We start from the raw sequence: 57,671 nt of genomic DNA, 5'->3' as shown, positions 1-57,671 counted from the left end.
ACATAATGGCAAAGGGGTGAATTTCGTTGGTAATAGCCGTCCATCCGAGTAGTGGAGGCGCAGCACCCGCTAAGCCACCAATGACAATATTTTGTGGCGTCGCTCGCTTTAAATACATGGTGTAAATAAAGGCATAGCCCACTAAACTTGCGAGGGTTAACCATGCTGTCAGCATATTGACCCAAACGGCGAGTATGATAAACCCGAGCACCCCAATGGTGGCAGCAAAGGTCAATACCTGCTTTGGAGAGAGGGCTCCTGATGGCAGTGGGCGACGCAGGGTGCGAGCCATGCGTGCATCAATATGGCGGTCCACTAAGTGGTTGACGGCCGCGGCTGAACCGGACATCAGCCCGATGCCGATCAAACCCGGCACCATCAGTTGCCACGGAACCCATGTTGGAGTGGCCAGACACATCCCGACCAGTGCGGTTAACAACAACAATAACACCACGTTCGGTTTTGTCAGGGTGAGATAATCCCGCCAACTGGCCTGCTTAGGTGTGGTAGCGAGCGTCTCGCTGGTGGTGAATTGAACGGGTTCAGTCATCATGGTCACCTCGTTGTTAAGCGTGCCGTTGAATACGGTAATTTAAACCGACCAACGCCACTAATAATAAAGCGCCCACGGCATTGTGAGCTACGGCTACGCCCAGTGGTAACATCAGTAATACGTTACTCACGCCAAGCACTAACTGGGTGATCAGCAAGAGCGTTAGCCAATGCAGATAGCGCCGCATTCGTGGGCTTTGCGCCCGTCGATAACTACACCATAGCAGGCCGCCAACCACGAGAGCGGTGAAGTAAGCTCCGAAGCGGTGGGCGACATGCATGGTCATTCGTTCTTCGTAATTATGTGCACCATATTGATAGGTGTCGGCGAGCGGAACCGAAAATGCGCCTGCAATATCGAGTCTTGCGGTCCAATTACCCTCACAGAAGGGCAGTTGCGTACAGGCTAAGGCCGCATAATTGGCTGCCACCCAACCTCCTAAGGCTATCTGGCCAATGACCACAACTAACGCGAGTAAGGCAAACCCACGCAAGGTGCGCATCTCGGTATCGGCTGGCACGAGTTGGACGGGGCGTAAGCGTAATGACAGCAGGTAGAGGAGTGAAATGGTGGTGAAGCCGCCTAAAAGATGGCCCATGACAATGAGTGGTTGCAAATTCATCGTCACTGTCCACATGCCTAATGCCGCTTGGAAAATAACTAAGGCGAGTAGGGCCAGTGGGAGTTTGAGCGGCAGGGAAGGAGTTGAACGTTGACGCACGATGGCCGTAATTGCTATGGCTAAGATAAACAGCCCTAAAATACCGGCTGCATAGCGATGAATCATTTCATTCCAGGCTTTATGGGTTTCTAACGGGGTATCTGGGAATAACTGATTCGCTTTAGCGGCATCTTTGGGCACGGTAATCTCGCCGTAGCAACCCGGCCAATCAGGACACCCAAGCCCGGCATCCGTCAGCCGCGTATAGGCGCCTAAAACAATCACGATAAACACTAAGCCAAGGCTGATTCGAACAAGTGTACGCATGCTGCTAGCCCACCTTTGACAGTTTTAATAAGGTACGAAGGTCAGCAAGAACATTCTTTGCCTCCATTCGCATGCGTTGTGCATCAGCATGAGTTGGGTAATACAATACCACCAGCCCCAAAGGATCGATGATCAGCAATGAGTGGGGTGGAATTTCCCCCAAGCGTTGGGCTAGTTCAGAACTCGCCACCGTTGTTATCGTTGGGTGTTGTGCGAGTGTTGGCGGTAGGGTTGAAGTATGGATGACCGTGGGAGTCACGCGTTCCGTTTCTTTGCCCAATGCCACATCAATTTGATTCATAATATGCAGCGCTTGCTGACATTGGGCGGGACATTCTTGATCAACCAGCAAACCGAGCCGCCACCCGGCGGGTAACCCCGTGCTGACATCCGCGATATCAAGAGGAGGGACGATCATGGTGCCATGGTTTGTTGCCGCACCTTGATACCAGTGGCGATCTAACACCAGCTTCGCAGCGATAATCGGCAGCAAAAATACCAGCACGAGCGTGATTAAAGTTAACCGAGAGCGCTTTACCTGAGTCATCGTCATTCCTCTATTGTTGTTGTTCTGGAACGGCTCGCAAACCCCACTAAAATGGCACACACCAAGGCTAAGGAGAACCATTGCAAGGCATAAGCTCGGTGTTGTTCTGGGCTCATGACTTGAGGCTTCCATTGCCGCGGCCAGCCATAGCTGGTGGATTCTGAGAGCAGTACTACAAAAGGTTGAATGGAAAGTCCGGTGGCATGTGAAATTGCCTGTGCATCTAATGCCGAAATGCGAATTGGCCAGCGTTCTGCCTCAACATGGGTGCCACCCACGCCCCAAACTTGATGCAATTCCGGTTCATAAAAATAACCGATAAACGATGTTTCCTGAGTGGGTAACGTCAGTTGATCTGGCAGGTGTTTGCGGTCATAGCCCCAAGGCACCCAGCCCATGTTGAGCATGACATAGTGAGATTCGCCACTGGGGAAAGCTGCTGCTACTAGCCCAATGACGTGGTATCCCGGTTGTCCGTCAAGAACTTGATTGTCTAATAGTAAATATTGGGACTGTAACAAGCCTGAAAGGGTGACAGGTTGGAACCGTTGTAATGATTCGAGTGGCTGCTCCAGCTGATTTAAATCCACGGGGTGGGCATCGCGTTGATGATAATCAGTGAATAATTTTTCTTTCTCGTTGGCTCGGTCCAGCTGCCAAAATCCCAGCTTGACCAAACCCAAAATTACCAGCACAGTGGCTATCAACACGAATAATTTACCTTTACCCACGGCACTCTCCATGCCCTACAACAGAGGACTTAGTCATGGTTATCGCAGCTAAAGTCATTTTGGTACTACTCATGGTATTTATGTTCGTCAACCTTTATCGAGCACTGTTTGCGATGTTGCGTAACGACCCCAACAAGCCCCCGATGACCAAATATCTTGGTCAACGGGTGTTGTTTTCGATGATTGCCATTATCATCGTTGTACTCTTACTCAGCAGCGGAGTTATCCAACCTAATCCGCGGCCGTATTAATGGTCTGGGTGCTACATGACATACACGAAAATAAACAAACACACCCAGACAACGTCCACAAAGTGCCAGTACCAACTTGTTGCCTGAAAGGCAAAGTGGTTATCGGGCGTGAAATGCCCTTTCAGCACTCGTAGGAACATCACCAGTAACATAATGGTTCCGAGCGTCACGTGAACACCGTGAAACCCGGTCAGCATAAAGAAGGTATTCCCGTACACCCCGGAATCTAATCGCAAGCCAAGATCTTGGTAGGCATGAATGTATTCCGCCACTTGGAAGTATAAGAAGGTGCAACCGAGTAAAACGGTGATGCCTAACCAAGTGGTCAGCATTTTTCGATTGTTTTTCTCTAAGTTCACATGGGCTAAATGACAGGTGACGCTCGACACAATCAAAATGATGGTGTTGTAAAGCGGTAGTCCCATCCACCCCATGGAGCCACTTTCAATCCCGCCAGGGGTGAGTGTGAGAGGCCAGTGAGCTTCAAACGCAGGCCACAGCACTTCATTGGTCATGGCATTGTTGCTGGCGCCTCCCAGCCATTCGACAGAAATAAAGCGGGCATAGAATAGCGCGCCAAAAAATGCGGAGAAGAACATGACCTCAGAAAAAATGAACCAAGTCATGCCTTGGCGATAGGAGTTACCGAGTTGCTTGCTGTGCATGCCAGCTAAGGACTCATTAATTTGGTCGCGAAACCAACCAAACAGCATCAAGATAATAACGGCAATACCGGTCCATAAAACGTTGGAACCCCACCCGTCAATTTCTTTACTCATGTCGATGACGGTATGAGCTGCACCGAACGCAATTAAAAAGAGTCCGATGGCGCCCATAATCGGCCAAGGGCTATAAGCCGGAACGTAATATTTTTCATGTTGTTGTGCCATAAAACGAATCCTCACTCTGCCGTCGGTCGTGCTTCAAGGGAAGCAACAACGTCGGGTTGGGTATGGGCCGTCATATCGTACATCGTGTATGACAACGTCAAGGTATGAATGTGTTTAGGAATGTCAGGGTCTAAATAAAATTGCATGGGCATGAGTGTTTCACTGCCCGCAGCAAGCGGTTGCTGATTAAAACAAAAACACTCGGTTTTATTTAAATATAACCCCGCCTGACCAGGAGCTACGGACGGAACCGCTTGTGCCACCATGTCGTGGTCAGTCAGGTTTTTGGCATAAAACTGGACTACTTTGGTTTCACCCGGATGGACCCGCACCGACCGTACCTCGGGTTTAAATTCCCACGGCATGCCTTGATTGATACGGGTAATAAACTGCACATTAATGGTCCGTGATGTATCGATGCTCCGTTGATTCGCTGCCGCCTGTTCATTTTTAGTGCGACCATTAAACCCAGTGATATCGCAAAACACCTCGTATAGCGGAACCAAAGCAAACCCGAACGCGAACATACCAACCACTACCAGCAATAGACGGCGGACGGTGCGCGCATTATCTGCGCGCGTTGTCGTCTTGGTGTTAGGGTTAGGGGCTGTCATTATTTCACCTCAGGTGGTGTCTCAAAGGTATGTAACGGAGCAGGCGAGGGAATGGTCCACTCTAATCCTTCTGCTCCTTCCCACGGCTTCATGGGTGCTCTTTCGCCACCGCGAGCGCATTTAATCACAACCCAAAGGAAGATGAGCTGTGACAGCCCGAAGGCGAACGCACCGTAACTAACAATTTTATTGATGTCAGCGAACTGCAACGCATAGTCGGGAATACGTCGTGGCATTCCGGCTAAACCAACAAAGTGCATGGGGAAGAACAGCACGTTGACGGAAATTAACGAACACCAGAAGTGCCAGCGGCCTAAGGTTTCGTCATACATGTGACCGGTCCATTTCGGCAACCAATAATACGCAGCCGCCATAATGGAGAACACGGCACCACTCACCAGCACGTAATGGAAGTGTGCCACCACAAAATAGGAATCGTGGTATTGGAAGTCGGCCGGAGTCATTGCCAGCATTAAGCCGGAGAACCCACCAATGGTGAATAATACGACGAAGGCAATGGCGAATAACATGGGCGTTTCAAAACTGATGGCGCCGCGCCACATGGTGGCAACCCAGTTAAACACTTTCACGCCGGTGGGAATTGAAATCAGCATGGTGGCATACATAAAGAATATTTCTGCCCCCACGGGCATGCCGGTGGTAAACATATGGTGGGCCCAGACGAGGAAGCTTAACCCGGCAATGGCTCCGGTGGCGTACACCATGGAGGAATAGCCGAATAGTTTCTTCCGCGAAAAGGCCGGGATAATGGCCGACACGATCCCGAATGACGGTAAGATCATAATGTAGACTTCAGGGTGACCGAAGAACCAGAAGATATGCTGGAATAGCACAGGGTCACCGCCCCCTGCCGCATCAAAGAAGCTGGTACCGAAATATTTGTCGGTCAGCACCATGGTTGCGGCACAGGCCAGGACCGGCATAACGGCGATTAATAAAAATGCGGTGATGAGCCAAGTCCACACGAACATGGGCATTTTCATGTAAGTCATGCCAGGTGCGCGCATGTTCATGACGGTGACGATGACGTTAATGGCCCCCATGATGGAGGAGATCCCCATAATATGAATGGAGAACACAAATAACGCGGTCGAGTCAGGACTATAGGAGGTTGATAACGGTGCGTAGAAGGTCCAACCAAATGCTGGACCGCCACCTTCCATAAACAAGGACCCCAGCAGAATCATAAAAGCAAATGGCAGAATCCAGAAACTCCAGTTGTTCATGCGTGGCAACGCCATATCGGGCGCGCCAATCATTAATGGAATCATCCAGTTGGCCAAGCCGACGAAGGCGGGCATGACGGCACCGAATACCATCACTAACCCGTGCACGGTAGTCATTTGGTTGAAAAAGTGGGGTTCCACCAGTTGTAACCCAGGCTGAAATAATTCCGCCCGGATGACCATGGCCATGGAACCGCCCACCAAAAACATGATGAAGCTAAACCATAGATACAGCGAACCGATTTCTTTATGGTTCGTGGTAAAGAACCATCGGGTGAGCCCCGACGGCGCGTGATGGTGATGATCATGATGGGTCATCTCGCCAGCAGCTGTGCTCATAATGGGCCCCCTTAACGATTCACAAATTGATTGACATCAGCGGCTTGCACTAAGTCGCCGGTGTTATTGCCCCACGCATTTCGCTCGTAGGTAATGACGGCTGCCAGTTCACGCAAACTCAGCTGAGCGCCAAAGGCTTGCATGGCGGTGCCTTTTTTACCATTCACGACAATATCGATGTGCGCGTCGCGATCATTGAGTACCATGTCGGTCCCTTTTAAGCTGGGGAACACACCAGGAATACCTTCCCCATTGGGTTGGTGGCAGGCTGCGCAGTTTCCAAGGTAAACACTTTCGCCGAGGCTCATGAGCTCTTCTTTGGACATGGAGAGTGCTAATAGCCGTTGTTCTTCCGCTTTGGCTTCACGGGCAATGACTTCTTGTTCATCAAGCCAGCTTTCGAACTCGTCTGGTTCTTTCGCAATCACCACAATGGGCATGAAACCGTGATCTTTACCACAGAGCTCAGCACACTGGCCGCGATAAACACCGGGGGTTTCTACTTTGGTCCAAATTTCATTAATGAAACCGGGGTTTGCGTCTTTCTTGATGGCAAAGTCGGGTACCCACCACGCGTGAATAACGTCATCGGAGGTAATCAGAAAGCGCACTTTACGATCCGTGGGAATCACCAGCGGCCGATCCACTTCGAGCAGATAGTTTTCACCTTTTTGTAGGCGGTTATTAATTTGCTCTTGTGGGGTGGCGAGCAGGCTGAAGAATTCAACGTCTCGATCAAAGTATTTGTAGTGCCACTTCCATTGGGAACCCGTCACAATGATTGTCACGTCGGACTCAGAAGTGTCCTCCATGGCAATGAGTGTTTTGGTTGCGGGAATGGCCATTCCGATAAGGATGACAAAAGGTATTGCTGTCCAGAGTATTTCAACCTTCACATTTTCATGGAACGTTGCAGGTTGGTGCCCTTTGGATTTTCGATGGAGGATCATCGAGGCAAACATGATCCCAAATACAATCACACCGATGACACAGCAAATATAAAAAATGGTCATGTGTAAGTTGTATACGCGTTGACTGATCTCAGATACACCTTGAGTCATGTTCAACTGCGATTGTGCATTTGCAGCGAATGGTGCCACTGCTATTAACGCAGATATGAGTCTTATACTCACGCGACATCTCCTCTTATTCTTCCAAGGTGGAAATCCACAACTACACCGAAGTGTTAGCCTGAAGAACAACGAGGTGAGCAGAAAAAGGAACGGCATTTCGATTGAAAATCGCTTTCCCCACAACCCCTTTGTTGTTTTACATCAAAGTTATATTTATCGATTGTGTTATTAGGTAATGCACATTCAAAATACCATTTTCTGGTTAAAAAGAAACCGTTAGTTCAAATAATTTTTACAACTGAATAAAAAAAGGGCTGCAAAGCAGCCCCAGGGGATTCCCTTCACTCGCAGGTTTTAGTGGAGAGGAGTGAGTGAAGGTAAAGGGTTGAAAACAAAACTATAGGTTTGACTGACCTTGCTGGCCATTTTTAATCGCTGCTCACTGCGGTGTGATAAATCACCTAACCAACTCAAGACAATGCTACTGGTTCCAGCCAATAGAGCTTGTTCAGTGGCCCATTCGCGTTCATCTTGATCTCGACCATAGACCCAGCGAATGCGTGAGCGGCTGATACCCGCTGCTACGAGCTGCTCAATGATTTCTCGAGGTGCTCCAATGACAGTGACCCATTGATGTGTACGAAGGGCCAACGCCTGTAATTGTGGAAGAACACTTTGTAGGTTTGCATGAGGAACCGTCACATCATGTGCGGCCGACCACAGTGCATGATGTTGTTCGTTAATAGGGTGATAAAATTGTTTTCTCATAACCATGCTCCATTGCGAATGACGCCAACAGCAAGCCCTTCAATGCTAAAGTGCTGGTGAGACAAATCGACTTGAATGGGTGAAAACTCTTCATTTTCAGGATGAAGAAGGATGATATGCCCCCGCCGTTCGAAACGTTTGACGGTCACATCATCTTCAACTCGCGCAACGACGATTTGGCCGTTGCGTGCTTCGTGAGTTTTATGCACCGCAAGCAAATCGCCATCAAGAATACCGATGTCTTTCATACTCATGCCGTTGACCCGTAATAAGAAATCAGCGTGAGGTTTGAATAAGCTTTGATCCACTTGGTAATGGGTTTCGATATGCTCTTGAGCTAAAATCGGTTCGCCCGCGGCCACCCGACCAATGAGTGGTAATCCGGTTTCCGTCTCTTCATTATCTTCCCCAATTAAGCGAATTCCTCGCGACATCCCCGGGAGCATTTCAATCACGCCTTTGCGTGCTAGCGCTTTTAAATGCTCTTCGGCTGCGTTGGCTGAGCGGAACCCAAGCCGCTGTGCTATTTCAGCGCGCGTTGGTGGCATGCCGGTGACCTCGATGCTGTCTTTAATGAGGTCAAAGATTTGCTGTTGTCTTGGAGTTAAAGGACGCATATCAATACCTGTTTATCTATACAGTGATACTGTGAGTATATACAGTTGTTTTGGTTTCGCAACATTTTCTTTGCAGAAATTTTCCATCAGACAAATTTTGTGAACGATGGTATCCTTTTGTCATCTATTTGGTTTGAGGATATTGCATGAGTCTGAAAGGCTTTTGGCGGGCGCTGATGTACTGGCCGGTGCGCTGGTTAACGCGCTTTGAATTTATTTTAGATGAGTCTGCTCAGCAGCTTGCCGGCTGCAATCATGTGGTTTATGTCTTGCGTTCAACGTCGATCACCGATCAGCTGGTGGCCGAACGCGCCATCCGTCAAGCTGGGTTACCCGAGCTCAACAGCGAATTGTGGATTAATGGCCAACAGTATGCGCGCGTCATGTACTTGGACCAAACCGCTCAAAATTCTGCCGCGCAAGCATTGGTCGACTTTGAGCGATTGATTGCGGCGCATCAGGCCGATCCTCAATTGAATGTACAAGTGATACCCATTGGCATGTTTTGGGGGCGTAAACCTGGGCAAGAAGCGCGAGAAGGCCGCACTATGGTTGCCGATATTGACAACCCAGGGCGGTGGCGTAAGTTTTGGCTGGTGATGTTCTCTGGTCGCCATGTGTTTTTACGGGCGAGTACCCCGGTGCAATTGGCGGTTATGGCAGAACAGCGGGGCAGCACGCAACGTCTTGCCCATAAACTAGCGCGGGTGGCGCGCGTGCATTTTGTGCGGTTGCGGCATGCGGTCGCAGGCCCCAAAATGACCGTACGTGCGGTGGTGATTCAAGATTTGCTTGATACGCCAGCGTTGCAACAAGCCATTGCCGATGAAGCTCGTAGTAAAAAGATCAGTCAGGCACAAGCCCGCAAAATTGCCGAAAAGTATCTGCACGAAATTGCGGCCAATTACAGTGATACCCTGGTGCGGTTGCTCGACCGCTTTATGACGTGGTGCTGGAGCCGAATCTATAACGGTATCCATATAGAAGGCAGTGAACGCGTGCGTGAACTGGCCGAAGCAGGCCATGAAATTGTCTACGTGCCGTGCCATCGTTCTCACATGGACTATTTGCTGCTGAGTTATGTGATCTATAAAGAAGGGCTTGTCCCCCCGCATATTGCCGCAGGCGTGAACCTTAACTTTTTCCCAGCGGGGCCCTTGTTCCGCCGCGGTGGTGCATTTTTTATTCGACGAAGCTTCCGGGGCAACAAATTGTATTCCACGGTATTTCGCGAGTATTTGAATCGCTTATTCCAAAAAGGCTACCCGGTTGAGTACTTTACCGAAGGGGGACGGAGCCGAACCGGGCGTTTACTGCCACCTAAAACCGGCATGATTGCGATGACGGTGCAAGGGATGCTGCGTGGTCAAAATCGTCCGATGTCATTGGTGCCTGTGTATCTGGGATACGAGCACGTGATGGAAGTGGGCACCTACCTGAAGGAATTAAAAGGCAAGTCGAAGGACAAAGAGTCCGTTTGGCAGGTACTTAGCAGCTTGCGCCATTTACGTAATTTTGGTCATGGTTATGTATGTTTTGGAAAACCCATCAATTTGGGAGAGACGCTGGAGCAATTACAGCCTGATTGGCGTGACTCCATTACGACTGGTGCCGAAGAGCCCGAGCGACCCAAGTGGCTCACGCCGACGGTGAACCTGCTAGCCAATCAGATCATGTACCATATTAACGACGCTGCGGCCCTGAATAGTGTGAATTTATGTGCGTTGGCAATCTTAAGTTCCGAGCAGCATGCGTTATCGCGTGAGAAGTTAGTGAACCAATTGAATCTCTACACGCAGTTGTTGCGTGAAGTTCCCTATAGCCGCCAAGCTTATGTCCCCGAGATGGACGGCGATGCCTTGTGGGAGTTGGCGAAAAAACATGACAAGTTTATTGTCGAAAATGATGGGATTGGGGAGTTGATCCGGCTCGATGGTACAACTGCCATTGCCATGACCTATTATCGCAATAATATTATTCATATGATGATTGTTCCCGCACTGCTTGCCGCCTTTGCGCTAGGGCATAAGCGTTTTCATGCAGACCAAGCGGAACAACTGTTAACCCAGTTACACCCACTATTGCAGCAGGAGTTGTTTATCAGTCATCGGGCTGAAGACATGGGCTTGTGGGTGCGCGCCTTGTTGGAGCAGTTTGTCCAGCTCGGGTTAATCCAGCATGTCGGCGACGCTCAGTATCGAGTGGCACAGCGCGATTCGCAGGCGTATGCCCAGTTGGTGCTATTGGCCCGCAGTTCAAGTGAAACGGCGCAACGCTACGCCATTGTGTTGGAGCTGCTGCAGCAAGCACAGCCGATTTCACGCAATGATCTTGAGCAGTACGCGGTGCAATTGGCGGAACGGCTCAGTGCGATTCATGGCATCAGTGCCCCTGAATTCTTCGATAAAAAAGTATTGAGCACTTTGGTGGCGACGTTAAAGGCTGAAGGCTATTTCAACCTGACCGATTCGGGCGATATTCTTGCTGATCATCGTGTCGGAGAGCTGAGTGACGAGGTGGACTTATTACTTGAACCTGCAGTGATGCAAACGATTCGACAGTCTGTCCAACAGCTCGTCACCAACGAGTTGATTTAATTGTCAGCTTAGAACCAATAATGCACCGCAACAGCGAGGGCTAATACCCAGCCCACGTTGTTGTTGTGCAGAAATGCTTGGAAACAACGCTGTGGTTCACGATACCAAATCAGGTGATGTTGCCACATAAACAAGCCAATAATGATCACTAAACCCGCCCAGTAAGGCCAGCTGAACTGCAGGTGATACCCCAACACTGCCAATAATGACAAACTCATTCCCTGCAAGAGCGCAATTGCCAACTTATCGTATTGGCCGAATAGCACCGCCGTTGATTTGACCCCAATTTTTAGATCATCCGGACGGTCCGCCATGGCGTATTCCGTATCATAAGCGATGGTCCAAATTACGTTGGCCGCAAATAGCAGCCATGCTGCCAAGGGCACCCCTTGGTCGAGGGCGGTGAAGGCCATCAAAATTCCAAAACTATAGGCAATGCCGAGTACCACTTGAGGTAATTGAGTAAAACGCTTGCAGAAAGGGTACAGGGTGGCGGTAGCGACGGCACCCACACTTAATAAAATGGTTTGCGTATTCAGCTGCAGGACAATCAGCAGGGCAATCACCAGCAGCACGCCAAATAGTAGCAAGGCTTGCCATGGTCTCATTTCACCGGTGGCCAATGGGCGGAGTTGGGTGCGACTCACATGGCCATCAAACTTCCGGTCGGCGAAATCGTTAATCACACAGCCGGCGGAACGCATGACGAACACGCCCAGCATAAATAACACCACCACCCGCAGTGGGGGATTGCCCTGCCCAGCAATCAGTAACGCGACTAAAGTCGGCCAGCCTAACAACAGGCTTCCAATGGGCCGATCAGCACGCATCAAGCGCCAACTGGCGTCGAACCAATGAGCCAATTTAAGCATGACAACGTCTCCTATTCATTCATGAACTGGGCTGGAATTGAGCCACCAATAAAAACTTCCGCGACCAACACTTTTTGTCCAGCGGCAGTAAAACAACTACGTCTGCCCCAAAGCGTTTGAGGTTCGAAGCCTAACTGTTGATGTAAGTGCCCTAATGCAGAATCGGGTGCAAATTGTGCCACTTCCATCTCACTACGGGTTAGGTCAGGTTGGGCAAACAGATGGGCACCGAGGGGCGAATCACCCAGTTGGCCAAGTTGGAGAACAGGCTCATTCAATGCCTGTTGGGGAAATACACTGCGAGCAAATACCCAAGGTTTTCCATCACAACAAAGCAGCACTTCGCGAATGGCTGCAGCCTCGCTGGCCCCAAGCCAACGTGCTTCATCGGGCCGAATCGTCCCCGGTTGCTGCCCAATAACATGCACCTTAAAGTGCTGGCAGTGCTGCTTCAATTTAGCGGTGAGGGAATCGGGGTCAAGTAACCAGCGTTGCAGTTCAGGGTGCGAAGGCAGGCAGTGCGGCGTCGCCAACTGCCAATCAGCTCGCTGACTGGCGTCGATGACCGGAAATTGTAACTCGGGTAAGGTCACAGCGACTATTCCTGTCGTTGCTGGGGAAGATGAGTTAAGCCACGGATAGTCCCACCGACGAGTAGTCCAGACAGTAACCCAACGGTGTGTGCGGTATTAGCAATGTTGACCCACAGTAAGTCGGTATACCCCAACACGAGCCAGACCAGCATAAAGATGATGAGCCCATTCGGCAAAAATAACGGGTGGCGTGGGTTCTTCCAGCCGACGATAGTCGCAATACCAAAGAGGCCATAGACCACGCCAGATAAGCCGCCAAAGTAAGGACCACTTTCAAGAAATTGAGCCGTGTTAGAGGCAATGGCACAAACGCAGAATGCCAGCACCAACCAGCCGGTACCGTAGTAACGCTCGAAGCGCCCCCCCAAGTACCACCACCAGAACACGTTAAAGACAATGTGGAGCACACTAAAGTGCAGCATAGCGGGAGTGATAAAACGCCATGGCTCAGACCAAGGTAAGGCTTCAAAATCGTTGGGATTAAAGAGTAAGGCACTAAGAATGGGTTCGATAAACGAGGTGTACATTCCAATAAACACCAGCACTACCACTGCAGCATAGGCTCGGGTAAACCAGCCTGCCTGAGAACGCATTTGTTGCAAAAAGCTGGGCGGAGTGGGCGGCTCTTCGTTCAGCTGAGATGCGGCCAAACTTGCTTGCGCTAATTGCGGGTTTTCATTGAAGGCCTGAATGAGTGCTTTGGCATGTGCGTGGTAACTGGACATGGTGAGCCAAAGCTCGAGGTTTTGTCCTTGCTCTGCCACCGTTACTGGAACGCCGTGGTGCTGCAAATAGGCATACAACTGCGCCATTTTCTCAGCATCACGGGTGGTCAGCAAACGTTTCATTTAATGATGCTCCACCGCCTCAGGAAATTGCTGCGCCCACGCAGTGATACCGCCGTCGAGGCTGCTCACTGAGTCAATACCTTGATGGGCAAGGTATTGCGCCGCCCCTTGGCTACTATTGCCGTGGTAACAGACGACGACAACCGGGGTGTCGTCGTCCAGCTCAGCTAAAAACTGGGGTAAGTTGGCGTCGGTTAAACGTAATGACCCAGGAATATGAACTGCGGCGAATGAGCGCTCGTCTCGAATATCAACAAAAAGAGCTTGTTGTTGCTGCCATAATTGATATCCCTCTGCGGGACTAATCCGTTTAAAGTCTGCCATGGCTTATCCTAATGAGTTAGCTCCAATCCAAAATGACTTTGCCAGATTGGCCTGAAGTCATGATCTCAAACCCTTTTTGGAACTCATCAACAGGTAAGTTGTGAGTCAAGATAGGGGATAAGTCGAGCCCTGATTGCAATAAGCTCGCCATTTTGTACCAGGTCTCAAACATTTCACGGCCATAAATTCCTTTAATGGTCAGTCCTTTGAAAATGACTTGGTTCCAGTCAATGGCAACGCTTTGCGGAGGAATCCCTAGCATGGCAATTTTGCCACCGTGATTCATTGTTTCCAACATTTGTCCGAAGGCGGACGGCACGCCGGACATTTCAAGGCCCACATCGAAGCCTTCTTTCATGCCCAATTCGTTCATGACGTCCGTGAGCTTCTCTTTGCTCACATCAACGGCTCGGGTAGCTCCCATGCGCGTTGCGAGCTCAAGGCGATACTCGTTCACATCGGTGATGACCACGTGGCGGGCGCCGACATGGCGGGCTACCGCTGCGGCCATAATCCCAATGGGACCTGCGCCGGTAATGAGCACATCTTCACCGACCAGATCAAAGGCCAACGCTGTATGGACGGCATTACCGAATGGGTCGAAAATGGCGGCCAAGTCGTCGCTGATATCATCCGGCAATTTGAACGCGTTATCAGCTGGAATGACCAGGTATTCAGCAAACGCGCCGGGACGGTTCACACCCACACCAATGGTGTTACGGCATAAGTGACGACGTCCTGCACGGCAGTTACGGCAGTGACCACAGGTGATATGACCTTCACCTGAAACACGGTCTCCTTTGTTGAATCCGCGCACGCCTTCGCCCATTGCTTCGACGACACCCACATATTCATGGCCTACGACCATGGGCACAGGAATGGTCTTTTGCGACCACTCGTCCCATTTGTAGATGTGCACATCGGTTCCACAAATCGCTGTTTTCTTAATGCGGATGAGCAAATCGTTGTACCCATACTCTGGGACTTCAACGTCGGTCATCCAAATGCCAGGTTCTGCGTGTAACTTTGCCAGAGCTTTCATTAGTTGTTCCTTCTTCGTGCGCGTGCCGACGATTAAATAATACCGAGATCTTTACCAATTCGTGTGAAGGCGTCAATGGCACGATCTAATTGTTCTTTCGAATGCGCCGCTGACATTTGGGTACGGATACGCGCTTGGCCTCGTGGTACAACAGGGAAAGAAAAACCAACCACATAAATGCCTTCTTTTAACATCCGATCAGCCATTTCTGCTGCCAGGCGGGCATCACCAATCATCACAGGAATGATGGCATGGTCGGCACCACTGAGGGTAAACCCAGCGGCAGTCATTTGCTCACGGAAATAAGCGGAGTTATCCCAAAGCTTTTGACGTAAATCGTGACCATTCTCTAACATTTCGAGCACTCGAATCGATGCTGCGACAATCGAGGGGGCCACGGAGTTTGAGAATAAGTAAGGACGTGAACGCTGACGGAGCCACTCAATGACTTCTTTTTTCCCTGACGTATAACCACCTGAGGCACCGCCTAGGGCTTTGCCAAGGGTTCCCGTGATAATGTCAACCCGACCCATTACGTCACAGTATTCGTGAGTACCACGCCCTTCTTTGCCTAAGAAACCGGTCGCGTGACAGTCATCCATCATCACTAAAGCACCGTATTGGTCCGCCAAGTCGCAAATGGTGCGCAGGTCTGCAATAACGCCGTCCATAGAGAACACCCCATCGGTGGCGATAAGAATATTGCGGGCACCATCGGCTTTCGCTTGTTTCAATTGAGCTTCTAAATCAGCCATGTCGTTATTCTTGTAACGATAGCGTTTGGCTTTGCTTAAGCGAATGCCATCAATAATGGAGGCGTGGTTCAGCTCATCACTGATAATGGCATCTTCGGCGCCCATGATGGTTTCAAACAAGCCACCGTTAGCGTCAAAACATGAGGAGTACAAAATGGTGTCTTCGGTGCCTAAAAATGCACTGAGCTTGGCTTCAAGTGTTTTGTGAATGTCTTGCGTGCCGCAGATGAAACGAACTGACGCGGTGCCGAACCCGTGCTCATCCAATCCTTTCTTCGCTGCTTCGATGAGCTTAGGGCTATTGGCAAGTCCTAAATAGTTGTTCGCACAAAAGTTGAGTACCAACTCACCGTCACCCACCGTGATTTCGGCGTCTTGGTCACTCAGAATAACTCGCTCTTGTTTGTATAAGCCTTCGTTTTTGAGCTCTTCGAGTTGGGTGCTAAGCTGTTGATAAAAATTTTGCTTCATGAAATTCTCCGTGCTTTTGGTCCGACGGGTACCTACAATAAGGAGCATTGCAGGTAATAGGATGCTGATAGTTTACCCGATTACTAGGGGACTGCGCATCCTCATTCTTTCGTTGGAGAATTTTCATGCATAAACGTGCCATTTATCCTGGAACTTTTGACCCAATTACCAATGGGCACGCCGACCTGATTGAGCGCGCTGCGAATTTATTTAGCGAGGTGATTGTAGGGGTTGCGAACAGTCCGAGCAAAAAACCGATGTTTAGTCTGGCAGAACGGGTCGAACTGGTCCGACAAGTGACCGAGGATTTGCCAAATGTGACCGTGGTGGGTTTCAGTGGATTACTCGTTGATTTTGCGAAAGAGAAAGAAGCGACCGTATTAATTCGTGGATTACGAGCCGTGTCCGATTTTGAATACGAGTTCCAATTGGCCAATATGAATCGCAGGTTGTATGCCGAGTTGGAAAGCGTTTTCCTGACCCCCTCTGAGGAGAATTCGTTTATTTCTTCATCGCTGGTGAAAGAGGTTGCCATTCACCATGGGGATGTCCGCCAATTTACCGATTTACGGGTGGCTCTGGCTCTTGAAGAAAAGATTCGCCAACGTAGTTGAATCATTTTTGCAAGGGCATGAACAAAATAGAAGGCCGAATCCGGCCTTAATTTTGTTGTAAAGACTACCATTTTTGAGCATTTCAGGTTAGAATCGCACCCCACATTTACTTTTCCAATTTTTGCTCTAATTTGACCCGCAGGAGTCCGCCCCATGACTGATCTGGATTTACGCCAGTACGGCATTACAGACGTCACCGAAATTGTCCATAATCCTTCTTATGAATTGTTGTTTGAAGAAGAAACGCGTCCAGGCCTTGAAGGCTTTGAGAAAGGGGTTGTTACTGACCTCGGCGCAGTTGCTGTCGATACGGGAATTTTTACCGGTCGTTCGCCGAAGGACAAATACATTGTGCGTGACGATGTAACCCGCGATACATTCTGGTGGGCAGATCAGGGCAAAAACGACAACAAGCCAATTACTCCTGAAGTATGGGCTGATTTGAAAGAGATTGTTGCCCAGCAATTATCAGGCAAGCGTTTATTTGTGGTTGACACCTTCTGTGGTGCCAACGAAGATACCCGCTTAGCGGTGCGCTTTATTACGGAAGTGGCGTGGCAAGCCCACTTCGTGAAGAACATGTTCATTCGTCCAACCGAAGCTGAACTCGCCACGTTCAAACCTGACTTTGTGGTTATGAATGGTGCGAAAACCACGAACCATAAGTGGCAAGAGCATGGCTTGAACTCCGAAAACTTCGTGGCGTTCAACTTAACTGAGCGGATTCAGTTAATTGGCGGTACTTGGTACGGTGGTGAAATGAAGAAAGGCATGTTCTCCATCATGAATTACTACTTACCGTTGAAAGGCATTGCATCCATGCATTGCTCTGCCAACGTAGGTGAAGATGGCGACGTGGCAATTTTCTTCGGCTTATCAGGCACCGGTAAAACCACCTTATCAACCGATCCGAAGCGCCAATTAATTGGTGATGATGAACACGGTTGGGATGATGACGGTGTGTTCAACTTCGAAGGTGGCTGCTATGCGAAGACCATCAACTTGTCAGCCGAAGCTGAGCCAGATATCTATAACGCCATTCGTCGTGATGCATTGTTAGAAAACGTGACGGTACGTGATGATGGCAGTGTTGATTTCGCGGATGGTTCAAAAACTGAAAACACCCGTGTTTCTTACCCAATTTATCACATCGATAATATTGTGAAGCCGGTTTCTAAAGCAGGCCACGCGAAAAAAGTTATTTTCTTAACGGCGGACGCTTTTGGTGTGTTACCTCCGGTTTCTAAGTTGACCAAAGCCCAAACCGAATATTATTTCTTGTCAGGCTTCACCGCGAAGCTAGCTGGTACAGAGCGTGGTATCACTGAACCAACGCCAACTTTCTCAAGCTGTTTTGGTGCGGCCTTCTTAAGCCTGCACCCAACTCAATATGCAGAAGTATTAGCGAAGCGGATGGAAGCATCGGGTGCAGAAGCCTACTTGGTGAACACCGGCTGGAATGGCACTGGCAAGCGTATTTCAATCAAAGCAACGCGCGCTATCATTGATGCAATTTTAGATGGCAGCATTGAGAATGCTGAATTTGTTCAGTTGCCGTACTTTGATCTGGCGATGCCAACGGCCTTACCAGGAGTGGAAGAACAGCATATTCTTGACCCACGCAATACTTACAGCGAAGTGTCTCAGTGGGATGAGAAAGCGCGTCACTTGGCGAAATTGTTTGTTGAGAACTTTGAGAAGTTTACCGACAACGATGAAGGGAAAGCCTTGGTTGCAGCAGGTCCTAAGCTATAATTGATTGAGCAAAAAGCGACCACAGCGTATCACGTTGTGGTCGCTTTTTTGTTTTAGTCACCCACGCGAGTGCAGTTACGACCGCTGTGTTTGGCTTGTGCGACACCATCAGTCGCACGTTGAATTAAACTCACCACAGTGTCATCTTCCGTCGCCATGGCACAGCCAATGCTAACCGTTAAATACAGTTTATCTTCCGTAAACCGTTGTTGAGCCACGGCTAAGCGTAGTTTTTCCGCGAAGGCGACCGTGTGATCATCGTTCGTAGGGGTCGTGAGAATGAGAAACTCATCGCCGCCCCAACGCCCAATGATGTCCTGCCCACGAACTTGCCCTTTCAGCGTGTCGGCGAGTTCCTTTAAGACCACATCCCCCACCAAATGACCAAATTCCATGTTGATGGTATTCAGTTGGTCTGAGTTTAACAGCAATACAGCGAAGGGAGTTTGTTGTACCTGCGCTTGGTAGAGTGAAAACTCCAGTTGCTGGTAGAGATGGGAACGATTAACTAATTGCGTTAGTTCGTCGGTGTTGCGTGCTGTGGCGAGTTCACGTTCCAGCGTTTTACTGTGTTGGTCACGCTGATTGAGCTGGTGCATCACTTCACGGCGTGCCAGCCAAGCAGTCGCAACCAAGAGCAGATAACCAATCAGCCCCGCACCATGCAGCCATTTCACCATAGCCGACTCTGTTGCCGAGAAGATCAACAAGGCGGTGCTGAGGTGATACACCAACAGCACCGTGATGATGGTTTTCAGTAAGCGTCTGTAGCTCACTTTAATGGCCCTTACTTGATTCGCTCTAAATGAGGCAATTCATGGGGAGGCGCTTCGGTATTCCCTTCAATTAAGAAGTGATCCATCCAACGCATCAAGCGCATCGCATAATCAAGTTGTGCAGCCGCACGGCGGTTACCGTGCCCCTCATTCGGGTACAACACCAAGCGCACTGGAACGTTCCCCTGGGTTTTCAGGTACCGATAGAGTTCCATGGACTGACTTGGATGAACCCGCGTGTCTTCCTTGCCGTGCAAGATCAGGATTGGGGTTTTGGCTTTTTCAGCATGATAGATCGGGCTGCGTTCTAAGTACCATTGCCATTTATCCCACGGGTAGCTGCGGGCGTGGACTGCATGCATTTCTTTTGGAATATCGGTGGTACCGAACTTCGAAATATTATTGCTAATTCCAACGAACATCACACTGGCCGCAAAATGCTCAGTCAGCGCCGTTGCAGCCCATGCGGAAGCGAAACCGCCGTAAGAGCCGCCCGTAATACCAACTTTGCTGGCATCCACTAGGCCTAATTCCACCAAATGGTCTTTACCATCGACCAAATCGTCGAACTCTTTTCCAGCATAGTCATTTTGTCCTAGCTTCGAGAACTCAACACCTCGGCCGGTACTGCCACGATAGTTCGGGAAGAATACCATATAGCCTTGCTGGGCAGCGTATTTGGTCGGGTTTCCGTACCGATCTAGCCAGCCGTCGCTGTAATGAGATTCCGGGCCACCGTGTACGACCATGAGCAATGGATAACGCTGATCGGCTTGATAGTTGGTGGGGTACACTAAGATACCTTCAATTTCGACGCCATCGCGAGCTTTATAGCGGATCGTTTCTTGCCGTGGCATGTCGATGTCGGCCAGCCAAGGGTTCGAATCAGTTAACCGCTCAATACGCTGACCTTGTAAACGGAACAATTCCGTTGGGTGCTCAGCGCTATGGGCACGGATCAAAATAGGTTCTTGATACGGAGCAACTGCTAAATCAACCGCAATTAACTTACCAGGTTCCATCAGCGTGCGTGATTCAAGCCACTGCATGGTCAGTGCTTGTACTTCAGTTTTGGTGCCTCGGTGACCTAACCAAATGAGTTCATCGTTTTGGCGCCAGGCGATATCACGGACATGACCTTGATAGTTGGGCAGCACTTCACGGCGGGTATTATTGCTTTGCGTATCGTATACGTACAACCGACCAGCCGATGGGTCGTTATAATCCGCTGAACCAATCACGGCGAGATACCGGCCATCCGGTGAAAACTCGGCTTGCCCTAGGCCCCCTTCAGAGTCAAATTTGCTGACGGTGCTACCGTTAAAGTCAATCAACTCGTAGTGACTGGTCATGTAGTTGTCGTCAATCAACGGTGTGGGCGCAACGCGCACTAACACTTGTTCGTGCCCGGGGCGAAACGCGACGGAATGAATTTCGCGCTCATTGGTTAATTGAGTCGCCTGCGGTGATTCTTGGTGTAAATCTACCAGCCAAGCGTGGGTGAAGACATTTTCTTCTTCATAGACTTCGGCTTTAAACCCTTTTTTGGCGAGTTTGGCTTTACTATCATCGGTTTTACTCCGCGCACGGAATACCAGGTAACGTCCATCTTGGCTCAGCGCGTAACTGCTGATGGCTGAGTCATGGCCGAATACCAATTGTGCTTCACCCCCGGTGGTCGGAATGTGATACAGACTGGTGTGCTTGGCGTCACCACGGCGCGCTAAAAAGTAGACCGCTTGGTGGTGAAGTTGAATGCTGCTCAGGCTTTCTTTGCTGGTAATAAAGGGAACCGTCTCGCCATTGGCGGTGATGGCGTAAAGCTCGACATAAGCGGTGCCATCATCATCAATATAAGGTTGACGTGGAACCACTTTGGTAAAGGCAGCGACCTTGCCATCAGCTGCAATGACTGCGCTGTTGATGGATTGGACCGTGATGGTTTCTTCCAAAGTGATGTGCCGCGCATGGGCCGAAACGGCAACCATGGTGGCAATCAGTGCAAAACTAAGGCGGCGTAACATACGAGTACTCCTGCGAACTGTTGCGTCATTGTTATTCGTTTTATTCATTGCATCTTAGCAGTAAAATTATTGACTTCCCACGAAATATCGCCAATCTGTAGTTATCATTTGACCAGTGAAATGACCATGATTGACCAACTATTGATTGGTGCTGTTATTCTCGGCGCCTTGATTCTATTCGTTTGGGGACGTTGGCGCTATGATCTCGTAGCAATGTTTGCGCTTCTTGTCGCTGCCGTGCTTGGACTGATTCCGGCGAATGAAGTATTTAGCGGGTTTGGCAATGCCGCCGTTATCACCGTGGCAGCGGTTCTTATTATTAGTCATGCACTCTGGCATTCGGGTACGGTCGATGCACTGGCCATGTTGCTCCAACGGGCGGACCGAGGCCTTGCAACACAGATGATCCTGTTAACTGGAATCACCGCGGTTTGCTCGGCGTTTGTCAGCAATACCGGCACCATGGCTATCATGATTCCTATTGCCCTTCATTTAACCCGCAACGGTCGTAGCCATGCTTCCACCGTGCTGATGCCAATGGCATTTGGTTCATTGCTGGGTGGAACCATCAGTCTCATTGGAACACCAACGAACATTCTCATCGCCGAAATTCGACATGATGTTATCGGCGAAGCATATCGTATGTTTGATTTTGCCCCCGTGGGGTTGAGCATCACGGTTATCGGGTTGGTGTTTATGTGGCTCACCAGTCGCTGGCTGGTCCCGATTTCAGGCCAGCAACGTCAGCAGCAGGCAGCGTACGGAATGGGCGAATATTTAACTGAGCTGTGGGTGCCGCAGGGGAGCTCAAGCATTGATACTACGCTGTACGAGTTTGAAAATAAGCTCCCCGATCGGTTTGTGGTGCTAGCGATTAAGCGAGGCAAAGAGTTGATCACGCCCCCGCGTCCTTACCAGCGAATCAAAGCGGAAGATATTTTGATCGTTAAGAGTACCACTGAAACCTTGCAGCGCTTGCTGGATATCACTCAATTGGAATTAAATGCCGAAGAGGCGCTGGCGGAGCGCTTTTTGATTTCTGACGAAATTCATGTCGTGGAAGGAGTAGTCGGGCCCAACTCGCGGCTGATTGGGCGTTCTGCTGCCGACTTGCGGTTACGCCATCGCTTTGGTGTGAATGTGCTGGGGGTGGCGCGTGAAGGCCAAGGGCTTCAGTCCACCTTGGCCAATATTCGTTTTAAGCCTGGCGATGTGCTGTTATTGCATGGAGATGCTGAAATTTTGGCTGATTTATTCCGGCGCTTTGGTTGTTACCCTCTTGCTCGCCGAAGCTTACGCCTTGGCGCGTCGAAACGCATGCTGACCCCGCTACTATTCTTTTTCGTCGCAATAGTTACCAGTGCCTTGGGTTGGGTGAGTGTTCCTGTGGCGTTCACAGCGGCTGCTGGTGCGATGGTGGTGACGAATATTATTCCACTGCGTGAGCTCTACGAAAATATTGATTGGCCGATTGTGGTGTTACTAGCGGCAACCTTACCGTTAGGAAGCGCATTGGAGCGAACCGGTGCCGCGCAGACGTTGGCACAGGGGGTGTTATGGTTGGGGCAGGGGGCGCCTCTGGCCGTTGCCTTAGCGTTATTATTACTCCTAACCATCGCTCTTTCTAACGTAGTCAATAATGCTGCGACAGCCGTGTTAATGGCACCCATCGCGCTAAATATGGCCGCGGGGCTTGGAGTGTCTGCAGACCCCTTTTTGATGACTGTCGCCTTGGGTGCTGCCTTGCCGTTTATTCTGCCTATTGGTCATCAAGCAAATATTCTCGTGATGGGGCCTGGAGGTTATAAATTCTCCGATTATTGGCGGTTAGGGTTTCCTTTAACCTTATTGGTTGTGGTGACCGCGGTTCCTCTTATTTTGTGGTTTTGGCCCCCAACCGGGTAGCTTCGGCACCGCGTGCAACAATGCGTAACTGATAGATGGTTTGCTCGGTCAGTCGATGCCGCTCTTTGGGATCAGCGTCAAGGGCATCGGCTCCGGCACTAAAGACGATACGAACAATGGCATCCGCCTGCATTTCGGCCAGTTCGCGCTCAAACCCTTGCTCTTCAATCAAGTAGTCCACCAACTCAGCAGTAAAATGTTCCACTTCACGGGCAATCGCTAAGCGGAATTCTTTTGAGTTCCCGGATTTTTCTTGCAGCAACAGACGAAAAATAGCCGTATTATTTTGGACGAACTGCATAAAGGTGGTCACGGATGCTCGAATAATGGAACCGCCCTTGGCAATTTGCTGGCGTGACTGTCGCAATAATTGTCGAAGCGTTAGTCCGCCTTCATCCACGAGGGTAAGGCCCAGCTCTTCCATATTCCGAAAATGGCGATAAAACGAGGTAGGTGCAATTCCTGCTTCGCGGGCAACTTCGCGCAGGCTCAGGCTGGCGTAGCCATGTTCAGCGGTGAGCTGGTTCATGGCTGCCTGAATCAGCGCCCGTCGAGTTTTTTCTTTTTGTGCAGCACGAATACCCGCCATTGGGTCGATTTCTCCTTAAGGTCATTTATTCCGTCGATTATGTCAGTGAACGTTGAAACTCGCAATTCACCGTATTTTACATAAATTTTCTTGCGCGGCGGCGATGGGGCAGGTAAATTGAGCGTACATGTGTTCACTGAACGCATTTTTTTCGTTTATATGAGTTAAGTTGGTCTATTTATGTCGTCAAATCCTTCTTCAAATGCCACTGAAAAACCGCCTATTATTTGGGTGAATGTCAGTTTGTTTACAATCACCTTTTTGATTACGGTGATTGGCGTTCCTTGGTACGCATTAACGCACGGTTTTTCGAGTGCTTTAGTGATTGGTCTGATTGGTACCTTAGTATTTGCGGGCTTGTCTATCACCGCAGGGTATCATCGCTTATGGGCGCACCGAGCTTACGATGCCCATTGGTCGTTACGAATTTTATTTGCGTTAGGCGGTGCCTTAGCACTGCAAAATAGTGCCCTGCATTGGGCCTCGGATCATCGTGAGCATCACAAGCACGTTGACGATAATGATAAAGACCCGTACTCCGCCAAACGCGGATTTTGGTATTCGCATATCGGTTGGATGTTACGAGAGTATCAAGCATCGCGGTATCATGACTATGATAACGTGAAAGACCTCCAAAAAGATTCCATCGTGATGTGGCAGCATCGCCATTATTTGGTGCTGACTGTGTTAACCACCATTGGTTGGCCGATTGCGTTAGGTCTGATGGTTGGGGATGTGTGGGGCTCCTTGATTTTAGTGGGTGTTGCCCGTTTGGTGCTTAACCACCACACCACGTTTTTCATTAACTCCTTGGCTCATATTTGGGGCAAGCAAACCTATACCGACCGCAATACGGCGCGAGACAATGGCTTCTTGGCGTTGTTGACTTTCGGTGAGGGGTATCATAATTACCACCATATTTTCTCTGCTGATTATCGGAACGGGATCCGCTGGTGGCATTTTGACCCAACCAAATGGCTTATTCGCCTCGGTTCATGGTTCGGGTTAACGTCCAATTTGAAGCGCACCAATGGTTATCAAATTGAAAAAGCCCGGCTAGAAATGCAATTCAAAAAGGCCAAAGAGAAAGCTCAGATTTCTTGTGAAACGACCTTGGCGACCCTGCATGATGAATTTGATATGGTGGTGGCAAAGTTGCGTGATTACTATCAAGTGCGTAAACAGCTGCTTGATTTAAAACGGCAAGCCATGAAACAAAACATGCACCTGCCAAGCATGGCGGAGCTGAAGCAAAAGGCACTCACGCTACGTACTGCTTTTGAGCAGCAGCAGCGTGAATTTGCCCAGCGGTTGCAGCTTGCGCTACGTGGGCCACAAGCAAACTAAATGACAATAGCGGGGCTTGCCCCGCTATTTTTTTGCCTTAGCGAAGGCTTCAGCAAAGGCCGAACCCATGGCTGATGACGCTGAGCTGTGCGATGCGTGCGCATGGCTACGACGCGGTTGCTTGGCTTTTGCCGCGGTCGGTTTGGTTGACTCAGTTTTAGCGGCTGGCGCTGTGGGAGTTACCTCATCGTGTAAACGCATGGTCAGGCTAATACGTTTCCGTGGCACATCGACTTCAAGCACTTTCACTTTCACGATGTCACCGGCTTTCACGACCTCACGCGGGTCACTGACGAATTTGTCTGACAACGCCGAAACGTGGACCAACCCATCTTGATGCACCCCAATATCGACAAAGGCACCAAACGCAGCAACGTTACTGACCACACCTTCTAACGTCATTCCTGGTTTTAAATCTTTCAGGTCATCGACGCCTTCTTTGAAGGTCGCTGTTTTAAACTCAGGGCGAGGGTCACGGCCTGGCTTGTCAAGTTCGCGCAAAATATCTTGCACCGTTGGTAGACCGAAGGTGTCGTCGGTGTAATCGCGCGCATTGAGTTGTCGCAAGAACGCTGTATCACCAATCAGGTCGCCAACTTGGCGTTGGTTGCTGGCCGCGATACGCTCCACCACTGGATAAGCCTCAGGGTGAACCGCTGAAGCATCCAACGGGTTATCCCCGTTCATGATGCGTAAAAAGCCGGCGGACTGTTCAAATGACTTGGGTCCCATTCGTGGCACTTTCAGCAATTGCTGACGTGTTGCAAAACGGCCGTGTTGATCGCGGTAGGCGACAATGTTTTGCGCCAAGGTACGGGTGAGGCCGGCCACACGGGCCAGTAAAGCCACGGATGCCGTATTAATATCGACGCCAACAGCGTTCACACAGTCTTCGACCACCGCATCCAAACTTTGCGCCAGTTGGGCTTGGCTAACATCATGCTGATATTGGCCCACTCCAATGGACTTTGGCTCAATTTTAACCAGCTCGGCGAGCGGATCTTGTAGGCGCCGAGCGATGGAAACAGCGCCACGCAGTGATACATCCATATCAGGGAACTCTTGCGCGGCCAATTCTGAAGCGGAATAAACGGAGGCACCCGCTTCATTGACAATCACCTTACTGGCAGCGATGTCTGGATTTGCTTTGAGCATTTCACCGACCAGTTTATCGGTTTCTCGTGAATAGGTGCCGTTGCCAATAGAAATCAGCTCTACCTGATATTGTCGACACAGGCTGGCTAAGGTGCGTAGTGACTTTTCCACCTGATTTTGCGGCTGAAAAGGGAATAAGGTATTGGTATCGAGCACCTTGCCAGTGCCATCTACAATCGCGACTTTGATACCGGTGCGAACCCCAGGATCCAGACCCATGGTGACTTTGTCGCCAGCTGGGGCGGCCATCAAGAGGTCTTTTAAGTTATTGGCAAAAATCTTAATGGCATCGGCTTCAGCCCGCTCGCGCACTTGACCAAATAGCTCGGTTTCCATGTGCAACAACACTTTGACTCGCCAGGTCCATTGCACGGTCTGCTGTAACCAGTCATCGGCAGCACGGCCTTGGTGTTGCCATTGAATGTGTGCCGCAATGAGCGCTTCCCCGTAGCTACGAGCTTTGGGGTCGTCTTGTTGAGGGTCGGGATTCAGCTTTAACTGCAAGATGCCTTCGTTGCGCCCTCGGAATAGTGCTAATGCACGATGTGAAGGAATTTTTTTAATGGCTTCACTGAACTCAAAATAGTCCCGATACTTAGCCCCTTCGGTTTCCTTGTCTGGCGCTACTTTACTGCTTATCTCAGCATTTTCTAGCAGATACTCACGGACCTTTTTAAGCAATTGCGCATCTTCAGCAAAGCGTTCCATCAGGATAAACCGAGCGCCCTCGAGCACGGCTTTCACGTCGGCAAATCCTGCGTCAGCGTTCACGTAAGCCACTGCTTCGCTATCGGGGTTTAAACCCGGTTGCTCCAGTAAGGCATTCGCTAAAGGCTCGATGCCTGCTTCAATGGCAATTTGACCTTTGGTACGCCGCTTGGGTTTATAAGGCAGATAGAGATCTTCAAGTTCGGTTTTCGATGAGGTGCCAAGAATGGCTTGTTCCAACTCGTCGGTCAGCTTCCCTTGCTCACGAATACTGGCCAAGATCACGGCACGGCGATCTTCCAAGTCACGCAAATAGGTTAAGCGTTGTGCTAACGAACGTAGCTGAGAATCATCCAAGCCACCGGTTATTTCTTTACGGTAACGAGCAATAAATGGCACCGTGGCGCCGTCATCAAGTAGCGCGATTGCAGCTTGTACTTGCTGCGAACCTACGGCTAACTCGTTCGCGATTTGCTGAGTAATCGAGCTCATAGTTTCTCTCGTAGTAGCGATTAAAATAACGCCCAGTATACCAGTTTAACTGGTACTGGCACGGGTAAGACGGTATTCAATGGCGATGATATACCACGTTTTTGCACCGTTTGGCGTGTGGACGGTAAATTCGTCATCCAGCTGTTTACCAAGTGCTGCACGTGCCATGGGGGCATCAATGGAAATGACGTCATCGCGTTGATAAATTTCGTCGGGGCCAGCAATGGTAAAACTCAGGGTGTTGCCGTCATTGTCTTCTACCGCAACGGTCGCCCCGAAAAACACTTTGCCTTCTTGTTGAGGCGAATAATCCACGATTTTCAGTTGTTCTAAGCGTTTTTGTAAAAAACGAATCCGCCGATCAATTTGCCGAAGCTTTTGCTTATTGTATTTGTAATCAGCGTTCTCGCTGCGATCACCTAAGCTTGCCGCCCAGGCAACTTTTTCAGTGGTTTCTCGTCGTTCAACACGCCACAAATGATTGAGTTCTTGTTGCAGCAGCTCATAACCTGAGCGGCTGATCAAATTAGTTCTCATTTTGTGTACCAGACCTCAATACAATCCCCTAACATGGGCAGTGAGTTTACGTTGCTGGTGAAACAAATCAATGACAACGGTGGGTAATTTTCTTGTAATCTTTGCTTACAAGGCTTTATTTGCAAAAGCGAAGGCATTGCATATAGTTCTCACAGTGCGAAAAAAGGGACCATGATGAATCAAGAAACATTTAAAATTTTAGTGGTTGATGATGATGCTCGACTCCGTGGGCTACTTGAGCGCTATTTGTCAGAGCAAGGATTCCAAGTACGTTCGGTGGGTGACAGTGAGCAAATGGATCGCTTATTAGAGCGCGAGAACTTTCATTTGATCGTGCTTGATTTAATGTTGCCAGGAGAAGACGGGTTAACCATTTGCCGCCGCCTGAGACAGCAGAATAATGAAATTCCTATTGTGATGTTAACCGCAAAAGGAGACGAAGTAGATCGCATTATCGGGTTAGAGCTGGGGGCTGATGATTATCTCGCAAAACCCTTTAACCCGCGCGAGTTATTAGCACGAATTCGAGCCGTGTTACGGCGTCGAGGAACCCATATTCCGGGAGCACCGAGTGCGGCTGATGAAGAAATTTGTTTCGGAGAGTTTCGCCTGAATTTAGGCACCCGGGAAATGTTTCGTAATGGGGAGCCGATTCCATTAACGAGTGGTGAGTTCGCGGTATTGAAGGCACTGGTAACGCATCCGCGGCAACCCATGTCACGGGATAAGCTAATGAATCAGGCGCGAGGCCGCGACTACAGTGCGCTCGAACGCAGTATTGACGTACAAGTATCACGGTTGCGCCGTATGCTAGAAGCCGACCCTGCGAATCCACGATACATTCAGACCGTTTGGGGGCTTGGTTACGTGTTTGTCCCCGACGAAAAGTCTGAGTCCAAATAGCGGCTCTCAGAATGCGGCTCTTTCCTCGCTCAGCGTTTGCCCGCACCATGGCGTTGATCGCCGTGCTGCTGTTAGTGAACCAAGTGGTGTCTTACATCATGATTGGGTTGTATGTGGTGAAACCAAGCATGCAGCAAATTAGCAGTGTGGTGGCACGTCAAGTGGAAGGGATTCTAGCGCTGGACCAATGGCTGGTAGAGGAAGATATTCCATTAGAGCAGCGCCAACGCTTGGTGGAGAGCTATACCGAGGCAACCGGGGTGGAAGGGATCGCAGAGAGTCAAGCGGCGCACTTTGGCTTGCATGAGGCAACCACCTATAACTTCTTATCCGCCCAGCTAAGTGAATTACTGCAAGCACGTACGGAAGTTCGAATTTCCCAAGGGAGTCACTATCGGGTGTGGCTACGCACCGAAAACTTACCCGGGTATTGGTTGGTATTTAACTTGGATAGTTTCGATGAAGCGCGGTTTTCCCCTTTATTGTTCTATCTGATTATTATTGGCAGCTTGAGTGTGATTGGTGGCATGATTTTTACCAATTGGCAAAATCGGCCGTTGAAAGCGTTAGAAGCCGCTGCCCAGCAAATAGGTCAAGGCGATTATCCTGCGCCTTTAAGTGAACGCGGTTCGAGTGAAATTATTGCGGTGACGCAAGCGTTTAACCAGATGGTGCAAGGGGTTAAACAACTTGAACAAGACCGAGCATTACTCATGGCGGGGATTAGTCATGATTTGCGAACCCCTCTGACGCGGATCCGTTTGGCAACAGAAATGATGCCCGAAAGTGAGGATTACTTGGCCGAAGGGATCATTGGTGACATTGATGATATGAATGCCATTATTGATCAGTTTATTGACTATGTGCGAATCGATACGGATGCGGACCACGAGCAGAACAACCTCAACTATATTGTTGAAGATGTGGTCGCTCATGTGCCCGATTCGTGGCATACGAAAATAGAAGTGCAGTACCAGCCCGTGCCAAATATTGGGGTGCGTGAAGTATCCATCAAACGTGTCTTGTTGAACTTGCTGGAGAACGCCGAACGCTATGGGCGAGAGCGGGTGTTGGTCGAAACAGGCCATGATGAGGAGCGGGATGCCGTGTGGCTAAAAGTGAGTGACGATGGCCCCGGCATTCCCGCGAATCAGGTAGAGTACTTACTGCAACCTTTCACGCAAGGTGACAAGGCCCGTTCAACGAAAGGCTCAGGGTTAGGGTTAACCATTGTCAAACGTTTGGTGGAGCGGCATCAAGGCCGTGTGCTATTTGGCATTAGCCCCCGTCTAGGGGGCTTAATGGTGCGGGTTGAATTGCCGGTGCAGCGCCGCACTCACCAATAATGAATGCGATTCAGCCCATTCAGTGCAGCAACACGATAGGCTTCAGCCATGGTCGGATAGTTGAAGGTGGTGGTGACAAAGTACTTAATGGTATTGCCCCCGTTCTTCTGCTCCATGATTGCTTGCCCAATGTGAATAATCTCTGCCGCCCGCTCACCAAAGCAATGGATTCCAAGCACTTCAAGGGTTTCTCGGTGAAAGAGAAGTTTTAAACTACCGACCGTCGTGTTGGAAATTTGCGCCCGTGCCAGGTGTTGGAATTGAGCCCGGCCGACTTCATAAGGAATTTTCTGAGCAGTTAACTCTTCCTCTGTTTTACCCACTGAGCTAATTTCTGGAATGGTGTAAATACCGGTCGGAATATCACTAATCAGCCGTTCTTCACACTCACCATCAATCATCGCGCTGGCGCAGATACGGCCTTGGTCATAGGCTGCGCTGGCTAAGGATGGGTAGCCAATAATGTCACCCACGGCATAGATGGTATCAACCGCGGTTTGATAGTTTTTATTGACCTCCAATTGGCCGCGATGATTAGGTTGTAGCCCAACATTCGCTAACTCCAGCTCTTCGACGTTGCCAGAGCGGCCGTTGGCGTACAATAGGCAATCGGCATCAATCCGTTTCCCCGAATGGGTGAACAGCGTCACGCCGTCGTCATGCCCGATGATGCGCTCATATTCTTCATGGTGACGGATCACGACCCCACTGTTGCGCAGATGGTAACTCAAGGCGTCGGAGATTTCGGCATCCAGAAAACTTAACAGCCGATCTCGGGTGTTAATCAGGTCAACTTTGACTCCTAAGCCGCGGAATATGCTGGCATATTCACAGCCAATGACGCCGGCCCCGTAAATGATGATACTTTTAGGCTCATGCACTAAGTCTAAGACCGTATCAGAGTCATAAATACGGGGATGATTGAAATCGACATCCGCTGGCCGATAGGGGCGAGAACCCGTGGCAATGAGAATTTGTTTGCAATGGATGGATTCGACGGTTTGATCCGGAAGGGTCACCGTCACCCGGTTTTTATCTGCGATGGCAGCGGTGCCATAGACGATGGCCACGCCGTTTCGATCATAAAAGCTGGTCCGTAGACGGACTTGTTTGCGGATCACCCCTTGGGCATGTTTTAAGATTTCCGCAAAGGTTAAGCGTCGCTGAATGCGTTCTGCCGCAAATAGAGGGTTTGCATTGTATTCAATGAGTCGACTCACGGAATGGCGCAGCGCTTTCGAAGGAATGGTCCCCCAGTGTGTGCAGCCGCCTCCAATGGAGTCGTGTTTTTCAACCATGACAACCTTGCGCCCACTTTTGGCTAATTGCATGGCTGCGCCTTCACCCCCTGGGCCACTGCCAATAACGACGACATCACATTGGCGATCGCTGATGCTCATTCAGAACTCCTCATGGTTGTACCTACGACTTCTTTCCCGTTATAGTAACGAAAAGCCAGTGTACTTAGCCAGTAATATGGGATTCTTATGTCTAATAAACCCATTCCTGAGATTTTGGCACGTCATGTTGTTGCGCAAAGTCGTCTGTTACGGATTGAAGCGGTCGATTTGAAGTTTAGCAATGGGGTGGAACGCCAATTTGAACGTTTAGCAGGTAGCGGCCGCGGGGCAGTGATGGTGGTCCCGTTTCTTGACGACGATACCCTGATTTTAATCCGTGAATATGCCGCCGGCCTGCATAATTACCAGTTGGGCTTCCCGAAGGGGTTGATTGATCCCAATGAGACGCCCGAGCAAGCGGCCAATCGTGAGTTAAAAGAAGAAATTGGCTATGGGGCACGGCAGTTGATCCCGTTAAAAAGTGTAACCATGGCGCCTCAATTTTTTGCTGCGACCATGCATATCTTTATGGCCCGTGACTTGTACCAAGAGTCATTGCCTGGGGATGAACCAGAACCGTTAGAAAAAGTTCTTTGGTCCATTCACGAGAGCGAAGAATTAATGAACCAACATGATTTTACCGAGGCACGAAGCATTGCTGCGTTACTCCTTACTTTGCGAGAGCTAAATCAGTGACGGAAGCTGGTTCGACAGACCTTTTACATCACTGGCTGACGGGGGCCGCCGCCGTTGCCAAGCAGGCTGGTCAGCTCATTTTAGAGCTGTACGAAGAACAAGCCTTCGAAACCTACCATAAAGACGATGAATCGCCAGTGACCAGTGTGGACTTTGCGGCCAATCGTTTAATTGTCGATGGATTGGCGGCGTTAACGCCAACCATTCCAATTTTGTCGGAAGAGGGCTCCCATTTAGCGTTTGCAGAACGGCAACAGTGGCCCCGCTATTGGATTGTTGACCCGTTGGATGGCACGCAGGAGTTCATTGCTCGCAGTGGTGATTTTGGAGTGATCATTGCACTGATTGAGAATCATCAGCCCGTGTTGGGAATTATTTATTGGCCACCCGGGGATGTGCTTTACACGGCCCAGCGGGGGCGAGGGGCTTTTCGAACGGATCGCTTTGGCAGTCGTCAAATTCATGTGCGCCAATTAGTGGATCCCCAGCACGATGTGTTGACCTTAGCCGTTAGTCGGCGTCAACCGCGCGAGCGCGTGCTAATGCGAATGAATCAAAAGCGCTCGGTTCAATTGATTCATGCGGGCAGCTGCTCACTGAAAGCGTGCATGATTGCCGAAGGGCGAGCAGATTGTTTTTTACGGGTGGGGCCAACCGGAGAGTGGGATACTGCGGCAGCTGAAGTGATTGTCGCTGAGGCCGGTGGCACCATTGTCAGTGAGCATTTTACGCCGCTTACTTATAATCGAAGCGAGCACCTTGGTAACCCCAATTTCCTAGTGCTTGGTGACCCTGCCGTCCCCTGGAAGCAAGTGTTTACTTACCATCTAGAGGCTGATCAGCGGGCATAATATTGACGGTTTCATATAACTCGGACCAAACCAGAATGGCCGTTCCGGCGACTAATTGCGCCCGCACATCTGCCACTTTTTCAGCGAGTGACTTTTCTTCATCACCGTAGTCGGTGCCTTCGCGCAAGACGAAGGCTTCGATAATGTTAGTGAGTGTGCTCGGGTCGAGTTGTTGCCATGGAATCATCATAAATTAAGAGCCTCCTGCAGCGCCTCTTCCGCTGCCATCCATTCATCTTCGGCAATGGCTAACTGGGCCTGCGCCTTGGCTTGTTGTTGCAATATGTCCGTTAATTCGGCTTTATGTTCAGTTTCGTATAATCGCGTATCGGCAAGCCGTTCGTTCAGTTCGGCGAGCCGCGATTCTGCTGTTTGCAGCTGCTGCTCTGCCTTTTTAACCCGATCTTTTAATGGCTTAAGTGCCTGCCGTCGTTCTGCCGCATCACGTTTCTCATCTTTGCGGCTTGGCTTGGCGCGTGCTGTATCGTTGGTGTTTTCTGCCGCCGGGCTTTGTTGCTTTAACCAATCATGATAAGCATCCAAATCGCCCGCAAAGGGTTCCACCCGCTGATTCGCCACCAAATAAAACTCATCCACCGTGGTCCTTAACAGGTGACGGTCGTGCGACACAATAACCATTGCCCCGGTAAACTCCTGCAGGGCATAGACCAAGGCTTCGCGCATGCTGTTATCCAAGTGGTTGGTTGGCTCATCCAGCAAGAGCAAATTAGGCCGTTGATAAACAATCAGAGCCAACACTAAACGAGCTTTTTCACCACCGGACATTGGGCCGACCAAGCGCGTCGCATCATCACCACGAAATCCAAAGCCGCCTAGGTAATCACGGAGTTGTTGCTCCGTTGCTTGCTGATCGAGACGTTGGAGATGTAACAATGGGGTGGCATCAACTTGCAGAGTTTCGAGCTGATGCTGAGCAAAATATCCCAATTTCACAGCTGGATTAATTGCTGCAACCCCCGCTTGTGGCTGCAGCTCACCTGCTAGCAGTTTGACGAGGGTTGATTTGCCCGCCCCATTGCGCCCTAGGAGTCCAATGCGGCTGCCAGGAACCAGATTGAATTGGATTTTTTCCAACACCACGGTGTCCCCATAGCCGATTTGAACCTGCTCTAGGGTAAGCAGCGGGTTGGGCAGTTGCTCTGGGGGCTTAAATGAAAACTCAAAATGACTGGCGGCCCGCAAAGGCGCGCTGGCTTGCAAGCGTTCAAGGGCTTTAATGCGGCTTTGCGCTTGCTTGGCTTTACTGGCTTTGTAGCGAAAGCGGTCGATAAAGCTTTGTAAATGCTTTCGTTGTGCTTGCTCTTTATCAAATTGTGCTTGCTGCTGAGCGAGTTGTTCTGCTTGTTGTTGCTCAAAACTACTGTAGTTACCGGTATAGCTGGTGGCGCGTTGCTGATCAATATGAATGATTTGTTGAACTGTGGCGTCTAAAAAGTCACGGTCGTGCGAAATAATGATCAAGGTTCCGGGGAAGCGCTGTAGCCATTCTTCAAGCCAGAAGATTGCGTCAATATCTAAGTGGTTCGTTGGTTCGTCCAGTAACAACAAATCGGCGCGGGCAATTAAGGCTTGAGCCAGGTTGAGGCGCATCCGCCAGCCCCCAGAAAAGGCTTTGACTGGCGTGTGAATTTGGTCTGGCTGGAACCCTAGCCCTGCTAATAGCGATGCGGCGCGAGCAGGGGCATCGTACCCCCCAATGGTGGCGAGCTGATCATGGCATTGGCCAATGGCAAGGCCATCGTGATCACGTTCAGCTTGCGCCAAGCGTTGTTCAATCTGGCGTAATTCCTGATCTCCGTCTAACACATAATCCAGAGCGGATTGGTCAAGCGCGGGTGTTTCTTGCTTTACACTTGCAATGCGCCACCCTTTGGGCACCTCACAATCGCCTTTATCAAGGCTTAATTCACCCCGTAACAAGGCAAATAAGGATGACTTACCGGTTCCGTTACGGCCAATCAAGCCGACGTGGTGGCCAGGGAACAGAGTAAATGAGGCATCTTCGAGCAATAGTTTGCCGCCGCGCATTAAGCTAGCCGCGCGAATCGTTATCATGATGTGTCCTAACTTGGGTTCAACTGATTTTTCTGCGACAATTATACCTGATAGCCACAGAGGTGAATATGACTCAAACACGGAAACGATTTATTGCAGGTGCTGAGTGTCCCGCGTGTCATCTGGAAGACACGCTGATGTTGACAGTTACAGGGGAACAGGAAGAAGTTCACTGTGTGCAATGCGGACATCAGTTTTCTGAGCGTGGGGCAAAACCCGCAGCGACGACCACCAATTCGGAGCAACCCGGCTTAATTGGTATTTTTAAACCTGATTAAGGCTCGCCTCTTATTCAATAAAGGACACACCATGAGAACATCGCACTATCCAATCGGAACCCCTGGGCAGCCATGGGGAGCTGAAGAAAAGCAACAATGGCTGGAGCAACAACAGATTAAACGCTCATACTTTGATGAGGTTGTCAGTAAAATCAATCGGTTGCATGAGCAATTTGATGTTGAACAGTATGGTGTGCTGGATTACCCGGCCAATACCTATCCGGTCTTTATTCTTCGTTCTACTCAGTGGGATGCGAACCGCCCGACGGTACTGGTTACTGGTGGGGTTCACGGTTATGAAACATCTGGAGTGCATGGTGCCTTAGCATTCGCTGAACGTCATGTTCCTCATTATCGGCAGTGGTTTAATTTTGTGATTGTGCCCTGCTTAAGCCCTTGGGGTTATGAAACGGTCAATCGCTGGAACCCTTATGCGATTGACCCAAATCGGTCATTTTATGCCAATAGCCCAGCAGCAGAATGCGCATTGTTGATGAGCTACTTAGAGCGCCATGAATTCAGCTTTATCATGCATATCGACTTGCATGAAACCACGGACACCGATAACTCAGAGTTTCGTCCCGCATTGGCAGCACGAGAGGGCACGGTGAATACCAACTGGAACATTCCGGATGGGTTTTATACTGTTGGGAGTTCGGAAAAGCCAACGCCTGAATTTCAGCGAGCAGTGATAGAAGCAGTTCGTCAAGTGACCCATATTGCGCCTCCTGATGAAGCTGGCCAAATTATTGGAGCACCGGTAGAGCAAGAGGGTGTGATTCATTATGCTGGCCGCAAGTTAGGGCTCTGTATGGGAATGACCGATGCACCTTATGTGACCACCACGGAAGTTTATCCGGATAGCGCTAAAACCTCGCCGGAAGAATGCATTGAAGCGCAGGTCGCAGCAGTGCTCGGCGGTTTAAACTACATTCTTCAAAATGAGTTGGGGCAGGCTGTTACCAATTAACCCGAAGGCCAATGAGTGATGCCAGCAACGCTCAATCGAAAGGTGTACACCACCGCCCAAATTCGCGCGGCGGAACAACAGGCAGTGACCCATCTCAAGGTGAGTTTAAGCCAGTTAATGCAGCGCGCGGCACACGCCTGTCTACAACGCTTGCAAGCGCAACAACCCGCTCCCGCGCGGGTCGTGGTCCTTTGTGGGCCGGGGAATAATGGTGGCGATGGTTGGGTGCTGGCGCGGCTCGCGCAGCAAGCCGGTTACCAAGTGCAAGTGTTTGCCGTCACGCCACGCTCCGACTTGGCTCAGCTAGCGGCGCAAGCTTGGCATGATAGTGGTGGAATCTCACACCCGCTGGCCGCATTCAACCCGACCCACCGCGAACAGAGTGACGTGGTGGTGGATGCCGTGTTTGGGAGCGGTTTGAATCGCTCCGTTACCGAGCAATTTGCCGATTGCATTGCCGTGCTGAATACCCAGCCACGACGTTGTTGGGTGTTGAGTATTGATATCCCCAGTGGGCTTAATAGTGATACGGGACGGCCTTGCCCCATCGCGGTTCGGGCCGATTGGACGGTCAGCTTCATTGCCTTAACGCTAGGGCTGGTGACCGGACAAGCCGCTCATTATTGTGGGCATATCGAACTGGCCGAGCTGGGAATTGCATCGTGCCTCCGGTCACAGCAACCGGTGTTAGAGGTGATCGATGCATCAACAGTAGTCCACTCGCTGCCTGCTCGTGCGAAAACTGCTCACAAAGGTGACTTTGGCCATGTGGTAGTGATTGGTGGCGGTCCGGGCATGAGCGGCGCTGCCATATTAGCGGGGCAAGCCGTATTACGCTGTGGTGCTGGGAAAGTGTCCATTGCGTGTCACCCCACCAGCCAGCTAGCTATCGCCGCTGCCCAACCCGAGTTCATGGTGCACGCTGTCACTGACAGTGTTAGTCTATTGTTAAGCAAGGCCGATGTCGTTGTTATCGGACCCGGTTTGGGGCAATCTGAGTGGGCGCAGCAGCTAGTCATCGCAGTGGCAGATTGGGACGGGACGGTGGTGTGGGATGCCGACGGCCTGAACCTCTTGGCAGCATTGGCGTTGTTGAAGCCAGCCAATAGTGAATGGGTCATGACACCTCACCCCGGAGAGGCGGGGCGCTTGTTAGGGACGAGTACTGCGGCAGTTGAGCAGGACCGTTGGCACGCCTTAACTCAAATTTGTCAGAACTTTCAGGCGCATGCGCTACTCAAAGGGGCAGGAACCTTAGTTCAATCAGTGACGCATCCCACGGGATGGGTCTGTCGCCGTGGGTCCCCGGCATTAGCAACGGGTGGTAGTGGTGACGTACTCAGTGGCGTGGTGGCAGCTTTATTGGCCCAACGATTACCGATTCCAGATGCCTTGGTTACTGCGGTGTGGTTGCATGCGGTGGCCGGGGAATTGGCAAGTTGTGATGGCGAGCGTGGGACGATAGCCAGTGATCTTCTCCTACCGCTCCGGCAATTGAGCAACCCAGCTCAATGGTCCGCTGAAATTCGTTCCGTAATCAACATAGAAGACGTATGCAAAAAACCACTTATTTAGCGGATGAAGCCGCCTTACTTTCCTTAGCAAGCCGCTTAGCACAAAACGTGACTCGTTATCACGATAGGTTGAGTGCACCGGGCCTGACTATCTATTTGTTGGGGGATTTAGGGGCGGGCAAGACCACCTTTAGTCGAGGTTTTATCCAACAGCTCGGGCATCAAGGTCATGTGAAAAGCCCCACCTATACCCTGGTGGAAACTTATGAACTTCCCCCGTGGACAGTTCATCACTTTGATTTATATCGGCTTGCTGATGCAGAAGAACTTGAATTTATGGGCATCCGTGATTACCTTGGATCCGATCGAATCGTTTTAGCAGAATGGCCCCAACGCGGTGAGGGCTATTTACCATCACCGGATTTAACGATAACGATTGATTATGTCGATACGGCACGGTCAATCACTATCAATGCGCTAACAGAACGAGGCCGAGTATTGCTCGATACCATCGAATGCGAAACGTTGTCATAAAAATAGCTTTATTGTGCGTGCTATGGTGTGGTGCAACCCATGCCAACCAAATTGAAAATGTACGGATCTGGCCTGCGCCTGAAAATACGCGGGTGGTATTCGACCTGCGTGATACTCCAGATTATAGCTATTTTACGATTTACGATACCAAGCCTTATCGACTGGTCATTGATTTTAATCACACCAAACTGGGGACTGATTTATCAAAAATCAGTAATGAATCGTTATTGATTCATAAGATCCGCACCAGTACCCCCAAAAACGCCAATTCGACCCGAATTGTGTTAGAGCTGAGCGATAAAATTGAAGCAACGGTATTTCCGTTGGCTGCCAATGATCGTTATGGTGAACGCTTGGTGCTGGATTTGCCGGGACGTTCCATTGAGCGCCGAACCCAAGCGTTGACAGTTGAACAGCTTAAAGAGCGTAAGGTGACGGTCGCGATAGATGCAGGTCACGGTGGCGATGATCCGGGCTCCATTGGGCCTCGCGGTACCTATGAAAAGCACGTTGTGCTAAAAATCGCTAAGGCATTAGCAGACATTATTAACCAAGACAGTGCCATGCAAGCGTATCTGATTCGTTCGGGTGACTATTATGTCGGATTAAAAGAACGAACCCGTAAAGCCGAAGAAATTAAAGCAGACTTGTTGGTTTCTATTCATGCGGACGCGTTCACCTCACCGCAGCCGCGTGGGGCGTCCGTGTGGGTGCTATCGACCCGCCGCGCCAATAACGAAATGGGCCGCTTATTGGAGGATAAAGAGCGGTTATCGGATGTTCTCGGTGGAGTGGACATGACGGTGGGTGAAGATGACACCTACGGCTACATTAGTAAAACGTTTCTGGATTTAAGCATGGGGCATGCCATGAGTACGGGGTACGAAATGGCTAAGGAAGTCATTGCCGAAATGAAGCAAGTGGCGCATATGCATAAGCATGAGCCGCAGCACGCCAGTTTAGCCGTGCTCACATCAGGCAATGTGCCGTCGATGCTGATCGAAACGGGCTTTATTTCGAATCCTCAAGAAGAACAGCTATTACTGACGAATAAGCATCAACAGCAGCTGGCGCGTGCTATGTATCAAGGAATTCGCAACTATTTCCAGCGCCGCCCGCCCGATGGTACCTTGTTCGCTACCCAACGTAGCAGTACTCATATCGTGCGCTCAGGAGAATCGCTTTCGGTGTTGGCGCAACGGTATAATACCACCGTGAAGGCCATTAAAGAGCGCAATGGACTCACGAGTAATGTGTTGCACGTCGGGCAAAAGCTCGAAATTCCATCATCGTAATTTGTAAATTAGGTTGCCTTTATGCCCATACAATTGCTGCCGATTAGTCTGGCAAACCAGATTGCGGCAGGCGAAGTCATTGAGCGGCCTGCATCGGTTGTCAAAGAGCTCGTAGAAAATTGTCTCGATGCGGGTGCGACTCATATCGTGGTCGACATCGAACAAGGGGGACGGCGTCGGATTCGGGTACGTGACAATGGTATCGGAATTCCTAAAGCCGAGTTACCGCTTGCGTTGAGTCGCCATGCCACCAGTAAAATTAGTTCCTTGGCAGATTTAGAAGCCATTCAAAGTTTAGGGTTTCGGGGCGAGGCCTTAGCCAGTATTAGCTCGGTAGCGCGGCTAACGTTGACCTCCGCCACTGCGGAACAAACCGATGCCTGGCAAGTGTGGGTTGAAGGACGTGATATGGTTGCGGAGCTGGCGCCCGCTAGTCATCCGCAAGGCACCACGGTGGATGTGCAAGATTTATTCTTTAATACGCCGGCACGGCGTAAGTTTTTGCGCACGGACAAAACCGAATTCAACCATATTGATGAAGTGCTGCGTCGGATCGCCTTGGCCCGCTACGATGTTCGGTTTCAGCTGCACCATAACGATAAGTTAGTACGTCAATATACGGCCGTCGAGCAACCCGAAGATTATCTAAAGCGTGTCGCCCAAGTTTGCGGCACTCCATTTAGCCAAGAAGCGATTAGCGTTGAAAGTGAATCGGGCGCAGTGCGATTGTGGGGCTGGATTGCACCTGCAGCAGCCTGTCGTCATCAGGCGGATGTGCAATATTTTTATGTGAATGGCCGCATGATGCGGGATCGGTTATTGGGGCATGCGGTACGACAAGCCTATACGGATACCTTGCCCGAGGATCGGGTGCCAACATACGTTCTTTATTTAGAGTTGCCGCCTCAGGACGTTGATGTGAACGTGCATCCCGCCAAGCATGAGGTGCGCTTTCACCAAGCTCGGCTGATCCACGACTTTGTATTGCATGCAACCCGTCAAGTTCTCACTGCCCATGCGCCGCAACCTGCTGACACGGTTACGGTCTCGCGCAGCGAGCATGGCTATACCGCCAGTCACGCTGCTTTGACGGCCCAGGTGCAGGAGCTCACGCCCCGCCATCGGCAGGTGTTCCCGGATCGCCCGGCGGTGGACCTCACCGCGTTGAGCGAGTTAACCCGCTTATTGAACCGCACTGGCGACGCGAGCGGGCAAACAACGGCTTCGGCTCAAGTTCTGGCTGTGGTTGAACAGCGCTTCGCCTTGGTCAACGATGATCGTAAGGGATTGGGGTTGCTTGACTTGCAGCGAGTTCAACTGCGTGATTTAAGTCAGCGTATTGGGCAACAATTGACGTTGGGGTTAGCGGGGCAGCCGTTATTAATCCCGCTTAAACTGACCGATTCCGACGTGGTTCAAACCATGCGGGCGTGTGCCCCGAAACAACTTGCGTTGCTTGGGGTACGTTATGAATTACAGGGCCAGTCCGTGATTATTTTTGATGTTCCTTCGGCGTTACGACAATCCGATATCGCCAGTGTGTTGCCCCAGTTATTGGCGTTACGCGATCAGCCTGAACAATTGGCAACTTGGTTGGCGCAGCATCAGGTGCAAACCCATTACTCGCTGACGCAAGCAGAACATTGGCTGGCGCACAGCCAGGGCGGCCAAGATACCGCCTGGATACCTTTACCGTTACCCCCGTTACCGGAGCCCTTACGATGAGTGAGCCTTTTGTTATTTGTCTGTATGGGCCAACCGCGGCCGGGAAAACAGGGTTGGCGATGGCGCTTGCAGAGCAGCTGCCATGCGACATTATTTCGGTTGATTCTGCCTTAATCTATCGTGGCATGGATATTGGCACGGCAAAGCCCACTGCCGCAGAGTTAGCCCAGGCGCCTCACCGATTGATTGATATTTGTGACCCTGCCGAAAGCTATTCTGCTGCGCAGTTCGCTGCCGATGCTCGCGCTGCGATTGACGATATTATCGCGCAGGGGCGGATCCCGCTGTTGGTGGGCGGTACCATGCTGTACTTCAAAGCGTTATTGGAAGGCATGTCCTATTTACCCGAGGCAGATCCTCAGTTGCGGGAGCAATTACAACAGCGACTGCAAGAGGAGGGCTCGGCCGCCCTCCACCGTGAGTTGCAGCAATGTGATCCTGACAGTGCGCAGCGCATTCATCCCAATGATCCGCAACGCATCTTGCGTGCCTTAGAAGTTTTCGCTTTAACTGGCCTACCATTAACCGTCTTGACGGAGGAGCGGCATGGGGCCTTGCCTTATCCGCTCGTACAAATTGCCGTAGCACCGCCCGATCGAGCCGTGTTACATGAGCGGATAGAGCAGCGTTTTCGCCAAATGCTCGACCAAGGTTTAATAGCAGAAGTGAGCCAGTTGCGGTTACGCTCCGATTTGCATTTGGACCTGCCGTCCATGCGTTGTGTTGGCTACCGGCAGGTTTGGCAATACTTGGATGGCGAGCTGAGTTATGAAGAAATGGTTGATCGTGGAATTTTTGCAACTCGGCAGTTGGCCAAGCGCCAACTGACTTGGTTGCGTAAATGGCCAAATGTTCACTGGCTTGACAGTGATGCGGCGGATTTAGTGGAGCAGGCATTACGTCTTTGCCGACAGCCTGCCCAAATCTTTACACAAAGCAACCTTGAAAAGTAAAACTTGCACCTTATATTCAGTATAACTGAAATAAACATGAACAAGCTTTGAAATTCATAGAATTCAACTATATTTAAGTGGCTAGCAGGGGTAATTAAATCTTGAGAGCTAGGCACCAACAATAACAAAAAAGGAATATCATTATGGCTAAGGGGCAAACATTACAAGACCCGTTTTTGAATGCGCTTCGGCGTGAGCGTGTGCCGGTGTCAATTTACCTCGTGAATGGAATAAAATTACAAGGCCAAATTGAATCATTTGATCAGTTCGTGATTTTGTTAAAAAATACCGTCAGCCAAATGGTATATAAGCATGCCATTTCAACGGTTGTCCCAGCGCGGATTCCGCAAAACTATTTGCCGCTGGGCGGCGATAATGAAGAGTCGATTGATTAACCTCAACGAGTAGGAGCAGCGATAGCTTGTTTGATAGATTTGAAAGTGGTGAGCGGGCTATCCTGGTCCATGTTGATTTTCCTGCGGAAATCGATCGTGAAGATTTGTCTGAATTGAAGCTATTGGTGGCATCTGCTGGGGTTGAAACCCTAGCGGTTGTCACAGCTGCACGCAGCACACCAAGTTCTCGTTATTTTGTCGGTTCAGGGAAAGCAGAAGAAATTGCCGATCATGTGCGGTTGTTTGACGCCAATGTGGTGATTTTTAACCATAGCTTGACTCCCACCCAAGAACGAAACCTCGAAAAATTATGTCAGTGCCGTGTGTTGGACCGCACTGGCCTCATTCTTGATATTTTTGCGCAACGAGCGCGCACCCACGAGGGTAAGTTACAAGTTGAGCTCGCCCAACTCCGCCATATTTCAACCCGCTTGGTACGTGGTTGGACGCACTTAGAACGCCAAAAAGGTGGGATCGGTTTACGGGGTCCGGGTGAAACTCAGTTGGAGACAGACCGACGGTTAATTCGGGCGCGGATTAAATATATTTTATCGCGGCTCGAAAAAGTCGAAAAACAACGGGAGCAAGGTCGCCGTGCACGGCAACGGGCAGAAATTCCAACGGTGTCATTAGTCGGCTATACCAACGCCGGAAAATCAACCTTGTTTAACCAACTGACGGAAGCTGAGGTGTATGCGGCGGACCAGTTGTTTGCCACCCTTGACCCAACCCTACGCAAATTGAATCTGCCAGATGTTGGCCCCATTGTCTTCGCGGATACCGTTGGATTTATTCGGCATCTGCCGCACGAATTAGTCGCGGCTTTTAAAGCGACCTTACAAGAAACGCTTGAAGCCGATCTCTTGTTACACGTGATTGATGTTGCCGATGATCGCCAAGCAGAAAATATTCATCAGGTGCAAGAAGTCTTGCAGGAGATTGGTGCCGATGAAATTCCTCAATTACTCATTTGCAATAAAATTGATAAACTGGTTGATATTGAACCTCGAATTGACACCGACGATGAAGGCATGCCGAGCCGTGTTTGGCTCTCTGCGCAGACCGGCGCTGGTATCGATTTGTTACAAGAAGCCTTAGTGCAACGCTTGCGTCCTCGCATGGTTAGCGTATCCTTACGGATTCCGCCGTCGATGGGAAAACTGCGCGGCAAGCTTTATGCGATGAAAAGTGTCACTGGGGAACAAACTTGTGAAGACGGGCAAATGGCCCTGCAAGTACGTATGTCAGCAGTAGATTGGCAACGTCTGACGAAGCAAGTCGCTGAAGAATATGGCGATAACTTACAAGGCTTTGTAGAATAGACGCTAAAGCATGTCAATGACGGCAACAGAATACAATAAACTTTGACCCAGAACTGGAGTGTTAAATGGCCTGGAATCAACCGGGAAGCGGTAATAATGACCGTGATCCATGGAAAAACCAAGGCGGCCGTGAACAAGGTCCGCCTGATTTAGATGAAGCAATCCGTAACTTACTCGGCAAGCTAGGGCTTGGCGGGAATAAGGGACAAGGTAACAACAGCGGTGGTAAATCATCACGTGGCATGGGCGTCATTCTTGTCCTAGCAGTGGTGATTTGGTTTATTGCTGGCTTCTATACGGTGAAAGAAGCTGAGCGTGGCGTGGTGTTACGGTTTGGCGAATATCACGACTTGGTAGAGTCCGGATTACATTGGCGGCCATTCTTTGTGGATACCGTCGAAACGGTTGACGTGAGCAACGTGAAGCAATTCCAATCAGAAGGCTTCATGCTCACACAAGACGAAAACGTTGTGCATGTTGAGTTAGACGTACAGTATCGTATCGTGAATCCACGTGATTATTTATACGCGGTGGAAACGGCTGACCGTAGTTTAGCGCAGGCTACTGACAGCGCGTTGCGCTATGTGGTTGGTCATACAACCATGGATGAAGTTCTGACAGTAGGCCGTGAAAGCGTCCGGCAAAATACGTTGGAATTACTTGAAACCATCATTATGCCTTATCAATTAGGGATTCAAGTGGTTGACGTTAACTTGCTCCCAGCTCGTCCACCAGAAGCAGTGAAAGAAGCGTTCGATGACGCGATTGCAGCGCAAGAAGACGAACAGCGTTTCATTCGTGAAGCTGAGGCTTATGCCCGCGAAATTGAACCACTTGCACGTGGTCAGGTACAACGTATTTTACAAGAAGCTCAAGCCTATCGTGAGCAAACCGTCTTACGTGCCCAGGGTGAAGTAGCGCGCTTTGAAGAATTGTTACCACAATATAAAGCGGCAGCAACGGTGACACGTGAGCGGTTGTATTTAGAAACGCTGGAAAAAATCTATGCCAATAACGCCAAGGTGTTAGTGGATGTCGATGGCAGCAGCAATATGCTGTATTTACCGCTGGACAAAATTCTAGAGCGACAACGGGCGGCGCACCCAGCACCACGTGAGGCACAAGGAACGAATTCAACACCGAATTCAAGCTCACCTGCCTCCACCAATACGCAACGCCCAACAAGTGTTCGTACGAGTGATCGCTTCAATGAAGGTCGGGGGTAATCGATGAGAAACTTCGTAGCAGTATTAGTGATTGTCGCGATTGTGCTAGGTCTTTCTTCTATCTTTGTGGTGAAAGAAGGGCAGCGCGCGATTGTGGTTCAATTTGGGAAGGTTTTGCGTGACGCTGAAACCGGTGCGCCAAAGGTGTATGCACCTGGCCTGCATTTCAAACTTCCTTTTATTGAAGAAGTGAAGCGACTCGACGCACGCATTAAGACCTTAGACGGTAACCCTGATCGTTTCGTGACCAGCGAGAAAAAAGACTTAATCGTTGACACTTATGTGAAATGGCGTATTTCAGACTTTGCCACTTACTACTTATCGACCAATGGCGGGAACCAAGCACAGGCTGAAGCACTGTTAACTCGTCGTATCGGGAGTGGTTTGCGGGCTGAGTTTGGTAACCGGACGATTAAAGAAATCGTTTCGGGCGAGCGTGATAGTTTAATGCGTGAAGCATTAATTCGCGGTGCGAATAGTGCACAAGAACTGGGCATCGAAGTTATCGACGTCCGAGTCATGCAAATCAACTTACCGGTGGAAGTCAGTCAGTCGATCTTCCAACGGATGCGAGCAGAGCGTCAAGCAGTGGCGATGGAGCACCGTTCAGAAGGTCGTGAGCAGGCCGAGTTTATTCGTGCTGATGTGGATGCGCGGGTTGCGGTCATGTTATCCGATGCGGAACGTGAATCACGGAAGTTACGTGGTGAAGGGGATGCTGAAGCAGCGGGTATCTATGCCAGTGCTTATAACAAAGATCCAGAGTTCTTCTCATTCTTGCGTAGTTTGCAAGCTTATGAGCGCAGCTTTGAATCAGGTAACGACGTTCTTGTATTGGATTCAAGCAGTGAGTTTTTCAAGTACTTAAATAAAGCAACGGCGAAATAACTGCTGCTGTTAGTCGTTCCAAATAATGATCGAAAAGGCGAGTGTGGTGACCATACTCGCCTTTTTTAATGCGCGCGAACCAAAGGCGAGTGGTAGTAAAGCAGGGGTAAGCAAGGTACATTAACGGCATCATATTAGAATAATAAATGAGCCTGAACACCATGATGAAATCATACAAACATGCCTATCAGGGCTTTTTTAGTCAGCACCCTGAAACCCTCCATTGTGCCCCTCACAGCCATCATTATTGGCCGGATTGCACCCGCGATGCGCAGTTAGCATATTGGGACGATAGTGCCAAAGGGGTGGATCATAAGTGGGATATCATCTTTGGTGAACGAGTGCCCGACGTGCAACAGCATCTCGCGCGTTTATTGAATCACCCGTATCCCGAGCAGTTTGTGTTTGCTAGTAATACCCATGAGTTGTTGTATCGCGTGTTCAGTAGCTTTCCGGTAACGCAGCCGCTGCGAGTGTTAAGCACCGACAGCGAGTTCCATAGTTTTGCACGGCAAATGAAGCGGTTGCAGGAGCGGCCTCAATTTGAACTCGTCACCATTCCAACCGAGCCTTTTGCAACGTTCCCAGAGCGCTGGCGGCTTGCGGTGGAGCAGGGCAGTTATGAAGTCATCTTTACCAGCCAAGTGTTTTACAATTCAGGGGTGCTTGCACCGCCGTTGGAACACTGGTTACCAGCGGTGCCGGACCACACCTTAGTGATGATTGATGGTTACCACGGGTGTGGGGCAATTCCGACGGATTTAAGCCAAGTGGCAGCGCGGGTGTTTTATCTTGCAGGTGGCTATAAGTACTTGCAGGCAGGTGAAGGCTGTTGCTTTATGGCGGTTCCGAAAAACTGCCAGCTTCGCCCCGAGTATACCGGGTGGTTTGCAGACTTCGCTAATCTTGCGAAGCCCCAACAAGCGCAAGTTGCGTATGCGAATGATGGCATGCGGTTTGCTGGCGCGACCATGGATTTCAGCGGCCTTTATCGCCTCCAAGCGGTGCTGCATTGGTGGCAGCAGGAAGGGCTGACGGTTTCCCGGATGCACGCTTATGTGCAGCAATTACAGCATGAATTCTTGCAAATCATCGATGAATTAGAGCATCCGTTGTTGCGAAGAGAGCGCTTACTTGCCCCTGATTTAGCCCAACATGGCCACTTTTTAACGTTCAAACTAGACCATGAGTCACAGGTCAGTGAGCTTGCGCAACAGCTTGCGGATACAGGGGTTGCGACTGATTATCGGGGTGACCGGTTGCGCTTTGGCTTTGCCATTTACCACGAGGCTGCCGACTATCAGCGAATCAAGAAAGCGCTGCGCTCGAATTAAACGGGCTATCGCCAAATTGAAATACCTGATAAAATCGCGCCTGTTTTTTCATCAGTAACAGCTGGTAGTGAGATCATGGGTAAAAATGTAGTAATTTTAGGTACGCAATGGGGTGACGAGGGCAAGGGCAAAATCGTTGATTTGCTCACCGACAAAGCATCGTTAGTGGTTCGTTATCAAGGTGGCCATAACGCAGGTCATACCCTTGTTATTGACGGTGAGAAAACCGTTTTACACCTGATTCCTTCCGGTATCTTGCGTGATAACGTCAAGTGCATGATTGGAAATGGCGTGGTGTTATCACCAGAAGCGCTGATGAAAGAGATTGAAATGCTCGAAGCGCGTGGTGTTCCGGTGCGTGAGCGCCTGCTGATCAGTGAAGCATGTCCGTTAATTCTTCCGTATCACGTGGCTATCGATCAAGCGCGTGAGAAAGCGCGCGGTGACAAAGCGATTGGCACCACCGGGCGTGGCATTGGGCCAGCTTACGAAGATAAAGTGGCACGCCGTGCATTGCGGGTTGGTGACTTATTCCACTTTGAGCGGTTTGAAGAAAAGCTGCGTGAAGTTGTGGCTTACTATAACTTCACCTTGGAACATTATTATCACGTCGAGCCCGTCGATGTTGAAGCGGTATTAGCCTACTGCCGTTCGATTGCTGAGCCGTTGCGTGCAATGGTTGCTGATATTCCAGCGTTGCTTGATAACGCTCGTAAAGAAGGGCAGGCCATTATGTTTGAAGGCGCACAAGGTACCTTATTGGATATCGACCACGGCACCTATCCTTATGTCACCTCGTCGAATACCACCGCTGGCGGAGTATCAACGGGTTCAGGCTTTGGTCCTTGTTATTTGGATTATGTGCTGGGGATTGTGAAAGCCTATACGACCCGCGTGGGCAGTGGCCCCTTCCCAACCGAGTTGGATTGTGACGTTGGTGAACACCTGGGGGTGAAAGGGCATGAATTTGGTGCCACCACAGGGCGTAAACGTCGTACCGGGTGGTTTGATGCTGTTGCGGCGCGTCGTGCCGTGCAAATTAACTCAATTAGTGGGTTCTGTTTAACGAAGCTGGACGTGTTAGATGGTCTGGATGAGTTAAAAATTTGTGTGGGCTATCGCCTGCCTAACGGCGATGTGGTGGATTATCCGCCAATGGCGGCAGAAGACTACGAAGTGGTCGAACCAGTTTATGAAACCATGCCTGGTTGGCAACAAAGTACGGTTGGAATTACCGAACATAAAGAATTGCCAACCACAGCGTTAGCATATATAAAGAGAATTGAAGTTTTGACTGGCGTGCCAGTGGACATTATTTCAACAGGCCCGGACCGCTCTGAGACCATTATTTTGCGTCATCCGTTCGCAAATTGACCAATCAGACGCAGAAAGGCAAAAAAATTAACTTTTCCTATTGCATCATTAAATTCGATACAATAGAATGCGCTCCACCTAACCGGGGTGCCGGCATAGCTCAGTTGGTAGAGCAACTGACTTGTAATCAGTAGGTCGGGAGTTCGACTCTCTCTGCCGGCACCAACTCAAATGATGAGTGGAGGGGTTCCCGAGCGGTCAAAGGGATCAGACTGTAAATCTGACGGCTCAGCCTTCGCAGGTTCAAATCCTGCCCCCTCCACCACTTTGCATTGTTCTGATGATGCGGTGAGTTCAGAATGGTTTGAGGTGGCCCGATTCAAGGCATGCGGGTATCGTATAATGGCTATTACCTCAGCCTTCCAAGCTGATGATGTGGGTTCGATTCCCACTACCCGCTCCAATAAACATGTCTCGTGCTGATATAGCTCAGTTGGTAGAGCGCACCCTTGGTAAGGGTGAGGTCGGCGGTTCAAATCCGCCTATCAGCACCATGTCACCGGCCTTTCTCTTCCCTTCGCATTTGAACTTCGGCATAATCCCCGGTTATACAATCTTTTGAAAAAAAATTGGTGTTCACCACCGTACGTTGTCCAAAATAGAGGCTGTCATGGCAAAAGAAAAATTTGAACGTTCCAAGCCGCACGTTAACGTTGGTACAATCGGCCACGTTGACCACGGTAAAACAACTCTGACCGCTGCGATCACCACAGTATTGGCGAAACACTACGGTGGTTCAGCGCAAGCTTTTGATCAAATCGACAAAGCGCCAGAAGAGAAAGCGCGTGGTATCACCATCGCGACTTCACACGTAGAGTATGACACTCCGTCACGTCACTACGCACACGTCGACTGCCCAGGGCACGCCGACTACGTTAAGAACATGATCACTGGTGCTGCGCAAATGGACGGCGGTATCTTGGTAGTTGCTTCAACTGACGGCCCAATGCCACAAACTCGTGAGCACATCTTGTTGTCACGTCAGGTTGGTGTTCCATACATCATCGTGTTCATGAACAAGTGTGACATGGTTGACGACGAAGAGTTGTTAGAATTGGTTGAGATGGAAATTCGTGAACTTCTTTCTGAGTACGACTTCCCAGGTGACGACACTCCGGTTATCCGTGGTTCAGCCCTGCGTGCGTTGGAAGGCGACGAGAAGTGGGAAGCGAAAATCATCGAATTGGCAGAAGCTTTGGATACATACATCCCAGAGCCAGAGCGTGACATTGATAAAGCGTTCATCATGCCAATCGAAGACGTATTCTCAATCTCAGGTCGTGGAACGGTAGTAACAGGCCGTGTTGAGCGTGGTATTGTCCGTACTGGTGACGAAGTTGAAATTGTTGGTATCAAAGAGACAACCAAGACCATCGTTACTGGTGTTGAGATGTTCCGTAAGTTGCTCGACGAAGGTCGTGCAGGTGAGAACATTGGTGCGTTGTTGCGTGGAACGAAGCGTGACGACATCCAACGTGGCCAAGTATTAGCGAAGCCAGGTTCAATCACTCCACACACTAAGTTTGAAGCAGAAGTGTACGTATTGACCAAAGAAGAAGGTGGCCGTCACACGCCATTCTTTAAAGGTTACCGTCCACAGTTCTACTTCCGTACTACTGACGTGACTGGTTCAGTCGAGCTGCCAGAAGGCGTAGAAATGGTTATGCCTGGTGACAACTTGAAGTTTGTTGTTGAGTTGATTCACCCAATCGCGATGGACGAAGGTTTACGCTTCGCGATTCGTGAAGGTGGCCGTACTGTAGGTGCAGGCGTAGTATCTAAAATCGTAGCTTAATGCGTAGCCCGGCGTTCTACGCCGGGTTGTTTTGAAAAGGGAGCTTCGGCTCCCTTTTTTGTTTTAGCGAGCAAAAAGCCTTATTCGTTATTCGAAAAAGCGAAACACCAAAGACGGCTAACGACTAACGAATAACGAGCATCGGCTTTAGTAAACGCTAAGACCAAGGCGGTTTGCCAATTCGCGAATCATAAACATGCCGCGCGCAGAGTTTCCGAAGCTGTTTAGCGGTGGGCTCCAAGCACTAATGACACCGTAGTCTGGAACAATGGCGATAATTCCGCCACCCACGCCACTTTTTGCCGGCAAGCCCACAGTAAAGGCAAATTGCCCCGACTGATCATACATGCCACTGGTACTCATTAGTGCATTAATACGTTGCGCATCACGATGTGAGGTGATTTGCTTGCCGCTGCGTGGGCATTGACCGCGGTTGGCTAAGAACGCCAAGCTGCTGGCGAGTTGTTCGGTATTCATAGTGAGTGCGCATTGCCAGAAGTAATGGTCGAGTACTTCTTCAACGTCTGACTCGATATTGTTAAAACTCTTCATCAAGTATGCAAGTGCAGCGTTGCGAGCGCCATGTTCACGTTCGGACTCATGAACGCGAGAATCGACGCACACCGCTTCACTGCCGCACAAACCCCGAACCATGCTCAGTAATGCCGATTTACTGGCTGAGTAATGGCTAACTAACACATCGCTGACTAAAATCGCGCCCGCGTTGATCATGGGGTTGCGCGGAATGCCTTTTTCCCATTCAAGCTGAACAATTGAATTAAAAGGCTGACCTGAGGGCTCCATCTGCACGCGTTCCCATAACGGGTCGCCAAGACGTTCCATCGCCAACATCAGCCCATAAATTTTAGAAATAGACTGAATGGAAAACGGTTTATTGCTATCGCCGACCGAGGTGACGTTGCCATCAAGCGTGGCAACCGTCAGCGCGCAGTAATCAGCTTTAACCTCTGCCAAGGCAGGAATGTAATCGGCGACTTTACCGTCATTCACAGTCATGGCCTGCTGCAGAATATCCTCTAGCAGTTGTTTGAGGTTGTCAGGGGCATGTATTGGTTGCCCGCCGCTGATTACATCGTGTGTCATGGGTTGAACTAATGACTCCTATTAAGCCTTATTGGCATTGCTCGATAACAGTGGTTTTAAGAAGCGCGCAGTATGTGAGCGCTCACATTTAACAATCTCCTCGGGGCTACCGGCGGTTAATATCTCACCGCCGCCTGAGCCACCCTCAGGACCAAGGTCGATAATCCAATCAGCAGTTTTGATGACATCGAGGTTGTGCTCAATGATCACGATGGTGTTGCCGTGATCACGTAAGCGATGGAGTACAGTGAGCAGTTGTTGAATATCATGGAAATGTAAGCCGGTCGTCGGTTCATCCAAAATATACAAGGTTTTACCGGTATCGCGTTTTGATAGTTCCCGCGCTAACTTCACACGCTGCGCTTCACCACCGGAAAGGGTAGTGGCAGATTGACCTAACCGAATGTAAGACAAACCAACATCAATTAACGTCTGTAGTTTCCGTGAAATAGCGGGGATGGCACTAAAGAATTCACGCGCATCCTCTACGGTCATATCCAGTACTTCGTGAATAGTTTTCCCTTTGTATTTAATCTCTAGGGTTTCCCGGTTGTAACGTTTGCCTTTACACACATCGCAGGGCACATAAACGTCAGGTAAGAAGTGCATTTCAACCTTGATCATGCCGTCGCCCTGACAGGCTTCACAACGCCCACCGCGCACGTTAAAGCTAAAGCGCCCCACTTTATATCCCCGTGAGCGTGCTTCTTCAGTGCCAGCGTAGAGCTCACGAATAGGCGTAAAAATTCCGGTGTAGGTGGCGGGGTTTGACCGAGGTGTGCGGCCAATGGGGCTTTGGTCAATATCCACTACCTTGTCTAAAAACTCCATACCTTCAATGGCGTCATAAGGCGCTGCTTCACTGCTGGTGGCGTTGTTCAATTCCCGATGCGCAATGGGGAATAGGGTATCGTTGATTAACGTTGATTTTCCTGAGCCTGACACACCGGTCACACAGGTCATCAGGCCAATGGGAATCTCAACGGTGACATTCTTCAGGTTGTTGCCCCGTGCGCCCATTAGCTTTAAAAACCGCTCATTGGGGAGGTTTCGCTCGGCGGGTATCTCAATGCGTTTGCGCCCAGATAAGTAGTCAGCGGTGAGCGAGTTCTCATTATTAAGAATCTCAGAATAATGGCCTTGAGCAATCACATGTCCGCCGTGCACCCCCGCACCAGGACCAATGTCAATTAGATGGTCTGCCGCGCGAATGGCATCTTCATCGTGTTCAACCACAATCACGGTATTGCCCAAATCGCGTAGGTGGGTGAGGGTGGCAAGTAAGCGCTCGTTATCTCGTTGGTGCAAGCCAATGGATGGCTCATCCAATACATACATGACACCCACCAAGCCGGCCCCAATTTGCGAGGCTAAGCGAATTCGTTGTGCTTCACCACCGGATAGTGTTTCGGCACTGCGCGATAGGCTCAAATAATTCAGCCCCACGTTGACTAAAAACCCAAGTCGTTCGTTAATTTCCTTAAGAATCTTCTCGGCAATTTTAGCCCGTTGGCCTTCTAACTGTAGTTGCTGGAAAAACTCCAAAGCATCGCCAATGGAAAGCTCGGTTACTTGGGGCAAGGTGGTGTTATTGACGTACACGTGTCTTGCTTCTTGTCGTAACCGTGTGCCATCACAGCTCTTACATGGCTGCGAGGCTAAATACTTGGATAATTCTTCCCGCACCGCCATGGAGTCTGTTTCGCGGTAGCGACGTTGCATGTTTGGAATGATGCCTTCAAACGGATGCTTACGAACCACCCGGTCGCCCCGGTCATTCAGATACACAAACTCGATGTCTTCATCGCCGCTACCAAATAAAACGACCTGTCGATGTTCATCGGCTAAACTAGCGAACGGCTTATTCAAATCAAATTGGTAGTGGCGCGCCAACGATTGCAGCATTTGATAGTAGTAAAAGTTACGCTTATCCCAGCCCCGAATTGCGCCCCCGGTCAGGCTGAGTTCATCGTTGGTGACCACCTTAGCGGGGTCAAAAAACTGCTCAATTCCCAAACCATCACAGGACTGACAGGCACCGGCGGGATTGTTAAATGAGAAGAGACGGGGCTCGAGTTCTTGCACACTGTAACCACAGTGCGGACAGGCAAAATTGGCAGAAAAGATGATTTCAGCCAAGCTGGCGTCATCGTCCATTGGTGCCACCAGCGCCGTCCCACCGCTCAGTTCAAGTGCGGTTTCAAACGATTCGGCTAAACGCAGCTCTAACCCTGAGCGTACTTTAATGCGATCGACCACCACTTCAATGGTATGTTTTTTCTGGAGCTCTAATTTGGGTGGATCACTGAGATCACAAAGTTCTCCATCAATGCGTGCACGAATAAACCCTTGCGCAGCAAGCCCTTGCAGAACCTTCGTATGCTCACCTTTCCGTTCTTGAATGACCGGTGCCAAAATCATCAGCTTTTCACCTTCCGGCAAGCTCATCACTTGGTCCACCATTTGTGAAATGGTTTGTGCGGCAAGAGTGACTTGATGAGTTGGGCAACGCGGCTCACCAACACGGGCGAACATTAAGCGTAAATAGTCATAGATTTCGGTAATGGTACCGACCGTGGAGCGGGGGTTATGCGAAGTGGACTTTTGCTCAATCGAAATGGCGGGGGATAACCCTTCAATACTATCCACATCGGGCTTTTCCATCAGCGATAAAAACTGCCGCGCGTACGCAGATAGCGACTCAACATAGCGCCGTTGACCCTCAGCATACAAGGTATCAAAGGCCAATGATGATTTGCCCGAGCCGGAAAGCCCTGTGATCACCACGAGCTGATTACGTGGCAGAGTCACATCGATGTTTTTCAGGTTATGTGTGCGGGCACCGCGGATTTCAATTTTATCCATGAGAATTACAACGCTCCGTTGCCTGGTTCGGTGGTTTAGCGAAACGAGTATTATCGCACAACCGGTCCCTTCTGGTACAATGAGCAGCGATTTTTTTCAGGCAACAATGAGAATTTCATGGCAAAGCACAATCTAGATAATCGACTCACCCCAGTAGAGCGTCGCGCATCGGGGGCCTTGGCTGCAGTATTCGGCTTGCGGATGTTGGGGTTATTCCTCATCATGCCAGTGATTGCCATTTATGGTCAGCATTATCCAGATTACACGCCCATCTTAATTGGTTTGGCAATTGGTGCCTACGGACTCACTCAAGCATTATTTCAAATCCCGTTAGGGATGTTGTCCGATCGAATCGGTCGGCGACCGGTGATCATTACTGGTCTGTTGATATTTGCGGTGGGTAGTTTAGTGGCCGCATGGGCAGACACCTTGGTTGGGGTGATTATTGGCCGTGCATTGCAAGGAATGGGAGCCATTGCGGCAGCCATTCTTGCGCTGGCCGCCGATATTACCCGTGACTCACAACGGTCGAAAGTGATGGCCACTATTGGTTTGTGTATCGGCCTTTCGTTTGCGCTCGCCTTAGTGTTAGGGCCGCTGCTGGGTGCGCAGATTGGCTTGGCAGGCCTGTTCTACTTTACCGCAGTCAGTGCGTTGCTAGGGATTGTTATTCTGCAATGGGCAGTGCCCAAGGTGGCCCAAAAAGCGGCGCGGGGTGACTTAATTCCGTTACGGCAAGAGTTGAGCCAATTATTTACCAACCCCCAACTCGCTCGCTTGAATATTGGCGTATTGGTATTGCATTGTGTGCTGACCGCGTTCTTTGTGGTGGTGCCCTTGCAGCTGATTCAAGGCGGATTGGTGGCGGAGCGACATGCGTGGCTGTATTTGCCGACGTTGCTTACGTCATTTGCCCTGATGGTGCCCATGCTAATTAAAGCTGAGCGGCAACGTCGCCATCCACAATTCTTTCGCATCGGCATTTTGTTGTTAATGATTGCGGTGACGGTGATTGTCTTTGTGCCTGCGCATTGGATGTATTTAGCTGTCGCCGTTATCTTATTTTTCACTGGCTTTAATTTGCTGGAAGCAAGCTTGCCTAGTTCGCTGACCCGTTTTGCTCCCGCAGGCAACAAGGGCGGTGCCAGCGGAATTTACTCTACCTTCCAGTTTTTGGGCGCGTTTTTAGGCGGTGCGCTCGGTGGTGTGATTATGCAGTACTATGGCCTATTAGGCGTTGGGGTTTTCTGTTTAATCCTGCTACTATTCTGGTTTGTAGTGAGTTTTGGCATGCTCCCTCCGCCCCAACAGCAAAGTGTCAGCTACCCAGTGCCGAAGTTAACCGCTGCTGAAGTTGATGGTGTCGCAGAACAATTAAGCCACGTGGTGGGTGTTGAAGAAGTGCGTGTGGTTGCGGTGGATCAAACGGTCTATTTAAAAGTACATAAAACGGATTACAATGAAGAACAGGTGAAAGCCTACTTATCACCTTATCAATAAAGAACATAATTAAGGAGCAGATGGCATGGCCAGTCGCGGCATTAATAAAGTAATTTTAATTGGCAACCTGGGGTCTGACCCAGAGGTGCGTTATACCCAAAACAATACGGCCATCGCGAATATCTCAATTGCTACCAGCGAAACGTGGAAAGATAAGCAAACGGGTGAAACGCGCGAGCAAACGGAGTGGCACCGCTGCGTCGCTTACCGTCGGTTGGCGGAAATTATTGGCGAGTACCTGAAAAAAGGCTCGAAAGTTTATGTGGAAGGGCGCCTGCAAACACGGAAATGGCAAGGTCAAGACGGCGTGGAGCGCTACACCACCGAAATCATTATCAATGATCTGCAAATGCTAGATAGCCGTCCAAGTGCCGGCCAATCAGGTGGCTATGCAGGGCAGTCGTCAGGCGGCGGTTACGCAGGCCAGCAAAACCAAGGCTTCGGGGGCGGCGGTGACGCACCACGTCCAGCCACCCAGCAGGCAACCCCGGTAGCACAAAACTTCCAGCAGCCAACCTCGCAGCCTGAACCCTTTATCCCAGATCAGGACTTCGATGACGATATCCCGTTCTAATCGAACGTTGACTCATCCAAGAAGCAACCATAGAAGGCCTCGCGATTGCGGGGCTTTTTATTGCTTCAGGAGCCATTCGTCTTGGCGAGCAAATTAAGGACGGCGACGCCGCTCACAATGAGCCCAATACCGACAAACCCCCACACATCAAGCTTTTGACCGTAAAGGACCCAGGCGATTAACGTGACTAAAGCAATGCCCAAGCCGGCCCACACGGCATAGGCAATCCCCACGGGAATCTGTTTGAGTGCCAAGGCCAGAAAATAAAACGCAATGCTGTAACCAAGCACTACCACAAGCGATGGAACCAGCTTTGTGAAACCTTCACTAAACTTTAGCGCGGATGTTCCGATAACTTCACCAATAATTGCGATTCCAAGGTATATCCAGTGGCTCATTGCCGCTCCTAATGTTGTTATTTAAGTTGGTATCGAACGCTATTATGTAACCCATAACGCGAGAAAAACAGTCTTGTTATTTGGCCTTGGCTATGAGCTGTGTGATGGATAGCCGTATTGATAGGCTTGGTATTATATGCTTTACTACGAGCCCCGACAGCTGGTTGAAGGGGCCCTTTGGGGTACCAAGTATTTTGGAGTAGTTAGCACAGTAAAAACGGCAGCTTAACGAGAGGCTCAGCGTGAAAAAGTTACTTGGGTTGATAGCGTTTATATTGACGATGTCAGGATGCCAGCCACCTCCTGAGCCGTTATCAATTGTCGGCAATGCGGGCATAGGTTTTCATCCGGTGTACGCACAACACCTGGTGCACCCAGAACAACATCCAGAAA

General features: G+C 50.1%; 54 protein-coding genes and 4 tRNA genes (2 of these 58 cut by a window edge). 31 read left to right on the top strand and 27 right to left on the bottom strand.

All coding sequences use genetic code 11. The features are described from left to right. The 4 genes in view from cyoE to BLP64_RS06655 are tightly spaced (at most 16 nt apart) and all read right to left on the bottom strand, a layout consistent with a single transcriptional unit that may run on beyond the window. Window positions 1–550, bottom strand: partial view of a heme o synthase gene (gene cyoE, locus BLP64_RS06670; RefSeq protein ID WP_092592968.1) — the 5' portion only. Its footprint begins 377 nt before the window's first position; 550 of the gene's 927 nt are visible here — the first part of the coding sequence; its start codon is at window positions 548–550; its stop codon lies beyond the left edge, outside the window. Between the two features lie 16 nt (window positions 551–566). Next, window positions 567–1,541: a COX15/CtaA family protein gene (locus BLP64_RS06665; protein ID WP_092592966.1), complete on the bottom strand. Its 975-nt coding sequence runs from the start codon at window positions 1,539–1,541 to the stop codon at window positions 567–569. A gap of 4 nt (window positions 1,542–1,545) precedes the next feature. Beyond that, window positions 1,546–2,088: a hypothetical protein gene (locus BLP64_RS06660; RefSeq protein WP_092592964.1), complete on the bottom strand. Its 543-nt coding sequence runs from the start codon at window positions 2,086–2,088 to the stop codon at window positions 1,546–1,548. 2 nt (window positions 2,089–2,090) lie between these two features. Next, a complete protein-coding gene (locus BLP64_RS06655; RefSeq protein ID WP_176754939.1) occupies window positions 2,091–2,819 on the bottom strand; it encodes an SURF1 family protein in 729 nt (242 codons plus the stop codon). Between the two features lie 35 nt (window positions 2,820–2,854). On the opposite strand from BLP64_RS06655, the gene BLP64_RS06650 reads away from it, so the two are divergent. Further along, window positions 2,855–3,070 (top strand): DUF2909 domain-containing protein, encoded by a 216-nt coding sequence (locus BLP64_RS06650; RefSeq protein ID WP_092592960.1) that lies wholly within the window; start codon window positions 2,855–2,857, stop codon window positions 3,068–3,070. An 11-nt stretch (window positions 3,071–3,081) separates the two neighbouring features. Here BLP64_RS06650 and BLP64_RS06645 read toward each other — a convergent pair whose 3' ends face one another. The 6 genes from BLP64_RS06645 to lexA form a co-directional block, all read right to left on the bottom strand. Beyond that, window positions 3,082–3,960 (bottom strand): cytochrome c oxidase subunit 3, encoded by an 879-nt coding sequence (locus tag BLP64_RS06645; protein ID WP_092592958.1) that lies wholly within the window; start codon window positions 3,958–3,960, stop codon window positions 3,082–3,084. Window positions 3,961–3,971: 11 nt separating this feature from the next. Further along, window positions 3,972–4,574 (bottom strand): cytochrome c oxidase assembly protein, encoded by a 603-nt coding sequence (locus tag BLP64_RS06640; protein ID WP_092592956.1) that lies wholly within the window; start codon window positions 4,572–4,574, stop codon window positions 3,972–3,974. Continuing rightward, the gene (gene ctaD, locus BLP64_RS06635; protein WP_092592954.1) at window positions 4,574–6,160 is read right to left on the bottom strand and encodes a cytochrome c oxidase subunit I; all 1,587 of its coding nucleotides are present in this window, start codon (window positions 6,158–6,160) and stop codon (window positions 4,574–4,576) included. Before ctaD ends, BLP64_RS06640 begins: the two co-directional genes overlap by 1 nt. A gap of 11 nt (window positions 6,161–6,171) precedes the next feature. After that, window positions 6,172–7,293: a cytochrome c oxidase subunit II gene (gene coxB / locus BLP64_RS06630; protein ID WP_456107072.1), complete on the bottom strand. Its 1,122-nt coding sequence runs from the start codon at window positions 7,291–7,293 to the stop codon at window positions 6,172–6,174. A 294-nt stretch (window positions 7,294–7,587) separates the two neighbouring features. Next, window positions 7,588–8,001 (bottom strand): hypothetical protein, encoded by a 414-nt coding sequence (locus BLP64_RS06625; protein ID WP_092592950.1) that lies wholly within the window; start codon window positions 7,999–8,001, stop codon window positions 7,588–7,590. Beyond that, window positions 7,998–8,618: a transcriptional repressor LexA gene (gene lexA, locus BLP64_RS06620; protein WP_092592948.1), complete on the bottom strand. Its 621-nt coding sequence runs from the start codon at window positions 8,616–8,618 to the stop codon at window positions 7,998–8,000. Before lexA ends, BLP64_RS06625 begins: the two co-directional genes overlap by 4 nt. 146 nt (window positions 8,619–8,764) lie before the next feature. Here lexA and plsB point away from each other — a divergent pair, with 146 nt between their 5' ends. Next, on the top strand, window positions 8,765–11,215 hold the full coding sequence (gene plsB, locus BLP64_RS06615; RefSeq protein ID WP_092592946.1) for a glycerol-3-phosphate 1-O-acyltransferase PlsB: 2,451 nt from the start codon (window positions 8,765–8,767) through the stop codon (window positions 11,213–11,215). A gap of 8 nt (window positions 11,216–11,223) precedes the next feature. Here plsB and ubiA read toward each other — a convergent pair whose 3' ends face one another. From ubiA to BLP64_RS06585, 6 genes are read right to left on the bottom strand one after another with little or no spacing between them, the layout of a single operon-like run. Then, complete coding sequence (gene ubiA / locus BLP64_RS06610) at window positions 11,224–12,087, bottom strand: 4-hydroxybenzoate octaprenyltransferase (RefSeq protein ID WP_092592944.1); 864 nt, start codon at window positions 12,085–12,087, stop codon at window positions 11,224–11,226. An 11-nt stretch (window positions 12,088–12,098) separates the two neighbouring features. Next, window positions 12,099–12,680, bottom strand: coding sequence for a chorismate--pyruvate lyase family protein (locus BLP64_RS06605; protein WP_176754937.1), 582 nt, complete (start codon window positions 12,678–12,680; stop codon window positions 12,099–12,101). Window positions 12,681–12,685: 5 nt separating this feature from the next. After that, complete coding sequence (gene glpG, locus BLP64_RS06600; protein WP_092592940.1) at window positions 12,686–13,528, bottom strand: rhomboid family intramembrane serine protease GlpG; 843 nt, start codon at window positions 13,526–13,528, stop codon at window positions 12,686–12,688. After that, entirely contained in the window at window positions 13,529–13,852 is a 324-nt protein-coding gene (gene glpE / locus BLP64_RS06595) for a thiosulfate sulfurtransferase GlpE (RefSeq protein WP_092592938.1), read from the bottom strand. 16 nt (window positions 13,853–13,868) lie between these two features. Beyond that, window positions 13,869–14,894, bottom strand: coding sequence for an L-threonine 3-dehydrogenase (tdh, locus tag BLP64_RS06590; protein ID WP_092592936.1), 1,026 nt, complete (start codon window positions 14,892–14,894; stop codon window positions 13,869–13,871). 32 nt (window positions 14,895–14,926) lie between these two features. Beyond that, complete coding sequence (locus BLP64_RS06585) at window positions 14,927–16,120, bottom strand: glycine C-acetyltransferase (protein WP_092592934.1); 1,194 nt, start codon at window positions 16,118–16,120, stop codon at window positions 14,927–14,929. Between the two features lie 125 nt (window positions 16,121–16,245). Here BLP64_RS06585 and coaD point away from each other — a divergent pair, with 125 nt between their 5' ends. Beyond that, on the top strand, window positions 16,246–16,734 hold the full coding sequence (gene coaD, locus BLP64_RS06580) for a pantetheine-phosphate adenylyltransferase (RefSeq protein WP_092592932.1): 489 nt from the start codon (window positions 16,246–16,248) through the stop codon (window positions 16,732–16,734). A 153-nt stretch (window positions 16,735–16,887) separates the two neighbouring features. Further along, complete coding sequence (gene pckA / locus BLP64_RS06575; RefSeq protein WP_092592930.1) at window positions 16,888–18,489, top strand: phosphoenolpyruvate carboxykinase (ATP); 1,602 nt, start codon at window positions 16,888–16,890, stop codon at window positions 18,487–18,489. 53 nt (window positions 18,490–18,542) lie between these two features. Here the strand turns inward: pckA and BLP64_RS06570 are convergent, their stop codons facing one another. Next, window positions 18,543–19,265 carry a GGDEF domain-containing protein gene (locus tag BLP64_RS06570; RefSeq protein ID WP_092592928.1) on the bottom strand — a complete coding sequence of 241 codons (723 nt, stop codon included), beginning with the start codon at window positions 19,263–19,265 and terminating at the stop codon, window positions 18,543–18,545. An 11-nt stretch (window positions 19,266–19,276) separates the two neighbouring features. Then, window positions 19,277–21,289, bottom strand: a complete 2,013-nt coding sequence (locus BLP64_RS06565; RefSeq protein ID WP_092592926.1) for an alpha/beta hydrolase family protein — start codon at window positions 21,287–21,289, stop codon at window positions 19,277–19,279. A 126-nt stretch (window positions 21,290–21,415) separates the two neighbouring features. Between BLP64_RS06565 and BLP64_RS06560 the strand changes: the two genes are divergently transcribed. Continuing rightward, the gene (locus BLP64_RS06560) at window positions 21,416–23,194 is read left to right on the top strand and encodes an SLC13 family permease (RefSeq protein WP_092593025.1); all 1,779 of its coding nucleotides are present in this window, start codon (window positions 21,416–21,418) and stop codon (window positions 23,192–23,194) included. Here the strand turns inward: BLP64_RS06560 and fabR are convergent. Continuing rightward, window positions 23,163–23,783, bottom strand: coding sequence for an HTH-type transcriptional repressor FabR (fabR, locus tag BLP64_RS06555; RefSeq protein WP_092592924.1), 621 nt, complete (start codon window positions 23,781–23,783; stop codon window positions 23,163–23,165). The genes BLP64_RS06560 and fabR overlap by 32 nt on opposite strands. 180 nt (window positions 23,784–23,963) lie before the next feature. Between fabR and BLP64_RS06550 the strand changes: the two genes are divergently transcribed. Further along, window positions 23,964–25,130 (top strand): acyl-CoA desaturase, encoded by a 1,167-nt coding sequence (locus tag BLP64_RS06550; RefSeq protein WP_092592922.1) that lies wholly within the window; start codon window positions 23,964–23,966, stop codon window positions 25,128–25,130. A 24-nt stretch (window positions 25,131–25,154) separates the two neighbouring features. Here BLP64_RS06550 and BLP64_RS06545 read toward each other — a convergent pair whose 3' ends face one another. Beyond that, window positions 25,155–27,485, bottom strand: a complete 2,331-nt coding sequence (locus BLP64_RS06545; RefSeq protein ID WP_092592920.1) for a Tex family protein — start codon at window positions 27,483–27,485, stop codon at window positions 25,155–25,157. A gap of 45 nt (window positions 27,486–27,530) precedes the next feature. Further along, on the bottom strand, window positions 27,531–28,022 hold the full coding sequence (gene greB / locus BLP64_RS06540) for a transcription elongation factor GreB (protein ID WP_092592918.1): 492 nt from the start codon (window positions 28,020–28,022) through the stop codon (window positions 27,531–27,533). A 171-nt stretch (window positions 28,023–28,193) separates the two neighbouring features. Between greB and ompR the strand changes: the two genes are divergently transcribed. Together ompR and envZ are read left to right on the top strand one after the other, a co-directional pair. After that, complete coding sequence (ompR, locus tag BLP64_RS06535; RefSeq protein ID WP_143001074.1) at window positions 28,194–28,925, top strand: osmolarity response regulator transcription factor OmpR; 732 nt, start codon at window positions 28,194–28,196, stop codon at window positions 28,923–28,925. An 11-nt stretch (window positions 28,926–28,936) separates the two neighbouring features. Beyond that, window positions 28,937–30,271 (top strand): two-component system sensor histidine kinase EnvZ, encoded by a 1,335-nt coding sequence (envZ, locus tag BLP64_RS06530; RefSeq protein ID WP_092592914.1) that lies wholly within the window; start codon window positions 28,937–28,939, stop codon window positions 30,269–30,271. On the opposite strand, the gene sthA is transcribed toward envZ, so the two are convergent. Continuing rightward, a complete protein-coding gene (gene sthA, locus BLP64_RS06525) occupies window positions 30,262–31,671 on the bottom strand; it encodes a Si-specific NAD(P)(+) transhydrogenase (protein ID WP_092592912.1) in 1,410 nt (469 codons plus the stop codon). The two genes, envZ and sthA, sit on opposite strands and share 10 nt — an antisense overlap. Before the next feature lie 87 nt (window positions 31,672–31,758). Here sthA and nudE point away from each other — a divergent pair, with 87 nt between their 5' ends. Beyond that, complete coding sequence (gene nudE, locus BLP64_RS06520) at window positions 31,759–32,307, top strand: ADP compounds hydrolase NudE (protein ID WP_092592910.1); 549 nt, start codon at window positions 31,759–31,761, stop codon at window positions 32,305–32,307. Further along, window positions 32,304–33,158, top strand: coding sequence for a 3'(2'),5'-bisphosphate nucleotidase CysQ (cysQ, locus tag BLP64_RS06515; protein ID WP_233340118.1), 855 nt, complete (start codon window positions 32,304–32,306; stop codon window positions 33,156–33,158). Before nudE ends, cysQ begins: the two co-directional genes overlap by 4 nt. Here the strand turns inward: cysQ and BLP64_RS06510 are convergent. Together BLP64_RS06510 and BLP64_RS06505 are read right to left on the bottom strand one after the other, a co-directional pair. Further along, window positions 33,124–33,348 carry a YheU family protein gene (locus tag BLP64_RS06510; RefSeq protein WP_092592908.1) on the bottom strand — a complete coding sequence of 75 codons (225 nt, stop codon included), beginning with the start codon at window positions 33,346–33,348 and terminating at the stop codon, window positions 33,124–33,126. The two genes, cysQ and BLP64_RS06510, sit on opposite strands and share 35 nt — an antisense overlap. Continuing rightward, window positions 33,345–35,234: an ATP-binding cassette domain-containing protein gene (locus tag BLP64_RS06505; RefSeq protein ID WP_092592906.1), complete on the bottom strand. Its 1,890-nt coding sequence runs from the start codon at window positions 35,232–35,234 to the stop codon at window positions 33,345–33,347. Before BLP64_RS06505 ends, BLP64_RS06510 begins: the two co-directional genes overlap by 4 nt. Before the next feature lie 68 nt (window positions 35,235–35,302). Between BLP64_RS06505 and BLP64_RS06500 the strand changes: the two genes are divergently transcribed. From BLP64_RS06500 to tuf, 18 genes are all read left to right on the top strand, one after another. After that, on the top strand, window positions 35,303–35,512 hold the full coding sequence (locus tag BLP64_RS06500) for a YheV family putative zinc ribbon protein (protein ID WP_092592904.1): 210 nt from the start codon (window positions 35,303–35,305) through the stop codon (window positions 35,510–35,512). A gap of 31 nt (window positions 35,513–35,543) precedes the next feature. After that, entirely contained in the window at window positions 35,544–36,482 is a 939-nt protein-coding gene (locus BLP64_RS06495; protein WP_092592902.1) for a M14 family metallopeptidase, read from the top strand. Window positions 36,483–36,500: 18 nt separating this feature from the next. Beyond that, window positions 36,501–38,057 (top strand): NAD(P)H-hydrate dehydratase, encoded by a 1,557-nt coding sequence (locus tag BLP64_RS06490; RefSeq protein ID WP_092592900.1) that lies wholly within the window; start codon window positions 36,501–36,503, stop codon window positions 38,055–38,057. After that, window positions 38,036–38,530 carry a tRNA (adenosine(37)-N6)-threonylcarbamoyltransferase complex ATPase subunit type 1 TsaE gene (gene tsaE, locus BLP64_RS06485; protein ID WP_092592898.1) on the top strand — a complete coding sequence of 165 codons (495 nt, stop codon included), beginning with the start codon at window positions 38,036–38,038 and terminating at the stop codon, window positions 38,528–38,530. The genes BLP64_RS06490 and tsaE overlap by 22 nt, the downstream gene beginning before the upstream one ends. Beyond that, the gene (locus BLP64_RS06480) at window positions 38,512–39,825 is read left to right on the top strand and encodes an N-acetylmuramoyl-L-alanine amidase (protein ID WP_092592896.1); all 1,314 of its coding nucleotides are present in this window, start codon (window positions 38,512–38,514) and stop codon (window positions 39,823–39,825) included. The genes tsaE and BLP64_RS06480 overlap by 19 nt, the downstream gene beginning before the upstream one ends. A 21-nt stretch (window positions 39,826–39,846) precedes the next feature. Further along, window positions 39,847–41,550: a DNA mismatch repair endonuclease MutL gene (gene mutL, locus BLP64_RS06475; RefSeq protein WP_092592894.1), complete on the top strand. Its 1,704-nt coding sequence runs from the start codon at window positions 39,847–39,849 to the stop codon at window positions 41,548–41,550. Continuing rightward, window positions 41,547–42,503, top strand: a complete 957-nt coding sequence (miaA, locus tag BLP64_RS06470) for a tRNA (adenosine(37)-N6)-dimethylallyltransferase MiaA (protein WP_092592892.1) — start codon at window positions 41,547–41,549, stop codon at window positions 42,501–42,503. The genes mutL and miaA overlap by 4 nt, the downstream gene beginning before the upstream one ends. A gap of 143 nt (window positions 42,504–42,646) precedes the next feature. Further along, window positions 42,647–42,898, top strand: a complete 252-nt coding sequence (gene hfq, locus BLP64_RS06465; protein ID WP_092592890.1) for an RNA chaperone Hfq — start codon at window positions 42,647–42,649, stop codon at window positions 42,896–42,898. Between the two features lie 26 nt (window positions 42,899–42,924). Further along, on the top strand, window positions 42,925–44,220 hold the full coding sequence (gene hflX / locus BLP64_RS06460; protein ID WP_092592888.1) for a ribosome rescue GTPase HflX: 1,296 nt from the start codon (window positions 42,925–42,927) through the stop codon (window positions 44,218–44,220). Window positions 44,221–44,285: 65 nt separating this feature from the next. After that, window positions 44,286–45,446 carry an FtsH protease activity modulator HflK gene (gene hflK / locus BLP64_RS06455; protein WP_092592886.1) on the top strand — a complete coding sequence of 387 codons (1,161 nt, stop codon included), beginning with the start codon at window positions 44,286–44,288 and terminating at the stop codon, window positions 45,444–45,446. Window positions 45,447–45,449: 3 nt separating this feature from the next. Further along, window positions 45,450–46,334, top strand: a complete 885-nt coding sequence (gene hflC, locus BLP64_RS06450) for a protease modulator HflC (protein WP_092592884.1) — start codon at window positions 45,450–45,452, stop codon at window positions 46,332–46,334. 161 nt (window positions 46,335–46,495) lie between these two features. Next, on the top strand, window positions 46,496–47,668 hold the full coding sequence (locus tag BLP64_RS06445) for an aminotransferase class V-fold PLP-dependent enzyme (protein ID WP_092592882.1): 1,173 nt from the start codon (window positions 46,496–46,498) through the stop codon (window positions 47,666–47,668). Window positions 47,669–47,743: 75 nt separating this feature from the next. After that, on the top strand, window positions 47,744–49,042 hold the full coding sequence (locus BLP64_RS06440) for an adenylosuccinate synthase (protein WP_092592880.1): 1,299 nt from the start codon (window positions 47,744–47,746) through the stop codon (window positions 49,040–49,042). A gap of 89 nt (window positions 49,043–49,131) precedes the next feature. Next, window positions 49,132–49,207, top strand: a tRNA-Thr gene (locus BLP64_RS06435). A gap of 15 nt (window positions 49,208–49,222) precedes the next feature. Then, window positions 49,223–49,307, top strand: a tRNA-Tyr gene (locus tag BLP64_RS06430). Window positions 49,308–49,370: 63 nt separating this feature from the next. Then, a tRNA-Gly gene (locus tag BLP64_RS06425) sits at window positions 49,371–49,445 on the top strand. A 15-nt stretch (window positions 49,446–49,460) separates the two neighbouring features. Then, window positions 49,461–49,536: transfer RNA gene (locus tag BLP64_RS06420), tRNA-Thr, on the top strand. Window positions 49,537–49,652: 116 nt separating this feature from the next. Beyond that, complete coding sequence (gene tuf / locus BLP64_RS06415) at window positions 49,653–50,837, top strand: elongation factor Tu (protein ID WP_092592878.1); 1,185 nt, start codon at window positions 49,653–49,655, stop codon at window positions 50,835–50,837. Window positions 50,838–50,984: 147 nt separating this feature from the next. Here tuf and glsA read toward each other — a convergent pair whose 3' ends face one another. Further along, window positions 50,985–51,941, bottom strand: a complete 957-nt coding sequence (gene glsA / locus BLP64_RS06410; protein ID WP_092592876.1) for a glutaminase A — start codon at window positions 51,939–51,941, stop codon at window positions 50,985–50,987. Between the two features lie 21 nt (window positions 51,942–51,962). Beyond that, on the bottom strand, window positions 51,963–54,806 hold the full coding sequence (gene uvrA, locus BLP64_RS06405; RefSeq protein ID WP_092592874.1) for an excinuclease ABC subunit UvrA: 2,844 nt from the start codon (window positions 54,804–54,806) through the stop codon (window positions 51,963–51,965). A gap of 117 nt (window positions 54,807–54,923) precedes the next feature. Here uvrA and BLP64_RS06400 point away from each other — a divergent pair, with 117 nt between their 5' ends. Both BLP64_RS06400 and ssb read left to right on the top strand, forming a co-directional pair. Then, window positions 54,924–56,306: an MFS transporter gene (locus BLP64_RS06400; protein ID WP_092592872.1), complete on the top strand. Its 1,383-nt coding sequence runs from the start codon at window positions 54,924–54,926 to the stop codon at window positions 56,304–56,306. A gap of 25 nt (window positions 56,307–56,331) precedes the next feature. Beyond that, complete coding sequence (gene ssb, locus BLP64_RS06395) at window positions 56,332–56,880, top strand: single-stranded DNA-binding protein (RefSeq protein ID WP_092592870.1); 549 nt, start codon at window positions 56,332–56,334, stop codon at window positions 56,878–56,880. Between the two features lie 65 nt (window positions 56,881–56,945). Here the strand turns inward: ssb and BLP64_RS06390 are convergent, their stop codons facing one another. Continuing rightward, window positions 56,946–57,278 (bottom strand): DMT family transporter, encoded by a 333-nt coding sequence (locus tag BLP64_RS06390; protein ID WP_092592868.1) that lies wholly within the window; start codon window positions 57,276–57,278, stop codon window positions 56,946–56,948. Window positions 57,279–57,628: 350 nt separating this feature from the next. On the opposite strand from BLP64_RS06390, the gene BLP64_RS06385 reads away from it, so the two are divergent. Next, window positions 57,629–57,671, top strand: partial view of an ABC transporter substrate-binding protein gene (locus BLP64_RS06385; protein WP_176754936.1) — the 5' end (the start) only. The gene runs 785 nt beyond the window's last position; only the first 43 of its 828 coding nucleotides appear in the window; the start codon lies at window positions 57,629–57,631; its stop codon lies beyond the right edge, outside the window.

It is taken from the genome of Pseudidiomarina indica (assembly GCF_900104245.1).
Taxonomy (GTDB): domain Bacteria; phylum Pseudomonadota; class Gammaproteobacteria; order Enterobacterales; family Alteromonadaceae; genus Pseudidiomarina; species Pseudidiomarina indica.
Note: the sequence above shows the minus strand (reverse complement) of the source record. Positions and strands in the feature narration are given on the sequence as shown.

Excerpts from the sequence above, each read along its gene's own strand:
- BLP64_RS06665 (WP_092592966.1), bottom strand. The coding sequence starts at position 1,541 with ATGCGTACACTTGTTCGAATCAGCCTTGGCTTAGTGTTTATCGTGATT.
- BLP64_RS06660 (WP_092592964.1), bottom strand. The coding sequence starts at position 2,088 with ATGACTCAGGTAAAGCGCTCTCGGTTAACTTTAATCACGCTCGTGCTG.
- BLP64_RS06650 (WP_092592960.1), top strand. The coding sequence starts at position 2,855 with ATGGTTATCGCAGCTAAAGTCATTTTGGTACTACTCATGGTATTTATG.
- BLP64_RS06645 (WP_092592958.1), bottom strand. The coding sequence starts at position 3,960 with ATGGCACAACAACATGAAAAATATTACGTTCCGGCTTATAGCCCTTGG.
- BLP64_RS06640 (WP_092592956.1), bottom strand. The coding sequence starts at position 4,574 with ATGACAGCCCCTAACCCTAACACCAAGACGACAACGCGCGCAGATAAT.
- ctaD (WP_092592954.1), bottom strand. The coding sequence starts at position 6,160 with ATGAGCACAGCTGCTGGCGAGATGACCCATCATGATCATCACCATCAC.
- BLP64_RS06625 (WP_092592950.1), bottom strand. The coding sequence starts at position 8,001 with ATGAGAAAACAATTTTATCACCCTATTAACGAACAACATCATGCACTG.
- lexA (WP_092592948.1), bottom strand. The coding sequence starts at position 8,618 with ATGCGTCCTTTAACTCCAAGACAACAGCAAATCTTTGACCTCATTAAA.
- plsB (WP_092592946.1), top strand. The coding sequence starts at position 8,765 with ATGAGTCTGAAAGGCTTTTGGCGGGCGCTGATGTACTGGCCGGTGCGC.
- ubiA (WP_092592944.1), bottom strand. The coding sequence starts at position 12,087 with ATGCTTAAATTGGCTCATTGGTTCGACGCCAGTTGGCGCTTGATGCGT.
- glpG (WP_092592940.1), bottom strand. The coding sequence starts at position 13,528 with ATGAAACGTTTGCTGACCACCCGTGATGCTGAGAAAATGGCGCAGTTG.
- glpE (WP_092592938.1), bottom strand. The coding sequence starts at position 13,852 with ATGGCAGACTTTAAACGGATTAGTCCCGCAGAGGGATATCAATTATGG.
- tdh (WP_092592936.1), bottom strand. The coding sequence starts at position 14,894 with ATGAAAGCTCTGGCAAAGTTACACGCAGAACCTGGCATTTGGATGACC.
- BLP64_RS06585 (WP_092592934.1), bottom strand. The coding sequence starts at position 16,120 with ATGAAGCAAAATTTTTATCAACAGCTTAGCACCCAACTCGAAGAGCTC.
- coaD (WP_092592932.1), top strand. The coding sequence starts at position 16,246 with ATGCATAAACGTGCCATTTATCCTGGAACTTTTGACCCAATTACCAAT.
- pckA (WP_092592930.1), top strand. The coding sequence starts at position 16,888 with ATGACTGATCTGGATTTACGCCAGTACGGCATTACAGACGTCACCGAA.
- BLP64_RS06565 (WP_092592926.1), bottom strand. The coding sequence starts at position 21,289 with ATGTTACGCCGCCTTAGTTTTGCACTGATTGCCACCATGGTTGCCGTT.
- BLP64_RS06560 (WP_092593025.1), top strand. The coding sequence starts at position 21,416 with ATGATTGACCAACTATTGATTGGTGCTGTTATTCTCGGCGCCTTGATT.
- fabR (WP_092592924.1), bottom strand. The coding sequence starts at position 23,783 with ATGGCGGGTATTCGTGCTGCACAAAAAGAAAAAACTCGACGGGCGCTG.
- BLP64_RS06550 (WP_092592922.1), top strand. The coding sequence starts at position 23,964 with ATGTCGTCAAATCCTTCTTCAAATGCCACTGAAAAACCGCCTATTATT.
- BLP64_RS06545 (WP_092592920.1), bottom strand. The coding sequence starts at position 27,485 with ATGAGCTCGATTACTCAGCAAATCGCGAACGAGTTAGCCGTAGGTTCG.
- greB (WP_092592918.1), bottom strand. The coding sequence starts at position 28,022 with ATGAGAACTAATTTGATCAGCCGCTCAGGTTATGAGCTGCTGCAACAA.
- ompR (WP_143001074.1), top strand. The coding sequence starts at position 28,194 with ATGATGAATCAAGAAACATTTAAAATTTTAGTGGTTGATGATGATGCT.
- envZ (WP_092592914.1), top strand. The coding sequence starts at position 28,937 with ATGCGGCTCTTTCCTCGCTCAGCGTTTGCCCGCACCATGGCGTTGATC.
- sthA (WP_092592912.1), bottom strand. The coding sequence starts at position 31,671 with ATGAGCATCAGCGATCGCCAATGTGATGTCGTCGTTATTGGCAGTGGC.
- nudE (WP_092592910.1), top strand. The coding sequence starts at position 31,759 with ATGTCTAATAAACCCATTCCTGAGATTTTGGCACGTCATGTTGTTGCG.
- BLP64_RS06510 (WP_092592908.1), bottom strand. The coding sequence starts at position 33,348 with ATGATGATTCCATGGCAACAACTCGACCCGAGCACACTCACTAACATT.
- BLP64_RS06505 (WP_092592906.1), bottom strand. The coding sequence starts at position 35,234 with ATGATAACGATTCGCGCGGCTAGCTTAATGCGCGGCGGCAAACTATTG.
- BLP64_RS06500 (WP_092592904.1), top strand. The coding sequence starts at position 35,303 with ATGACTCAAACACGGAAACGATTTATTGCAGGTGCTGAGTGTCCCGCG.
- BLP64_RS06495 (WP_092592902.1), top strand. The coding sequence starts at position 35,544 with ATGAGAACATCGCACTATCCAATCGGAACCCCTGGGCAGCCATGGGGA.
- BLP64_RS06490 (WP_092592900.1), top strand. The coding sequence starts at position 36,501 with ATGCCAGCAACGCTCAATCGAAAGGTGTACACCACCGCCCAAATTCGC.
- tsaE (WP_092592898.1), top strand. The coding sequence starts at position 38,036 with ATGCAAAAAACCACTTATTTAGCGGATGAAGCCGCCTTACTTTCCTTA.
- BLP64_RS06480 (WP_092592896.1), top strand. The coding sequence starts at position 38,512 with ATGCGAAACGTTGTCATAAAAATAGCTTTATTGTGCGTGCTATGGTGT.
- mutL (WP_092592894.1), top strand. The coding sequence starts at position 39,847 with ATGCCCATACAATTGCTGCCGATTAGTCTGGCAAACCAGATTGCGGCA.
- miaA (WP_092592892.1), top strand. The coding sequence starts at position 41,547 with ATGAGTGAGCCTTTTGTTATTTGTCTGTATGGGCCAACCGCGGCCGGG.
- hfq (WP_092592890.1), top strand. The coding sequence starts at position 42,647 with ATGGCTAAGGGGCAAACATTACAAGACCCGTTTTTGAATGCGCTTCGG.
- hflK (WP_092592886.1), top strand. The coding sequence starts at position 44,286 with ATGGCCTGGAATCAACCGGGAAGCGGTAATAATGACCGTGATCCATGG.
- hflC (WP_092592884.1), top strand. The coding sequence starts at position 45,450 with ATGAGAAACTTCGTAGCAGTATTAGTGATTGTCGCGATTGTGCTAGGT.
- BLP64_RS06445 (WP_092592882.1), top strand. The coding sequence starts at position 46,496 with ATGATGAAATCATACAAACATGCCTATCAGGGCTTTTTTAGTCAGCAC.
- BLP64_RS06440 (WP_092592880.1), top strand. The coding sequence starts at position 47,744 with ATGGGTAAAAATGTAGTAATTTTAGGTACGCAATGGGGTGACGAGGGC.
- tuf (WP_092592878.1), top strand. The coding sequence starts at position 49,653 with ATGGCAAAAGAAAAATTTGAACGTTCCAAGCCGCACGTTAACGTTGGT.
- glsA (WP_092592876.1), bottom strand. The coding sequence starts at position 51,941 with ATGACACACGATGTAATCAGCGGCGGGCAACCAATACATGCCCCTGAC.
- uvrA (WP_092592874.1), bottom strand. The coding sequence starts at position 54,806 with ATGGATAAAATTGAAATCCGCGGTGCCCGCACACATAACCTGAAAAAC.
- BLP64_RS06400 (WP_092592872.1), top strand. The coding sequence starts at position 54,924 with ATGGCAAAGCACAATCTAGATAATCGACTCACCCCAGTAGAGCGTCGC.
- ssb (WP_092592870.1), top strand. The coding sequence starts at position 56,332 with ATGGCCAGTCGCGGCATTAATAAAGTAATTTTAATTGGCAACCTGGGG.
- BLP64_RS06390 (WP_092592868.1), bottom strand. The coding sequence starts at position 57,278 with ATGAGCCACTGGATATACCTTGGAATCGCAATTATTGGTGAAGTTATC.